The following is a 57671-nucleotide window of genomic DNA, read 5'->3' as shown; positions in this document are numbered from 1 at the left end:
TACCTTTTCAGCATCATCAATAAAATAACTTGACCCTCCACTGTTAGTGGCTAATTGCTGCAGTTTTGTTACATCAGCATTTAAAAACTTCTGTTCTACATCAAATTTTAAAATTTGGAAACTGCCCGATCTTGACAAGTTTTCTTTAGAAGTACTTACAACAAAACTATACTCTGAAGGCGGTAAACTACTTAAATCTACTTGATAATTATTGTTTTTTAATATTAAAGGAAATGTTTTTTTAACATCTGTAGCTTTATCTATTATAGTAATATCAAGAGTTTCACGAGAATCAAAAACATAATTTTTATCGAAGTACTCTGCTTTTATTACAATATTACTGCTTCCATTATAAAACGATTCATAATCTATATTCAACCTACTTTTTTGTTTATTACTTGATAAGTATTGAGTGAGTTTTCCAAAGAAATTATCAAAAGCTTGAAATGATTTTTCGTTTAAATAACTTTGTGCACGCCACTGCCATAAATTTTCACCAAACAAGACTGCCTCTCGCCTTCCGTTTGTCTCAAACGTAGCCAAAAGTGGTAGGTTAGTTGAAAAACCACCTACCGATTTATTTAATACAGATTGAAAAGGCACTGTGAAGTTCACCTCTCCATAATTCGAAATTAGAGGTGGAAATGATTCAAAATCTAAATCTTCAATAATGAATGGCGAATAATTTATATTTAATTCGCCTATATAATATTCAGTTTGTTCGGTGACATCATGCGAATAATTTTGAGCCACTTGATTTATAAAATTCAAGTCTGTTTTAGGTCCTATTATTACAAATTTATTTAGATTTTTTGAATCTAAAATACCATATAAATCCTTAAAGTTTTTATTAGGTTGATATATTATAAATAATTGAACATCATTTATTTGACTTATAACATTGGATGAGTTTAGTATTGAAACTGATCGTTGCTCATTACTTTCAATACTTTTTTTGATGACACCTATGTCGGGATGAAGCATATCAGTAACTAAAGCTATTTTTGTTTTTTGATTTATCACCTCAACGGCAAAATTCTTATTATTATTAACCTTATTTTTTTCATTTTCTAAAGGTACCAAAGTTGCTATATAATTATTTACGCCAACTCTATTTGCTGGAAGTGTGAAATTGATAACTTTTGAATTATCAGCTTTTGAAAAGTTGACTGCTTTTGAAAATACCGTGGCGTTACCATTTTTAACAATAAAATTAGAATTTACAGATTGGTTTCCGTTATACACCAAAATAGCTTCTACTGGGAATTTATTTTTTAAAAAGGCGTACTTATTAACGTTGAATTGCTGAATTTTTAAATCAGTGTACGTAATAGTATCCCCTAAAATTATTGGAAAAATAGGCTGTTTATAATTTCTGTATGAAAATTGATAATCGTTGCCGTAGGTTTGATTTCCATCTGTAATTATAAGTGTTGGTGATGTAGTAGATTTATATACCTCAGCTAATTGCTGAAAAGTTTTTGAGATATTAGTTTGCGTTTCTGAAAAAGAAATTGAGTCTAGTGGGTTTAAACCTTTACCAAAGGTATAAACACTCAAATTAAATTTTTCTTGAATTTCTTTATTGCTATTTAGTTTTTCAATAAAATCTTTGACATTACTATCCTGTTTTAAATGTTCAATAGAACATGAATTATCAAGAGCAACAACTAAATTTGGTTTCTCAATAGATGTTTTTACTTGATTAAAACTAGGGTTAATAATTAGTAGTAACACAGCAAAGACTGATAAAAACCTTAAAAAAGAAAAAAGCATGTTCAATTTAGACATGCTTTTTCTATTTGTGAAATACTGAAAAAGCGCTAAACTTAGTGCTATAATTCCAGCAAGTATAATGTATAATAAAGTTTCTGTTTGCATTTATAAGCCTTGTGCCTACGCTCAAGGTAACATTTCGATTATGTTAACATACCGCCATCAACATTTATAGTTTGTCCGGTAATGTATGCGCTCATATCACTCGCTAAAAACACGCAAACATTGGCAATATCTTCTGGAGTACCTCCACGTTTTAAAGGAATTCCTGCGCGCCAGCCTTTAACAACTTCTTCATCTAATTTAGCTGTCATTTCTGTTTCGATGAAACCAGGAGCAACAACGTTACTTCTTATGTTTCTTGATCCTAATTCTAATGCAACTGATTTAGAAAACCCAATAATTCCAGCCTTTGATGCCGCATAATTAGTTTGTCCCGCATTACCTTTAACCCCAACAACAGAGCTCATATTAATAATAGACCCTTTACGCTGTTTTAGCATGGTTCTTTGAACAGCTTTGGTCATATTGAAAACCGACTTTAGATTTACTTCTATTACCGTATCAAAATCTTCTTCAGTAATACGCATTAATAAATTATCCTTAGTGATTCCTGCATTATTAACAAGTATATCGATACTACCAAATTCTGCAGCAACATCTTCAGCAAGCTTTTGAGCTTCTTCAAAGCTCGCCGCGTTACTTTTATAACCTTTGGCTTTTACACCCAAGGCATTAAGTTCTTTTTCTAATTCGTTTGCTGCTTCAACAGAAGAGCTATATGTAAAGGCTACATTAGCACCTTGTTGAGCAAAAACTTGTGCGATTCCTTTTCCAATTCCACGACTAGCACCAGTAACTATGGCTGTTTTACCTTCTAATAGTTTCATTTATAAAGTTTGGTTAGTTATTAATAATCATAGTATTTCAAATATAACAAATACTAATGGTAACCAATAAAAAAACCTCACAAGATTGCAAGGTTTTTTTATATATGTATTAAGAATTAAGCTAAAACTTCTGCTACCTTTTTTCCTATTTCTGCAGGTGAATCCACAACGTGAATACCACATGCTTTCATTATTTTCTTTTTAGCTTGTGCAGTATCGTCACTACCTCCAACAATAGCTCCAGCATGACCCATGGTACGTCCAGCAGGTGCAGTTTCTCCAGCAATAAAACCAACTATAGGCTTTTTACTCCCACTCGTTTTATACCAATTAGCTGCATCAGCTTCTAACTGACCGCCAATTTCACCAATCATAACAACAGCTTCTGTTTCTGGATCATTAATTAATAACTCCACAGCTTCTTTTGTAGTTGTTCCAATAATTGGATCACCTCCTATACCAATAGCTGTTGTAATACCTAACCCTTGTTTTACAACTTGATCTGCAGCTTCATAAGTTAAAGTACCAGATTTTGAAACGATACCAACCTTCCCTTTTTTGAATACAAAACCTGGCATAATTCCTACTTTTGCTTCTCCAGGTGTAATAACACCAGGGCAGTTAGGACCAATTAAACGACATCCTTTATTTTTAATATAACTAGACGCTGTAATCATGTCTGCTACAGGAATACCTTCCGTGATAGTAATAATAACTTTAATACCTGCATCGGCAGCCTCCATAATTGCATCGGCAGCAAATGCTGGTGGAACAAAAATAATAGTGGTATCTGCACCAACTTTTTCAACAGCTTCTAAAACCGTATTAAAAACAGGTTTATCTAAATGCGTTTGTCCACCTTTACCTGGTGTAACACCTCCTACAACGTTGGTACCATATTCAATCATTTGACTAGCGTGAAAAGTACCTTCACTACCTGTAAAACCTTGAACAATTATTTTTGAATCTTTATTAACTAATACGCTCATTTTATATTATTTGAATATTGTTGCACAAATATAATTTTTTGTAACCACTTAATTATATTAATTTTTTAATTGTTTTAAAATATTTGGAATTTGCTTTATTGAAGCCATTTCTTTAAGATGGGCACGCACTTCTTGTGCTGGTGTGCCCCAATATACCTTTCCTCCCTCAATAGATTTAGTAACGCCTGATTGTCCTTGAACAACTGCTTTTTTACCAATGGTAATACCACTTGTAGTACCAACTTGACCCCATAGTGTAACTTCATCTTCAATTACCACACAGCCAGCAATACCAACTTGCGATGCTATTAAACATTTTTTACCAATTACGGTGTCGTGGCCAACTTGAATTAAATTATCAAGTTTTGAGCCTTCACCAATAATTGTATCTCCTGAAACTCCTCTGTCTATTGTACACGAAGCACCGATATCCACATAATCTTCAATAACAACACGTCCGCCTGACTTTAATCGATCATAGCCTTCTGATCTGTTTTTGTAATAAAAAGCATTGGCTCCTAAAACCGTTCCTGAATGAATGGTTACATTATTACCAATAACTGCATCATCATAAATACTAACATTAGAATGAATAATGCAATTTTTTCCTATAGTCACATTATGACCAATAAAGCAATTAGGTTGAACAACCGTACCCTCACCAATTTTCGCAGTGGCTGAAATTGAATTGCTTGAACTCTGGAAGGGTTTAAAATGGTCTGTAAGTTTGTTAAAATCTCTAAAAGGATCATCGCTAACTAATAATGCTTTCCCTTCAGGACAATCAACTTCTTTATTAATTAAAACTATGGTGGCTGCTGAATTTAAGGCTTTATCGTAATATTTAGGATGATCTACAAAAACTATATCTCCACGTTCTACTACATGAATTTCATTCATTCCAAGCACCTGAAAATTAGCATCACCAACAAACTTACAGTCTATTAATTCTGCTACTTCCTTTAATGTATGTGGTTTTGGAAATTTCAATCTTACTCTTTGATACGTTCTTTGTAAGTCCCTTTTTCAGTTTCAATTTTTATTTTATCGCCTTCATTAATAAACAACGGTACATTTACTTCAGCACCAGTTTCAACCGTTGCTGGTTTTGTTGCATTAGTAGCGGTATTACCTTTAACCCCAGGCTCGGTATGAGTGACTTCTAAAATAACACTTGCCGGCATTTCAACAGAAAGTGGCATATTATCTTCAGTATTGATTAATACTGTAACCACTTCCCCTTCTTTCATTAAATCCGGTCTATCCAAAGCAGCTTCTAAAAGTCTTATCTGCGTATAATCAGCTTCATTCATAAAATGATAAAATTCACCATCATTATACAAATACTGAAATTTGTGTGTTTCAACACGAACATCTTCAATTTTATGACCTGCAGAAAAGGTATTATCAATTACTTTTCCTGTTGTTACACTTTTAAGTTTAGTTCTAACAAAGGCCGGTCCTTTACCCGGTTTTACATGTAAAAACTCTATTATTTTAAAAATATCGTGATTATATCTAATACATAATCCGTTTCTAATATCACTTGTGCTTGCCATAATACTACTTATTGAATAATTATTTTTGTTTGTTAGGTTAGTTTGATTTAAAATAACCTTTCATAATACCTCTATGTGAATTTTTTATAAACTGAAGAATTTCATCACGTTCTGGAGTTGCTTCCATTTCAGCTTCGATAATTTCTGCTGCTTGGGTATTATTGTAATTTTTTTGATATAATATTCTGAAAATATCTTGAATTTCTCTGATTTTTTCTGTTGAAAAGCCTCTTCTTCTTAATCCTACGGAGTTTATGCCAACATATGATAAAGGTTCTCTTGCAGCTTTTACAAAAGGTGGCACATCTTTTCTAACAAGAGATCCACCAGTCACAAAAGCATGATTTCCTACCGAAACAAATTGATGAACAGCAGTCATACCAGCTAATACAACATAATCGCCAATAGTAATATGCCCTGCCAAAGTACTGTTATTTGAAAATATACAATTATTTCCAACAATACAATCGTGAGCGATATGGCAATAAGCCATAATCAAACAATTATCACCAATAACGGTTTTCATTCTATCGGTTGTTCCCCTATTTATAGTCACACATTCTCTAATGGTCACGTTATCCCCAATTTCAACAGTGGTATCTTCGTCGTTATATTTCAAATCTTGAGGAACCGCCGAAATTACAGCCCCTGGAAATATATTACAGTTTTTACCAATTCGAGCACCTTCCATAATGGTAACATTACTACCAATCCATGTACCCTCTCCAATTTTTACATTGTTATGTATGGTTGTAAATGGTTCAATGACTACATTTTTTGCAATTTTTGCACCTGGGTGCACATAAGCAAGTGGTTGGTTCATAATTATTTTACTTTAGAGATTTGAGCCATTAATTCCGCCTCGGCACATAATTTACCATTAGCATACGCATAACCTTGCATATGACAAATTCCACGACGTATTGGAGTGATTAACGAACAATTAAATATTAACGTATCACCAGGCATTACTTTTTGTTTAAACTTTACATTATCCATTTTCATGAAAAACGTTAAATAGTTTTCAGGATCTGGAACCGTATTTAAAACTAAAACACCTCCCGTTTGAGCCATAGCTTCAACAATTAAAACACCCGGCATTACTGGAGCTCCCGGAAAATGGCCTTTAAAAAATTCCTCGTTCATAGTCACACTTTTTGTTGCAACAACGTGGTGGTCTGAAAGCTCAAATACTTTATCTATTAGCAAGAATGGTTGTCTGTGAGGTAACATATCCATAATTTGAACAACATCCATTAATGGAGGTTGATTCAAATCTATATTTGGAACGTTATTACGACGCTCATTCTTAATAATTTTTGATAGTTTTTTCGCAAATTGAGTATTTACAAAATGCCCTGGTTTGTTAGCTATAACTTTACCTCTAATCCTAGTTCTTACTAAAGCTAAATCTCCTAAAACATCTAATAACTTATGTCTTGCAGCTTCATTTGGATGGTGTAAAGTTAAATTATCTAGAATACCGTTTGGTTTAACTTTTATAGAATCTTTTTTGAAAGCTCCTCTTAGTTTTTCCATGGTTTCTGGAGATAATGCCTTATCAACGTAAACAATAGCATTGTTTAAATCGCCTCCTTTTATTAAACCGTGCTCTAAAAGCATTTCAATTTCATGCAAGAAACTAAATGTACGTGAGTTGGCGATATCTTTTTTAAAATCTGAAACCTGATTTAAAGTTGCATTTTGAGTCCCTAAAACTTTGGTTCCAAAATCTACCATGGTAGTAATTTGATATTCCTTAGCAGGCATTACTAAGATTTCGCTACCAGATTCTTCATCAACATAGGACACAATATCTGTAACTACAAACTCTTCTCTAAACGCATCAAGTTCAACAACACCCGCCTTTTCAATGGCTTCCACAAAAAACTTAGAAGACCCATCCATTATTGGAGGTTCAGAAGCGTTAAGTTCAATAATAGTATTATCAATATCCATTCCAACTAAAGCTGCTAAAACGTGCTCGCATGTTTGAATAGATACCCCGTTTTTCTCTAAACAAGTACCTCGTTGTGTGTTAGTAACATAATTAGCATCTGCTTCTATAGAAGGCTCACCTTCTAAATCAACTCTTTTAAACGTATATCCTGAGTTTGCCGGAGCAGGCTTAAAAGTTAAGGTTACATCTTTTCCAGTATGCAATCCTACTCCTGTTAGAGAAACTTCTTTTTTTATAGTTTTCTGCTTGATTTCAGTATTAACTATTCCCATTTGTTCTTTTCTAAATCATTAATATTTTTAACTATAGTTGGCAAATTTTTAAAATGCACATAAGACTTATTATAGTCTCCGTAAGGTATTGCAGGAGAACCTTGAAGTACTTCATTGTCTTTTACATGTCTTCCTATTCCTGATTGAGCCTGAATTTTAACATTATTCCCTATTGTAATATGACCAACAATACCAACTTGTCCTCCAATTTGGCAATTCTCTCCTATTTTGGTAGAGCCAGCAATTCCTGTTTGGGCAGCAATTACAGTATTCTTACCAATTTCAACATTATGAGCAATTTGAATTTGATTATCAAGTTTTACGCCTTTTCTTATAATAGTTGATCCAAGAGTAGCTCTATCAATAGTTGTTGCAGCGCCAACATCTACAAAATCTTCTAAAATAACATTGCCTATTTGTGGTACTTTTTTATATACTCCATTGCCGTTAGGCGCAAAACCGAATCCGTCTGCTCCTATTATGGCTCCAGAATGTATAACACAGTTTTTACCTATGATGGTTTCGGAGTAAATTTTAGCCCCTGAAAAAACCGAAGTATTGTCGTCTATAGTCACATTGTCTCCTATGTAGGCATTTGGAAAAATTTTCACATGATCTCCAATAACCACGTTCTCACCTATGTAAGCAAATGCACCTAGATAAATTGATTCACCATACCTTGCGGAATCTGAAATATATACAGGACTCTCAATACCTTCTTTATTATTCTTTACTTGATTATAATACTCCAATAGTTTCGAAAATGCCTCATAGGCATCTTCAACTTTTATTAAAGTCGTTTTTATTTCGTTTTCGGCAACAAACGATTTATTTACAATAGTAACTGAAGCGTTAGTAGTATAAATATAGTTTGTGTATTTAGGATTCGCAAGAAATGTTAAAGACCCTTCAAACCCTTCTTCGATTTTGGAAAGTTTTGATACTTCAACATCTGGATTTCCAACCACATCACCTTCTAATATTCCTGCTATTTGTTGTGCTGTAAATTTCACACTTTGATAGTTTGATGTTGTTTTTTGTTTGAATGACGCAAAAATAGGAAAAATGTACTAAAGTTTAGCCTTTGGATAACATATATAATGTTTTGTAACCGGTTTTGATAAAGCCTTAAGATTCAATTGGTCTGAAGCTTTTACAATATCTTCTATTTTTCCAGACTTGTGAAGTATATTAATTTGTTTAGTATCTAACTGGTAGGCTTGGTTAGAAATACTACCAGTAAAAACAAAATATTTAGCTTCATGCTCTGATATGTTGTAAGTTTTAATTATCGCATCAATATGCTTTTTTAAACTATTTTCTTTAATGATATTATTCTTTATTTTAATTTTAAGCAGATTTCTATTTATAATCATTTCACACAAATTACTTAAAACAAAATCTTCATGATATTGCCAATCTTTCATGGCTGAAATAATATCGAAATCATCTAATTGTGAAAAAATATTTAACGTTTCACTATTAAACTCTTCTAACGTAACATCGTTTTTTAAGAAATAAATTAAAGCATCACTTGCATTGAGTTTATAACCCAAATCATGCAACTCATTGGCTCGCTGTAACACCCTAATTAATAATTGTTCTGCAACCAATCCTGTTTTATGCAAGTACACTTGCCAATACATTAATCGTCTTGCTATAATAAATTTTTCAACGCTGTAAATACCTTTTTCCTCAACAACCAATTCGTCATTAACCACATTCAACATGGTTATTAAGCGTTCGCTATTTATATTACCTTCGGCTACACCAGTGTAAAAACTATCGCGTTTTAAATAATCGGCCCGATCCATATCTAATTGTCCCGAAATTAGTTGACACATAAATTTTCTTGGATATATCCCTTTAAATATTTCGATTGCAAGCGTTAAACTTCCGTTAAATTCTTCATTTAATTGTTGCATAAAAAGCAATGAAATTTCTTCATGAGATACATTATTGACTATAGAATGTTCCATGGCATGAGAGAATGGACCATGACCAATATCATGCAACAAAATAGCAACGTAAAGTCCCGTTTCCTCCTCTTCAGAAATCGTAACTCCCTTAAAACGAAGTACATTAACAGCTTGCTGCATTAAATGCACGCAACCTATAGCATGGTGGAATCTTGTATGATGAGCACCTGGATAAACCAAATAAGACATGCCCATTTGTGTAATTCTACGTAACCGTTGAAAATATTTGTGCTGTATTAAATCGAAAATTAGCGAATTTGGAATAGTAATAAATCCGTAAATTGGGTCGTTTAATATTTTAAGTTTGTTCAAACTTTAACTTTTTACTTTTACAATACAAATATAAACATAAGAGCCTATAATGGACTTAACAATATAAATAAAAGAATATGATAAAAATACTTTGGGTTGATGATGAAATAGATTTACTAAAACCTCATATTTTATTTCTAGAAAAGAAAAACTATCACGTTACTACATGTAATAGTGGCTCTGAAGCTATTGACGTTTTAGATGAAAATAGTTTTGATATTGTATTTTTAGATGAAAATATGCCAGGTTTAACAGGACTTGAAACATTGAATGAAATCAAAGAGAAAAAAGACAATCTTCCTGTAGTTATGATCACAAAAAGTGAGGAAGAATATATAATGGAAGAGGCCATAGGTAACAAAATTGCCGATTATTTAATTAAACCAGTAAACCCAAACCAAATCCTTTTAAGTTTAAAAAAGAATTTAGATCATTCTAGATTGGTTTCAGAAAAAACCACTTCAAATTACCAGCAAGAATTTAGAAAAATAGCCATGGATTTATCTATGGTAAATAGCTATGAAGAATGGGTAAGTCTTTATCAAAAATTAATTTATTGGGAAATTCAACTAGAAGATATTGAAGATGCAGGCATGTTTGAGATTTTAGAATCTCAAAAAAATGAAGCCAACATTCAATTCGGAAAATTTATTGAAAAAAATTATGCCAATTGGTTTAAGCCCCATACCGATGCGCCTATAATGTCGCATACATTATTTAAAGAAAAAATAGTCCCTGAAATAAGCAAGGAACAACCAACACTTTTGGTTGTTATTGATAATTTACGTTACGACCAATGGAAAGTTTTTGAACCGATTGTTAATAATTACTTTAAAAAAGACAAAGAAGATGCCTTTTTTAGTATTCTTCCAACGGCAACTCAATATGCAAGAAATGCTATTTTTTCTGGACTCATGCCAAGTGATATGGAAAAGTTATTTCCTGAATATTGGAAAAACGATACTGATGATGGTGGCAAAAATTTACACGAAGCCGATTTTTTAAACAGTCAAATGAAACGATTAGGTTTAACTGATTTATCTTATGAATATCACAAAATTACAAATCTGAAGACAGGTAAGAAATTAGCAGAAAACTTCAAGTCTTTAAAAAATAATGACCTAACAGTAGTGGTTTACAATTTTGTTGATATGCTTTCGCATTCTAAAACCGAAATGGAAGTTGTAAAAGAATTGGCATCGAATGATAAAGCGTATAGATCTTTAACTTTAAGTTGGTTTAAAAATTCACCACTATTGGAAATGATACAACAAGCTCAACAATTAGGGTTTAAATTAATTTTAACTACCGATCATGGCACTATAAATGTAAAAAATCCATCAAAAGTAATTGGTGATAGAGAAACTAGCCTAAATCTACGTTATAAAACTGGAAGAAGTCTTACCTATGACAGTAAAGACGTACTATTCGCAAAAGATCCTAAAGAACTTCACCTACCCTCTATAAACATGAGTAGCTCGTATATATTTGCGAAAAGCGATTTGTTTTTTGCGTATCCTAACAATTATAATCATTATGTTAGTTATTACAGAAACACCTATCAACATGGAGGTGTCTCACTTGAAGAAATGATAATTCCATTTGTAGTATATAATCCAAAATAATCTATAAAAAGCATATATTGCCGATGAAATGCAATTTTTTTTAGGATATCTTATTTATTTTAATTAATATTGCCAATAAATTTAATAGCAATTGAAAATTAGCTACGGCATAAATGAGGTTGAACAAGTAGCTAAAAACCTCTTAAAGAATACAAAAACAAAAACGATATTATTCTATGGGCATATGGGCGTTGGCAAAACTACCCTAATAAAAGCCTTAGTAAAAGTTTTAGGAAGTAATGATGATGTAAGTAGCCCAACATTTTCAATTATAAATGAATATAAATTGCAAGAAGGAAAAATATTTCATTTTGATTTATATAGAATAAATGATATTGAAGAAGCTTATAATTTTGGTATAGAAGATTATTTAGATTCCGAGCATTGGAAACTCATTGAATGGCCTGAAAAAATAGAAGCCATTTTACACCAAGATGCGGATAAAATTGAAATAATTTTAGACGACAATAACAACAGAATTATAAGTTTAAAATAATAGAAAACAACCAAATAAACCACTAGCATATGGCTCATAAATAGCATATTTCCTTTAGATTATGAAGTTTTACGGGAAACCCACATCAATAATTTTAAGAATCAATGTTTTTAACATAATTTTAACATTTGGTGATTAACTTCAAGATAGTCTTTATTTACATTTGGGTTATTAATTAATTAAATCCCTTATAAATATGAAGACTAAAAAGTATCTAGTTGCAATTGCAATTTTCGGAGGTGTGTTATTTTTAACTCAAGCTGTAAACACTTATAACGTTGATGCACAAGCAACCGCAAAAATCGAAAAAAGTAAAATTAAACTTGCTCCCAGAGGATAAAAGCAGTTTAGTAACAGGTACCGTTGTAGCCACATTAATTGCTATAACTCCTTACTTGTTTTACTTGTATGAAAGTGTTCCAGACAACTTAGTTTGGAACACTTTTTTATTTACTTTTACCAGTAATTTTTATGAAAGTGCTCAAACTGCAATTTGGATTTTAACAGGCAAATTAGTTCCTGTTTACCTATTATTTATTTGGTTTTTTACATGCAGACACTGGTGGTACCATGTGTTACTTGTACCGATTGCCATGTATGTGTTTCAAATTATGAATATATTAAATGATGATTTAACTTATGTGGACGAATTGCATATGATATATTTAATTCCCGTAATGGCTATTGTTATTCCATCGATATACCTGATTAGAGCTAGAATTTTCAACAAAATTAATGATGCCAATAAATCCTTAGAAGAACTTGAAGAAGAATTTAAAATATCACCTAAAAATTTCTGGGGAAAATTAAAGGAATACTTTTAAGGAATTTACTCTAAACGATTACGCTCTTTTATGTCGATTTCTTTTTTATTGTTACTCAATCTAAAATTCCCAAACTTATAATTAAAACCAAAGGTTATTAATCTGTTTTCTAACCTCGATTTTAACAAAAGATCTTGATTCAAGTATTTAGTGGTTTGATTAACATTTAATGTGTTGAATAAATCTGTTACACCAACACTCACAGATGCCCTATTATTCCATAGTGCTTTTTTAATATAAATATCAAGGCTAGATCTTTCATTAAAACTAGAAGCGCCTTCTACCAATGGTGAAATGTATAAATACGCTATATCGGCCGTCAAACTTTTATCACTTAAAAAAGATAAGTAATTAACAATTTGCGAATATAAACTCCATTGATCAGTACTTGATAACACGTTATCGCTTTCAATAGCAAAAAATTGATTATCATAGTAGAATAGAGAGGTTAATAAATATAAATCCCAATTATTAGTAATAGAAGTATACGTTGTAAAATCTAATCCATAAGAAATACTTCTATCAATATTCGTATTTATAATCTTTAATAAATTATTGTCGTTATCTTGAAACAATATTTCTATTGCTGGATTACTTTCATAACGATAATAAGCTTCAAAAGTATATTTTTGGTTAAAGGTATAACCTAAAGTAAAGACATCATCTATTTGAGGCTGCAAATTAGGGTCTCCAGTTATGTATGTGTTATCATTTAAAAAATATTTAAATGGGTTTAACTGACTATATCTTGGTCTGAAAATTCGTCTGTTATAATTAAAATAAACTTCGTTGTTTTCATTTAAATTATGCAAAAGATAAAGCGACGGGAAAAACTTTCCGTATTCATTATCATTATTTGTATTTGTAGAAATAGAATTAGATTTGATATCCGTCAGTTCCGTTCTCAAACCCAATTTTAAACTCCAAGATTCCCAATCTTGAGCGAAACTAAAGTAAACGGCGTAATTGGTTTCATCATAAAAAAATGTATCAGAATTTTGCAAATCTTGTTCTCTAATATCATTTTCAAAATTGAATTGCGTTAAAATACTTTTAGAGTTTATATTCGAAATTTTCATACCTGCTAAAAACAAACCACCATCGCCAGCAGGCAATTCATAATCTAACTGACCGGTATAAAGCTTAATTTCTTGGCTTGCGAAAGTTTGAAATCTATTATTTCTAATTAATGACGCATCAGGAAAAAAATAATCTGTATCGACATTTTGAAAACTTGAAAAATCGTAATTGGTATGATGGGCACTTACTGCAAGCTTCTCCCCTTGCTTTTTAAACCTGTGCAAATAATCTAAAGTGAATGCCAGATTGAACGTTTCATCTACTTTTCGATTATCAGTTATAAAAGTAGAATCTAAAACTTTATTACTATTAAAAACATCTGTTATAGAATTTACATCAGTTTGTGTGTTCTCCCTTGGTGAGATAAGGATATTTGTTGAAAACCCCAAACTGTTATTCTTATTTAAATCATAATCAATATTTGCATTAATATTATGGTTTGAAGTTTCACGAGTTCGTTTAAAATCGGTTACCCAACTAGAAGTTATGTCGTCGTTTCCATCAATAAAATTTACAAACTCGTCATCATTTCTATAATCTTTTCTTGGACTAATATTGTAATTTAAATACGTATTTAGCTTTTTAGCTTTAAAAAAATGACTTGTTCCAAATGAATATTTTGGATATTCACTACCTTTCTTATAATTTCCAAATACACTACCATTATATCCAGTAACAATATTTTTTGAAGTAATTATATTTAAAACCGAACCACCTTCGGCTTCGTATTTTGCTGGAGGACTCGTAATAACTTCAATAGATTTTATATTACTTGCTGAGGTGCCTTCCAGAAGTTGTTGCACTTCGCTAGAGGATAAATGTACCCTCCTGTCATTGATATAAATTGTAGGTGTAGATTGCTTTACGGTAATTTTGTCGTTATTTACCAAAACACCTGGTGCATGCTTTAAAACATCTAATACATTATTATTAGAAAGGGTTGAGTTTTCAACATTAAACACCAACCTGTCAACCATTCTTTTTACTGTAGGCCTTTTAGCAACTATTGTAACATCATCTAGTTTTTGTACTAATTCGTTAAGTACAATAAGATTTAGATGTAAGTCTTCATTGAGGTTTATTTCTTTCAAATAGTCTTCAAATCCTAAAAAACTAATTTTTAAAGTGTATGTCCCGACACTTATATTATCAATCCTAAAAGCTCCATCATCATCTGTTGTTGTACCTTTTATAAAATCAGGGTTTTCAGCATTGAATAGTATCACATTAGCAAATGCAACAGGTAAATTACTTGTTTCAACAACGTTACCGCTAATATTAAACTGTTGAGCAAAGCATAAAGAAGTGAAAAATATAAAAATGTGGGGAAGAAATTTTCTAAGCATACTCAAATTTATGAAAACAAACTTATAATAATTTATTTACACATCAAATTTGCAGATATAAAGTTGTTTTTATATTTAACATGCAAATTGGTAGTAAACATATTTAAAATTTCAAATGGATTTATCTTTCGTAATTTATTATGATTAAAATTTTTATTTGTAATTTGAAATTTTATAATTAAAACTAACCATGTCGAAACAACCACTTTCGCCTTTCACAAAACAACAACTACTTCCACAGGAAGAAACCCTTGAAATATTTAAGAAAAAGGGAGAGCTTTTTATAGGAGTTCCAAAAGAAACCGCTTTTCAAGAAAAACGAATATGTTTAACACCTGATGCTGTTTACGCTTTAGTGAATAATGGACATCGCGTTTTAATAGAATCTGGGGCCGGAAAAGGCGCCAATTTTAGCGACAAAGATTATAGTGAGGCTGGAGCCGAAATCACAAAAGATGCCGCAAAAGTATTTTCTTGCCCCATGATTTTGAAAGTAGAACCTCCTACCCTAGAGCAAATAAAACTTTTAAATCCGCAAACTATTTTAATCTCAGCACTTCAGATTAAAACACAAACTAAAAAATATTTTGAAGCTTTGGCATCCAAAAGAATTACAGCCTTAGCTTTTGAGTTTATAAGAGATACTGATGGCAGTTATCCTGCCGTAAAATCATTAAGTGAAATTGCTGGAACCGCTTCTGTTTTAATTGCTTCAGAATTACTTTCAAACTCTAACGCTGGTAATGGCTTAATGTTTGGAAATATTAGTGGTGTTCCACCAATAGAAGTTGTTATTTTAGGTGCTGGCACAGTAGGCGAATTTGCTGCTAGAAGTGCTATAGGCCTTGGAGCAGGTGTTAAAGTGTTTGATAATTCGATAACAAAGTTAAGAAGCATTCAGTCGCAACTTGGCAGACCTTTATTTACATCAACCATTCAACCTAAAAACTTATTAAAAGCGTTAAAGCGCTGCGATGTTGTTATTGGAGCGGTAAGAGGCTCTAACAGATCACCAATTGTAGTTTCAGACGCTATGGTTCAATCTATGAAAAAGGGAGCAATTATAATAGATGTAAGTATTGATATGGGTGGATGCTTTGAAACTAGTGAAGTTACATCGCATAAGCAGCCTACTTTTATAAAACATGATGTGGTGCATTATTGCGTACCAAATATTCCGGCTAGATATCCTAGAACAGCAACTGTTTCTATTAGTAATATTTTCACACCTTATTTACTTAAAATTGCCGAAGATGGTGGAATTGAAAATTCTTTAAGATTTGATAAAGGTTTAAAAAATGGATTGTACTTTTACCACGGTATTTTAACCAGTAAATCTGTTGGCGAATGGTTTGATTTAAATTATAGTGATGTAAACTTACTTATATTTTAAAATCTATTTTCTGCCTCATTAAACATTTTTAAATGAAACTTATTCAACGAATTGGATATTATCTTGGAGGATTTTCTTTAGGACTTATTATTTTAGCTTTCTTTCTAAATGGAAAAAAAACATCATGTAGTTATGGTCCTGACGCAAGAGTTTTAAAAAATATAAATTCTAAAAAAATAAAGTATAGTGAAACACTATCCAGTCTTTTAATCAACAAAACAATAGATTCTACTGGCATTAATTTCGTTCTGAAAAAAGGAGATATAAACTTTTCTGAAAGTAATCCAAGACAAGAACCTTGTGGAATATATGTTGTAGAAGGTACTTATAATGATAATGACGTTTTGTTAACTGTTGAAAACTGTGATAGTATTGCCACGGTTTTAGACTTTAAAACACTTCAGTAAAATGATAAAGCGACTTTTTGATGTTGTTTTTTCAATTATTGGATTAATTGTATTATTTCCTTTTCTTTTACTAATCGCTCTTTTGATAAAAATAGATTCAAAAGGACCTGTTTTTTTTATTCAAGGTCGTGTTGGTAAAAACAATACAGACTTCAATATTTATAAATTTAGAACCATGCGGGTTCAATCTGATAAAAAAGGATTACTTACATTAGGAAATCACGACTCTAGAATAACCAAAATCGGATATTTTTTAAGACGTTACAAAATAGACGAGTTTCCACAACTACTTAATATCCTTAAAGGCGATATGAGTTTTGTGGGTCCTAGACCAGAGTTACGATATTATGTTAATTTCTATTCTCATGATGATATGACTATATTTAAGGTTAGACCAGGTATTACGGGTTTAGCTTCTCTTAAATATAGGAATGAAGTTGAGCTTTTAAAAGCTGCGAATGATCCTGAAGAATTTTTCATAAAAACTATTATCCCTGATAAATTAAAGTATAATAAGGAATATATTAAAAGACAAAATTTCTTTTTTGATTTAAAACTTATTGGTCTTACAATAATTCAAGTAATAACTAAATAATGGATTGAATAGTCAATTTGTGGCTAAACATTATAATTCATAATTTGCATATAGATTAAATAACGAACTTAATTTCTACTTGAAAACTTTTACTGGTTTATATGAATAAAGAAATGGCTAATTATATTGATAAATTATTATATGATTCTGATCTCTTTCCTGATAAAACTAAGCAATATTCCAATTCTTCCAGTTACGATTTTACTAATGAAACTATTATAATTACGGGTGCTGCTGGTTCGATTGGTAGTGGATTATCAAAACAACTGATTCATTGCAAATTCAAAAAACTCATTTTAATTGATAATGCCGAATCACCATTATATGAGCTCATTAAATCATTAGAGTTCAAAGATACATCCAAAGTAGAATTTATATTAATTGATATTACAAACCAAAATTCGATTACTCAAGTATTTAAAAAATATAAGCCTACACTCATTTTTCATACAGCGGCCTACAAACATGTACCCTTAATGGAAAGCAACCCAATTAAGGCGATAGAATTGAACATTTTTGGTACGAAATTATTAGCAGATTTAAGCTGTGAGTTTAAAGTTAAAAAATTCCTTTTTATTTCTACTGATAAAGCTGTAAATCCTATTAGTATAATGGGCCTAACAAAAAGAATAGCAGAAAATTATTTAAACTTATTAAATTCTAAAACTAACACGGTTTTCGTATCAACAAGATTTGGCAACATTCTAGGGTCCAATGGCTCTATAGTTCCATTAATAAAAAAACAAATAGAGTTAGGCCTACCAATTACACTAACTGATATTAATGTAACCCGATATTTTATCTGTAAACAAAAAGCTTGCAACCTAATTTTAAAATTAGCCACATTAGAAAAATTCGATTACAATTTATATACTTTCAATATGGGTAATCCTGTTAAAATATCAGATTTAATTGAAAGAATGTATTTGATTTGCAATAGTGAAGCAAAAACACGTGAGTTAAAAATTATTGGATTAAGACCAGGTGAAAAACTTCATGAAGCAATTATTTCTATAGATGAAGAACTTTTTAAAACAGTGAACCCTGAAATTCTTGGAGTAAAACAAAAAAAAACCATTCAGCCAAAAAATATAAATTTTTCTGAATTACAAAATATGACCAACGAGATGACTAGTAAAGAAGTGAAAAAAATCTTAAAAAAATTCATTTAACCTTACAGTGTTTTTCTTCTCTTTTTTTCTTTGGTTAACAATGCTAATTCCCTACCAGTTTGTCCTGCCACCGATGTATTCTCTTCAGCACGTCTTATTAAATAAGGCATAACATCCTTTACTGGTCCAAATGGGATATATTTTGCCACATTATAGCCTTTATTAGCTAAATTAAAACTTATATGATCACTCATGCCATATAATTGCCCAAACCAAATTCTAGGGTCGTTATTAAGAAGACCTTTTTCTTTCATGAGATTCAGTAATAAATACGAACTGTCTTCATTATGCGTACCTGCAAAAACAGACATGCAATCTAAATTATCCAAAATATAACGAAGACCAGCATTAAAATTTTCATCAGTTAGAGCTTTACTTTTACAAATAGGCGATTTATAACCTTTTTCTTCAGCCCTTTCATTCTCCTTCTCCATATATGCGCCCCTTACCAGTTTATACCCTAGAAAATATTTACCAATTTTAGCTTTTTTATGTTCTTCCTTTAAAAAATCTAATCTATCATGTCGGTACATCTGTAAAGTATTGTATACTATTGGCTTCTCAGTATTATACTTCTCCATCATTTGCGTAACTAAACTATCTGCGGCACCTTGCATCCAGCTTTCTTCTGCATCAATCAAAACTGCAACGTCATTGGCTTTAGCTTTTCTACAAACCGCATCAAATCTGTTAACAACATTTTCCCATTCACTCTGTTCTTTAACAGTTAAATTATCCCCTTTTGTTATCTTCTCATATAACGATAAACGTCCAAATCCTGTTGGCTTAAATACAGCAATTGGTATCGCGTTAATTTCTTTAGCAAAGTCAATAATTTTTAATATTTTATCTTTTGCAGAGTCAAATTCCTTTTCATTTTCCTTTCCTTCAACAGAATAATCCAGAACAGAACTCACACCTTTTTCATACATTTTATCAATCACAGATAAGCAGTCTTCTTCATTCACACCACCACAAAAATGATCGAACACGGTAGATCTAATTAGCCCTTCAATGGGTAAATGCGCTTTTATGGCGAAATTAGTGGCGACAGTTCCTATACGCACTAAAGGCTCAATTGAAATCATTTTAAATAAGAAGTAAGCACGTTCTAATTCAGAATCGGATTTTAATGAAAATGCTATTTCAGTGTTATCAAAAATTAAATCTGTAGTCATTGGATAAAAATTTATTCAAAGATAATTATAGCGAAGTTATCATTTTATTTAAAAACTCCTTAATTTCACAGCCTTAAAAAAAATAATTCATTTATGGATTCCATTAAAGCTAACAATAGTATTATTCATTTTAATAATAATTGTTATACTTCTTTAAATCAGCATATTGAAAAAAATAATTTTTCAAAGATTTTCATTCTTGTTGATGAAAATACGCATCAATATTGTTTACCAATTTTATTAGAAAAGCTTGAAACCAAACTAACAATTGAAATTATTGAAATTGAATCTGGCGAAATAAATAAAACAATAGACACTTGTGTTGGAGTTTGGAATACCCTATCAGAATTAGATGCCGATAGAAAAAGTTTGATGATTAATATTGGTGGTGGTGTTATTACAGATTTAGGTGGTTTTGTTGCTTGTACTTTTAAAAGAGGTATTGCCTATATTAATGTACCAACTACATTATTATCTATGGTTGATGCATCAGTTGGCGGAAAAACAGGAGTTGATTTAGGCCATTTAAAAAATCAAATTGGTGTTATAAGTAATCCTGATTTGGTATTAATAGACACGCATTTTCTAAATACTTTACCTCAAAATCAAATGAAATCTGGATTAGCAGAAATGCTAAAACATGGACTTATCACAGGAGAGAATTATTGGAATAAATTTCAAGATTTATCAAAACTTTCTTTAGATGATTTAGATGAATTGATTCATGAATCTGTTGTGATAAAAAAGAATGTGGTAGAAGAAGATCCGTTTGAAAATGGATTACGTAAAACATTAAATTACGGACACACATTAGGTCATGCCATAGAATCTTATTTTTTAAGTCATCCAAACAAAAAGACATTATTACATGGTGAAGCTATAATTGTAGGAATGATTTTAGCTAGTTACATTTCTAGTGAATTGGTTGGGTTTTCGAAAAAAACTACAGACAAAATAAAACAATTGTTTTTAAGCTATTATAATAAAGTAACAATTGAAGAAAGTGATTATCCTGCTATAATTGAGCTATTAAAATATGACAAGAAAAACAATCATGGTAATATCAATTTCGTGCTTCTAGAAGATATTGGAAAACCAAAAATTGACTGCTTAGTTGATAATAAGTTAATAATAGAATCATTTATATATTACGCATCGTAATTTATAAATAGATATGAATAAAAAAAGCATCAATAATTGATGCTTTTTTTATGTTTTTAGTTTACTCGCTTTAAGCTTTTCTAAATCTGCTAAATAACCCTTTCTTTACTGGTGTACCGTAATAACCATATTTGGCTCCATAGCCGAAATTAGATTGCTCTACATCATTTACAACAAGCATCATATTATTAAGTTTATTTTTAGCATTCAATTCTTCAGCGAAATTTAATATTTTCTTTTCAGTGTGATCGGCTCTTGTTAAATAAATTGTATATCCTGCATATTCACTAATTAATAAGGTATCGGTAACCAACATCGAAGGCGCAGTATCAACAATTACATAATCATAATCCTTTGATACTTTATCAAACAAATCTTTAACTTTATCACTCATCAATAATTCAGCTGGGTTAGGTGGGATTTTTCCAGAAAGTAATATATCAATACCTATATCATTAATTTTATAATCATTAATGGCTTCTTGAATACTTAATGATTCATCTGCTAAGTATTCCGTTAATCCCAATTTCGAGCTGTCATAATTTTTATCTTTTTTGTTTTTAAAAGATGAATAAATCTGTGGATTTCTAACATCAGCACCAACTAACAATACTTTTTTACCTGTATTGGCAATTGTAAGGGCCATATTCAAACTGAATAAAGATTTACCCTCTCCGTTGATAGTTGATGTAATGAAGACTACGTTTTTATAATTTTCATTTTGATCATGACGCCGAATGTATTCAAAATTTGTTCTTATTATTCTGAAAGATTCTGATAAAATCGATCTATCATTACGCTCAATTAAAAGTTTTTTATTACTAGAAATTCTTGGAACTTCTCCTAAAACTGTAATACCTCTAATGATTTTTTCTAAATCTTCTTTATTATGAATTTTGGTGTCTAATAAATCTTTAATGTAGAAAAAAGTAAAAGGTATGCAAAGACCAAAAATTATATAAGTAAAGTAAGTTATAGTTCTATTTGGTGATACTGGTAAATTATTTGAACTTGCGGAATCAACTAATTTTGCATTCGGAGATGTTGAGATTAAAGAAATAGTAGCCTCCTCTCTTTTTTGCAAAAGATATAGATATAATGATTCTTTTATGCCCTGTTCTCGTTGAATATCTCTAGATTTTCTAACTTGTCCAGGGACAGCATATATTTTAGAATTAAGTTTAGAAGCTTGATTTTCCAGACTTCTAATTTGAAGACCTATTGCTTCTGCTGAATTTTCCAATCCCTCACGAAGACTGCTTTTTAAAGCAAGTAATTGTTGATCTAAATTTACAATAATTGGATTTTTTTCATTTGAACTTTTTAAAAGTCTATTTCGATTTTCTAATAGTTCATTGTATTTATTTGCAATTGAATTAACAGAACCATTTGACAAACCAATATTAGCAGGTATCCTTTCAAAACCATCATCATTAAGTTGGTTCTTCATGAAATTTATTTTGTTATACTCCGTACGAGTAACGGCTAATTCTTGTTCAGTTTGTGCATTAGTTTGTAAATACAAATTAGCTTCTGATGTAATATCAGTTAGCTTGTTTCCTGTTTTAAATTGCTCTATCTCGTCATCAACCTTACCTAAATCTGATGCTATATAATCTATTCTTTTGTTGATAAATTCAGCTGTACTATTAGATTTAGCACTTTTTTCTTCTATCGATGCCCTGTTATATTCCTCAACTAGGGTATTTAATACGCTTTTTGCTTTCTCAACAACATGATCATTCAAGGATAAATTTAATACCTTAGAAAATTCACCTGCTTGTTTAATTTTAACTGCATTTCTATAACTTTCAGCCACTTTATCAATAGGTCTAATTTGAACATAAATAGTTTGACCAATGTAATTCGATAAATTGTTAGTATTTGGAGTTATTAAAACACCCCCTATTGGGGTCTCAACATTTTTTCCAAAATATGCCTTGGTTGGAACCCCTTCTTCCTGTCCAATAATACGAATGAAATTGAATGTTGTTTCTGAAGTAATATTCACACTGAAACTCAACCTCGACTCATAAATTAAAGTATCAGATGCCAGAAAATCAATTTTAATAGGCGCTATTTTAAGAGGAAAATACTCTGTATTATGAAATCGACCTTTAGCAAAAATCTTTTTGTTTAAATCTAATCGTTTAACAACTTCTTTCATCAACATTCTAGACTTCAATACTTCAATTTCATCCTCAACTTTTTTACTATCGGAACTAGAAATTTTGCCTAAATCTTTAAGTAATTCTTCAGCTGGGTTAGACATACCTCCATCATCCACAAGCATTATTTTTGCATTTGCATTATACTCAGGTGCTGTATATCTTAATTTAAAAAAAGCCAGTCCGATAAAAATAATAAGACTTAAAACAAACCAGTTCCATTCTTTTAAATATCTTATTATAACTTTTTTATAATCTATATTATTATTCATTAATTTAATATTTAGGTAAGAACTTACTCATTGTATGTATAGAAATTTAATTTCTTGTCACAAATATTAAAGCAGTAGTAATTAAAAAAGAAGATATGCTTATTATTGTTCCTATTCGTGCATCTCCTGAGGCACTACTCACAGCAGAATTATTAGGTTCAATATAAACAACGTCATTTTGAGTTAAATAATATACGGGAGAGTTAAATAATTCTTTATTAGTGAGATCTACCCTTGTGTATGTTTTCGTACCATTAAAGTCGCGAATTACCAAAACATTCTCTCTTTGGGCTTTTATGTTTAAATCTCCGGCTAAAGCTATCGCCTCTAGTATGGTTATTCTTTCCCCCGAAACTTCATATCTACCGGGCGCACGAACTTCACCTAGAATTGAAACTCTAAAATTTAATATCCTAATATTTATTATTGGATCTTTTAGGTATAAGGCAAGCTTTTCTTTAAACAATTCTTGAGCTTCTTGAACAGTTAAACCTAATAATTTAACCTTTCCTAAAACAGGATAGTCAATATTTCCTTCAATATCAACTAAATAATCAATTAATTGTGGCAGGGCAGAATTGCCACCTCCATCAATAAATAAGTTAAATGGTTTAACAGCTTCTAAATCATAAGTTGACACATAAATACTAACTATATCATTCACTTTGAATTTTGGAGTAAATGTGTCAGTATCAACTATAGTTTCAAAGTCTTTTGCATTTTGAAAATAAACTACTTTTTTCTTTGAAACACAAGAAAATAATGAAATTAAGATGAATACATAGCTTAATACAAATTTCTTTTTAATAAAACTTAGAATCATTTGTTATGGATTTGGGAAGTAAAATACAAGATTTTAATCAAAGATTATTGAACAGACTTGAAAACTTTAGAATCTTTAGAATTATTTTCTAAAATTCCTTTAGCTTTCTTGTAGATTTCAACTCTTGTATCGAACTTTTCGTACTCAGAATTATTAGATTTATACTCAGGTATTAAGCTTTTCATTTTCATTACAATATTATTATTTTGAAAACGATTGGTAATACAAAGTTCCTCTATTTCAGATTTTACTTTCGCATAATCTAACTCTCTAGTTTTACTAATTAAAATCTTTTTATGATAAGTAGATAATGTATTTTCCCCATTAGCTAGCAACTCTTCATATAATTTCTCACCTGGTCTTAAACCTGTAACATTAATATCTATATCTTCTGGATATCTTAACCCAGAGAGCCTTATCATGTTTTTGGCTAAATCAAAGATTTTAACCGACTCACCCATATCAAAAATAAAGATTTCTCCACCTTTACCCATAGTTCCTGCCTCAAGTACCAGTTGTGAGGCTTCAGGAATAGTCATGAAATATCGAGTAATATCTTTGTGAGTTAACGTTAATGAACTACCAGCTTCAATTTGTTTTTTAAATAATGGAATTACAGAACCATTAGAACCTAAAACGTTTCCAAAACGTGTTGTAATGAATTTAGTTTTACTTTCTTTTTGGAGACACGTAATATACATTTCGGCTATACGCTTGGTAGCTCCCATTACACTTGTTGGATTAACAGCTTTATCTGTAGATACAAAGACAAATTTCTTTACATTATATCTTGACGCTGTGTCTGCTAACAATTTTGTGCCATTCACATTTATTTTTATGGCTTCATAAGGTGCTTTTTCCATTAAAGGAACATGTTTATAAGCAGCTGCATGAAACACCATTGTTGGCTTATGTGTTTGAAAAATTGAATCAATTCTTAAACCATCTCTAATATCTGCAACAATTGCGGTATAATTATGCTTCCCGTCACGCTTTAAATCCTGCTGGACATCATAAAGTGCAGATTCAGCTTGGTCCACTAAAATCAAATGTTTAACATCAAAATTTGATAATTGTTTAACTAACTCGCTACCTATAGAACCCGCTGCTCCTGTTACAAGTACTGTTTCTCCTCTAAATTCATTAAGTAAATTAGGATTATCTATTTCTATTGGTGGTCTACCTAATAAATCTTCAATTTGAACTTGCTTTATTTGTTTGGCGCTTAATTCTCCATTTATCCATTGCTCAATTGGAGGAACTTTGGTTATTTTAACTTCAGAATCAGAAAGTGCATCAAGAAGTTTCATCAACATTCCAGAGTCTGTATTATGATCGGCAACAATAATTTCATCAACGTCATTAGTTTCAACATAGTTTAAATCTAAATTAGAGCAAGAAACTATTCTAACACCATTGATTACTTTTCCGTTCTTCTTATTATCATTATCAACAAAAGCAAGTATATCAAAGCTAGTTTTGGCATTATTTAACAAAGCGTTATATGTTACTATTGCAGAATCGCCAGTTCCATATATCAGGACTCTCCTAGTTAATAATAATTTAGATTTTAAATATTTATAAGTCATTTTAAACAACAGTCTACTAGCGCTTAGTGCAACAAAACTTAGTAAAGCGTGCATAACTATAATAGATAGTGGAATTGTAAAACCAGGCACAATGTTAGTAAAACGATTAATTGACACAATTGTAATACAAGCGAAAGCCATTAATACAATTGCCTTAAATACGTTAACAACATCTGTAAATCCAGTATGTCTAATCACACTTTTGAAAGATCCTACAACTAAAAAACTTACAGCTGATACAACCAATACAAAAGGTATTTCAAAGAAAAATTGCTTTAAATCAAAATCTAAAGTAAAATTAAATCTTATAAAATATGCTAAGAAAAATGTAACTAATAATAGACATAAATCTATCCCAAAAACTAGCCATTTTGAAGCATACTTTTGTGAGTAATAGGCAAAGTAATTGTTTATCATGTTTTGAGGGTTTTAGTAATATTATCAAGAATACGCTGTAAGTCGTCATGACTTAAATTAGATCCACTAGGCAAACAAAGTCCTTTTTCAAATAGATGCTCTGAGGTGCCATTTGTAAAATGCAAATAATCTTTAAAAATTGGTTGCATATGCATTGGCTTCCATAGTGGTCTCGATTCTATATCGTCTTTTAAAAATTCTAATCTTATTTTTTCTCTAAGTTCAAAGGATTCGGTTTCTATACATGTTATCCATCTATTTGAATAAAAATTTTCAGGTTCATCTAAAAACTTTATTTCTTTAAAATGCGATAAATGCTTTTTATAAAATTCAAAATTCTTTCTTCTAGCAAGAACTCTTTCATCGATAACTTCCATCTGTCCTCTCCCTATACCTGCTAAAACATTACTCATTCTATAATTAAATCCAATAGAAGAATGTTCGTAATGTGGTGCATTATCTCTTGCTTGTGTTGAAAGAAAGACAGCCTTATCTTTATCTTCTTTGCTCTTTACAATAAGAGCACCTCCTCCAGAGGTTGTTATGATTTTGTTTCCATTAAATGATAAAATACCAATATCAGAAAGTGTTCCGCATTTTCTATTGTAATAAGTACTCCCCAATGCCTCTGCACTATCTTCTACTATCGGAATATCATATTTTCTTGCTATAGCATTAATTTCATTTGCTTTATATGGCATTCCATACAAATGAACGGCTATAATAGCTTTAGGCTTTTTATATTTTTCTATTCGATCTTTAATTGCTATTTCTAACAATTCAGGTGACATATTCCATGTTTCTGATTCACTATCGATAAAAATTGGCGTTGCACCTTGATATACGATTGGATTAGCAGATGCTGAAAAAGTAAAACTTTGGCACAACACTTCATCTCCATGTGTCACTCCCAATAATTGTAATGCTAAATGAATAGATGCGGTACCAGAGCTTAAGGCAGCAACATAATTATTCTCTCCTAAGTAATTCTTTAAATCATTTTCAAATCCATCAACATTAGGTCCTAATGGAGCAATCCAATTAGTAGCGAAAGCTTCATCAACAAATTTTTGTTCAGAGCCTCCCAGGTGCGGAGATGATAAGTATATTTTAGTTTTAGTCAACATTTAGATTAGCAATCCTGCTCTTTAAATTTATGGCAAATGAAATTAAACATAGCCTATGTTTCATGCTTCAATGTGAAAAAAATTATCTGGATAATCCCCCTTGCATTTGAAACAAAATCAATTCTTTATTTTAATAACTCAATTGATTTACATTAAACTTTATAAAAATATTAATTCAATCTTACCCTTGGGCACTATTTCATTTGGAGAGTTTTAAATATTTTTACTATACTTTTAATACAAACAAATCAATCTGCTATTAATCAATTCAATTTTGCTTTACGCTGTAAATTTAATAATTGTTTTAATGCCACAAGAGTAGAACTGAGTTATTTCGCTAAAAGAGTATTTAAAATCGGTTAACTACATTTTTACTATTCTATATCAGATAAAAACACTAGATTATCGATAAGAACTACTTATAAATTAACTCAATTAAGAAACTTTAGCATGCATCGCATTTTAATTCATTATCTAATTATAATAAAAAAACAAGCATGTAAGAATTTTAGGTGTAAATATTCAGGTCAGTCTATTTTTAATTATGAATATATGCATTTTAAAAAGTGCAACAAGTTTTATGTAAAAGAAAAATTAATGTTTATTTTTTATGAAACTTGAAACTTGATGTGCAACCTGCTTATATCTTTAACAAGTTTATTGGTTATAGCGATCAAAAATCCAAATATTTAGATATATTCTTAAATAGTAATGTCACCAATTCCAATATTTACAAATTATTCTATAACTCCTTTACTTGAATTTTATAAACTTAATTATTTTAATAATGGAATAACTCGTCATTGGATAATTATCATTCTCACTCCCAATTCCATAATTAATTTGGATTTTTTGTGCTTTTGTTTACAAACAAAATTAATTTTTTTATACTTATGTGGAAAATTATTCGAGCAGATTTACATAGATATGGAACTCTAACAAATTTACTTAAAGGCTTAAAAGAACCAGGGTATAGATTCTTGTTTTTCCATAGAAACGTATCTAAGCACAAACCATACTCTCTACTTGGACTTATGTATAGAAGAAGAAGAAGAAGAAGAAGAATGCTAATACATAAATATGGTTCTAAAATTCCAATAAACACGGAAATTGGAGAAGGGTTTTTTATTGGACATTTTGGTACTATTGTAAGAAATGATGATGTCAAAATTGGTAAGAATCGTAATATAGCTCATACAACCACAATTGGTCAAGCCAACAAAGCTAAGCTCCAAATATCTCCTGCAATTAGAGATAATGTTTGGATTGAAAGCGGTACTAAGTTAGCAGAAAAAATCAGAATTTTGAGTAATATTTTAAAAACTCCAAAAACTTTTTTAAATATTGATGTACCCAATAATTCATTAGTTTTAAACTACCATGTAAAAATCATAGAAAAAGAGAATCCAACTCAAGGATACATTAACAATATCTACAAAACCTAATACTTCATTAATTTTAAATTGGCTCTGTCTATATTACTTCAAAATAATCAATTAAGCATATCAAATCTTTAAAACAAAAGTAAAAGTGCACGGTTAAAGTTTAAGTATCAAAAAAGTAAGCTTATTAGTTAGCATATTTACTATTTATATGAGAAAATAAGAGAATCCAATTAGTCAGTTATCGATTAGATATACCCAATGCACAATAAAAGGTTCACATAAAGACTTTTTTAAAATTTGAAAGATATGCTTTAAAAGATTAGAAAAACAAACAAGGAAGTCAAATATAAAAAATCCTGTGAGGTTACCCGCACAGGATTAAGTTAAAATAATTTTATAAAAGTTACCATATTATTTTAAGACAATTCATTTATTTGTCAACCTGATTAAAAAATTCTTCAATGTTTGTGTAACCATCTCCGTCCTCATCTCCATTAGAACCTTTTGTTAAATCCCCAAAAGTGGCATTTTCCCAAATATCGGGCATACCGTCATTATCAGTATCATAGCCTGCGGGTCTTATATTTGTTGGCATTGTTGGCAAGCCATTATTTGCAATATTAATCCAATTTGCACTGTAACTTTTAGAAACTTCATTTTCAAAATTATAAATTGCATCAGTATCTATTGGATCACGATATGTAATTGCTGTGCCATCTGCATTAAGGTATTTGTTTGCGCCTGCATTTGGAAGTACAGCACTTAAAACTTGCGAACTCGGTAAAATATTTGGTGTTGCTCCCAATAAAGGTAATCTGGAAGTCCTAAACCATTCCGACTTTACAGGATATGATGATGAATGAGGCATTGGCTGCCAAACTAAAGATATATCAGCAGGATAACCCGCAGGTGCAGGATCATATTCATTAGAACCACCTTCATTATATACGGTAAACACAGTATCTTCATCCCATACTTCTGGACTCATAATTGTATTGGTAGTCATTCTAAATAAAGTATGACCTCCCCATGAAGCATCTTGCCCTAGAGTTTGCGCACCAGTTTGAAAATAATTACCAATTAGATTTAATTTCCAATCGGTTCCATCATTATTGATAGTTTTTGCAAACCAATTATGAACAGCATTGTTTATCATATCAACTGTACAAGCACCTCCTATTTTTGCAGGAGCCCTCCAACCTGTATTAACATAAACGTTATTTAAAATACTAAAACCGCCCATTTGGATATTAGTATTAGAGCTACTACCAATTAATATAGCATCTTTACACTCGGTAAATAGGTTGTTTTGATAAGTAATATTGCCATCGTTGTAAATAGTGCCAGCTTCCATAGCCATTTCTTCAGAATAAGCAAACGAGCAATGGTCCACAACAACATCAGAACTCTGAGTTATAAGCAAGCACCAATCCCAATATGAGGATTCACCTGGTTTTCTAAATTTAATATACCTAATTATTACGTTGTCTTGTTGGTAAAACCTAAGAGGTTCGCCATAAATAGTTATACCACCTTCAGGTGCTGTCTGTCCTGCAATAGTTACGTTACCTTTTGCTCCTGTATAAATAGTACCATCATTAGGTATAGTTATTATTCCACTAACATCAAAAACTATAATTCTTGGATAATTTTCTTCTAATGCCCATTTAAGCGATCCTGGTGTATCATCCCAATCTAGTTTAGTAACATGAAGTACCACTCCACCTCTACCACCTGTAGTATAAGCACCTGCACCATAAGCAGATGGAAATGCTTTTAATTCAGTAGCAAAATCATTTTCACGGGGTTCAACAGTTATTGAAACTATTGCTGTATCACAATTATCAATATTTTGGGTATCACAAATTGTATATTCAAATGAATCTATACCAGAAAAGCTTGGATTTGGCGTGTAAATAACCAAATCATCCAATTGATTATCTGGTGTCCCATTATTATTAACTTGTAGTAAACCATTAGAAGGCTCTGTTGTTGCTATAGTACCACTAGTTGGCAAACTCGTGTCGTTAGTATGCAATACCATTTCAATTGGGATATTTTCAGTTGTAATAAAATTATCATCAACAACATCAACTGGCACTACAGGCACCTCATCCTCAGTGTTAGGTGTTTCTTCTTCAGTTCCTTCCTCTTCTGAAGGGATTTCTTCAACTATAGCCGATTCTTCTATAACGAATACTTCTTCGTTATTGCAAGAAGGTAATAGTAACAATAAAGCAAAAATTAAGGTCAAAAATTTTGGATTTAACTGTAGGTTTCTCATAACAAATTTAAAAATTAGACTTTTGGGGAATTCAAATATATATACTAAAAAACGATTTTATTTGCATTTCATCGAAAATATGATTTTTTTTGTAGTATTATTCTTAAAATACGTATTTCATCGGTAACTTTCAATCATATACGGTCGAATAATCAATTCGGATTATAAATTATTTTATTTTATTAATTTCATCGCGAAAATAAGTCGTTTATCGATTATTTAAAAGTATTGTTGATAACCTAGTAATAACTTTTATTTTAAAACAAAAAGGGTGATACAACTTAGAACATACTTTTTTTTATATCACAAGGAGTACAAAATCAATTGTTTAATTAATATTATAAATTTTTATTCTTTTCATCTTAAATTGCATCTGTTCACATAACGAATTCCATTAATGTTTATAATAAAATATTAAATTATTTAGTTATTTCAGATACCTAAAAAGCATGTATCCTTTTCTGAAATGTTAAAGCTTATTAAATTCAGAAAACCTTTAAGTGATTTTGGATCTATTGGGATTGATAATTTTATTAAAGAAAAGATTTCAAAAACTAAAACTCAGTTTTATTTGAGTATACATATAAAATACTCTCTGAGATTGTACTTATTAACTATACGAAAAGTAAAATCTTTTTAATTTAAAGATTATAGCGGTCAGTATTTAATTGATTTATTAACAAGTAAAAAACACTAATGTGTAAACTGAAAAATCACTTACCAATCAATCCATATAATGAAAAAATTTAATTGAAGAATTAAGCTACTCAAAAACAAAAAAGTCGAAAATATATTAATTTATTTCGTGGTCTTCAAAAATTTTTTCTTTAAGTGCTTTTGTGAAAACTGTAGCTCCTTGTGCAGACATATGAGTAAAGTCTTTCCAATAGTCCGCATTATATTCTTTAAAAAATTCAGAATAATCATAGTACGAAATATTCTTAGATTCAAAATATTGTTTAGTTTTATTTCGAACATTGTTGTGAATTTTTCTTAATTTAGGAGAAGTAAAGAATACTAATCGAGAATTGTTTGTTTTACAATGTTCGATTATTTCACCTATAAATTTATTAATTAAAGGGTTAACTTCTAAATCACTTACCGCAGCCAAATCATCTTGTTCCAATTTTAAACTATCTGATTTTACCATTTTATTAAAAATATTTCTTTGTTCTAGGTTAGGAAACAAAGGGTCATAGCCGCTATATCTGTTGTAATCATAGTTTGGATCTACATAGTTTTTTAAGATTCCTAATACCTTACCGTTATAAATATAGCAATTGAAAGTCTTTGAAATATAAATTTCTTCAGGAAAAAATTTATACATAAATGTAGTAATGTCAGCATTCCTTTGAGTCATATTCATTAGGCTAAGCATGTCACTACCGTCATATTCAGAATCATAAAGAATTTCATGGTCTATATGAACTAACAAAATTTGACCTTTCTTTTTTAATGTAGATATTAAAGCAGCACTATAACCTATTCGGGTACCATCCGCTCCCATATTAAAAGATGTAATATCTAAAACCGTATTATCTATATGATGATTTGCTCTTGAGCTTCCAAAAATCAACATATTAACAGAATCTTTTAAAGAAAAAAAATGATTAACCTTACCAACACTTTGTCCTGTAAAGACCTTTTTATCTATTTCTTTTAAGCACATGCAAATTAACCTGTCTGTAACAAAAAACACGATAGCTAAAATTAATAATAATTGTATTGACTTTTTCATCTAAAATTGAAAATATATAAAGTTACTTGAACTAGAGAAGAATAAAACTATGTTAATTAAAATAAAAGTAGAAATCAGTAAAAAACTGAATTTACTTAACTTTGAACCAAACTCTTCTAAAGCCACATCTTTTTTAAAGATATAGATATCAAATATAAACGCAATTAATAATCCGTAAATAAGGCTTATCAAACTAGAGATATTACCAATATAAGGAGCTAAATATGGACCTTTAATTAGTTTTGTAAACATAACTATGGAATCATCAAAACTTAAAGCTCTAAAGAATATCCAAATTAAGCTGACCAAGCTAAATATAAAAAGATTTTTTAGCAATGTGTATTTTTTTGGTATTAAATGAAATCGCTTCTCAATACTTAACAACAATCCATGAATAGCACCCCAAATAACAAAATTCCATGAGCTACCATGCCACAACCCTCCTAATAACATAGTTATAAAAAGATTCCGATATTGTATTTTAATTCCTTTTTTATTACCCCCTAATGGTATATACAAATAATCTCTTAACCACGTGGATAATGAAATATGCCACCTTCTCCAAAATTCAGTAATGGAAACAGAAAAATACGGAAGATTAAAGTTTCGTTTAAAATCAAAACCTAAAATTTTAGCTGTTCCGATAGCTATATCTGAATACCCACTAAAATCAAAATAAATCTGAAATGAATATAAAACAACAGCCATTACTATACTAGATGCATTATGAATATCTGGTGCATTATATATACCATCAATAATTGCCCCAATAGCATCTGCAACAACTACCTTTCTAAAAAAACCAATAAAGATTTGAAATAGACCATTTTTAAATCTAACCAATGACATTTCTCTTTCTCCAGCTAATTGGGGTAACAAATTCGATGCTCTTTCAATTGGACCAGCGACAAGCTGAGGAAAGAAGCTAACAAAGGTTGCAAATTCTATAAAATTTCTAGTTGCCTTAAGCTCGCCTCTATATATATCTATTGAATAAGACATCGTTTGAAAAGTATAAAAAGATATTCCAACGGGTAATATTATATTTAGTGTACTTACGGACATTTCATAGCCAAATAAAGACCATAAATTCACCCAAGAATCAATGAAGAAGTTAAAATATTTGAAAACACATAAAAGACCTAAGTTTGAGATTAAGCTAATTGTCAAAAACATTTTCTTTTTTGAAACCGAATCATGAATTTTTATTCCAACCACATAATCTAAAACGGTAGAAAAAGCTATTAAAGATAAAAACCTCCAGTCCCACCAGCCATAAAAAACATAACTAGCAACAAGTAATAAAATATTTTGCCATTTAAAGTGTTTTCTTGGAATTAGCCAATAAGAAGTAAAAACTATTATGAAAAAAAATAAAAAAGCAACAGAATTAAAAATCATTTATTGTTTAATAGTTTTATTAATAATAGAAAACGAAGATAAACATATATCAGAAACGATAAAATATATTCATTAATTTTCGATGTATTAAGGCTTTTAGCCAATAAACTGTGCGCAAAAAAATTGTATTTAATTTTTAATCAACCTCGTCGGTAAAAATGTAATGTTTATCAATTTTTTAACCATTTATCAATTGAATTTTACATCTTTGTTCTGCAAATGTAAATAATTTCTCAAATCATTTTGAAACAACTTGTTTTATAAAATAACTTTCTATAACCATGAAAATACTTGTAACAGGAGCTGCTGGCTTTATTGGTTTTTACACATCAAAAGTTTTATTAAATATTGGGCATACTGTTGTTGGCCTTGATAATATTAATGATTATTATGACACCAACCTTAAGTTTAATAGGTTGAAAGAACTAGGCGTTGTTAATAATGAAGCCTCAGTCTTTAACAAAATCTGCGCAAGCGAAAAACATGATGGTTTTTCATTTATACGAATGAACTTAGAAGATCGAGAAGAACTTCCAAAATTATTTAAAAGTGAAAATTTCGATGTAGTATGTAACTTAGCCGCTCAGGCAGGGGTTAGATATAGCTTAGAAAATCCAGAATCTTATGTGGATTCAAATTTAGTTGGATTTCTTAATATTCTTGAGTGTTGTAGAAACTATAGTATTAAACATTTAGTATACGCCAGTAGTTCTAGTGTGTATGGATTAAATAAAAAAGTTCCATTTTCTACGGATGATAATGTAGATCATCCAATCAGTTTATATGCCGCCACCAAAAAAAGTAATGAGTTGATGGCGCATACTTATAGCCATTTGTTTAAAATACCAACTACAGGACTTCGTTTCTTTACTGTTTATGGCCCTTGGGGAAGACCAGACATGGCAATGTTTTTATTTACCGATGCCATTGTTAATAATAAACCTATTAAAGTTTTTAATTATGGTAAAATGGAACGCGATTTTACTTTTATTGATGATATTGTTGAAGGTGTTGTTAGAATTTTAGAAAAACCTGCAAACCAAAGAATTGAAAACAATCAATTCTATAAGGTATATAATATAGGTAATAATAATTCTATTAAACTGCTAGATTTTATAAAAGAAATTGAATTAAATCTTGAAAAAGAAGCTAAAAAAAACATGCTTCCTATCCAGCCTGGTGATGTTGAACGCACTTGGGCAAACGTTGATGATTTAATAAATGATTATGATTACAGACCTAATACCTCTATTGAACTTGGTGTAAAAACTTTTGTGGATTGGTATAAATCATATTATAAATAGTTTAATAAGTTGTATCCCTCTTTTTATCGATTAAAGCCTTTAATAAATTAACTCATTGGTTTTTATCGTAAAAAACGTCTACTTAGTATAATAATCGTACATTTTAAAATAATTTTTCACATATTTGCCCAAGCTATTAATAACAAACCCAAATTACATGCTAGAAAATCTACAAAATAAAACTGTATTAGTTACAGGAGGTGCTGGATTTATAGGTTCTAACCTTTGCGAAACACTCCTTAACAACAACATAAAAACAGTTTGCTTAGATAATTTCTCTACCGGTAAACTTGAAAATGTAAAACCCTTTTTAAGTAACTCGAATTTTCAACTCATAGAAGGTGATATAAGAAATTTAGATGATTGTCATAAAGCTTGTGAACATGTTGATTTTGTATTACATCAAGCTGCATTAGGTTCTGTACCAAGATCTATTAACGATCCTATAACAACTAACGATGTTAATGTTTCTGGCTTTCTAAATATGCTTGTTGCAGCTCGTGATGCTCATGTTAAACGTTTTGTTTACGCTGCTAGTTCTTCGACTTATGGAGATCATGAAGCGCTTCCAAAAGTTGAAGATGTAATTGGGAAACCATTATCTCCTTATGCCATAACAAAATATGTAAATGAACTTTATGCCGATATTTTTCAAAAAGCTTATGGATTAGATACTGTTGGACTAAGATATTTTAACGTATTTGGAAGACGGCAAGACCCAAATGGAGCTTATGCTGCAGTAATTCCTCTTTTTGTGAAACAGTTTATAAACCACGAATCTCCAATAATTAATGGAGATGGAAGTTATTCTAGAGATTTCACATACATCGATAATGTGGTTCAAATGAATATGCTTGCCATAACTACTGAAAATGAAGAAGCATTAAACACGGTTTATAATGTAGCATACGGCGATCGCACTACATTATTAGAACTAACATCTTTGTTAAAAGAACACTTATCTGCATTTGATGAGTCAATTAAAAATATTGAGATTAAGCATCGTGAAAACAGAGTTGGAGATATTCCACACTCGCTTGCGTCCGTTGATAAAGCAAAAAAATTATTAAACTATAATCCTAAATACAATATTAATGATGGCATTAAAGAAGCCGTTAATTGGTATTGGAAACATCTATAATTCAAAAAATGAAAGTAACAAAAATTTGTTGTATTGGAGCCGGTTACGTTGGTGGTCCAACAATGGCAGTTATCGCCAAGAAAAACCCACACATTAAGGTTACAATAGTAGATATCAATCAAGCTAGAATAGATGCTTGGAATGATTCTGACGTATCAAAGCTGCCGATCTATGAGCCAGGTTTAGCAGAAATTGTAAAAGAAACTAGAGGTAAAAACTTGTTTTTCTCTACTGAAATAGACAAAGCTATTAATGAATCTGAAATGATTTTTATCTCTGTAAACACCCCTACCAAAACCTATGGCAAAGGCAAAGGTATGGCTGCAGATTTAAAGTATGTAGAACTTTGTGCCAGAAATATAGCTGATGTTGCAAAAACAGATAAAATAGTCGTTGAAAAATCTACTTTACCTGTTAGAACAGCTCAAGCTATTAAAAGTATTTTAGATAATACAGGTAGTGATGTTAAATTTGATATTTTATCAAATCCTGAATTTCTTGCTGAAGGTACTGCTATTCAAGATTTATTAAATCCTGATCGTGTTTTAATTGGTGGTGAATCTGAAGATGCCATTGAAAGTTTAGCAAGTGTATACGGCAGTTGGGTACCACAAGAACAAATTTTGCGAACTAACGTTTGGTCTTCCGAATTATCTAAACTTACAGCTAATGCTTTTTTAGCACAACGTATTTCTTCAATAAATGCTATTTCAGAGTTATGTGAAAAAACAGAAGCTGACGTTGACGAAGTTGCAAAAGCCATTGGTATGGACACAAGAATTGGATCTAAATTTCTTAAATCTTCGGTTGGCTTTGGCGGATCATGCTTTCAGAAAGATATATTAAATCTAGTTTACATAGCAAGAAGCTATAATTTACATGAAGTTGCAGATTATTGGGAACAAGTTATTATTCTTAACGATCATCAAAAAAGGCGGTTTGCAGATAACTTAATAAGCACACTATATAATACAGTATCAGGGAAAAAAATAGGGTTCTTAGGTTGGGCGTTCAAAAAAGACACCAACGATACTAGAGAATCTGCTGCTATATATGTTGCTGACCATTTATTAAATGAACAAGCTAATATTGCTGTTTACGACCCTAAAGTTTCCAATGAAAAAATACAATCTGATTTAAATTATTTAAATACAAGATCTGAAGAAGAAAACAGAAACTTAGTTCAAGCTACTAATGATCCTTATGAAGCTTTAAAAGACGCTCATGCTGTTGCTATTATGACAGAATGGGATGAATTTAAAACCTATGACTGGAAAAAAATATATAACGAAATGAAAAAGCCTGCATTTATATTTGATGGTAGAAACATACTTGATAAATCTGAAATGGAAAAAATAGGCTTTGAATATTCTTCAATTGGAAAATAAAATATTATGAATACAGAAAAAATAGCAATTATAGGATTGGGATATGTAGGTTTGCCACTAGCCCGATTATTTGCAACGAAATATTCAGTTGTTGGTTTTGATATTAATGAAAAGCGAATTTCGGAATTACAACAAGGAAAAGACGCTACCTTAGAAATTGAAGATGACGTTTTAAAAGCAGTTCTTAAAGACAGTGCTAATTCTAGCAATGGTTTATATTGTTCTTCAAATATTGAAGATATTAAAGATTGTAACTATTATGTGGTAACCGTTCCTACCCCTATCGATAAAAATAACAGACCAGATTTAACACCGCTATATAAATCTAGTGAAACTGTTGGTAAAGTACTGAAAAAAGGAGACATCGTCATATATGAATCAACAGTATATCCTGGTGTAACTGAAGATGAATGTGTGCCTATTTTAGAAAAAATAAGCGGGCTTAAATTCAACTCAGATTTTTTTGCAGGCTATTCTCCAGAGAGAATAAACCCTGGAGATAAAGAACACACGGTTGATAAAATTTTAAAAGTTACTGCCGGTTCTACTCCAGAGATTGGAGTACAAGTAAATAATTTATATGCTAGCGTTATCACTGCGGGTACTCATCTTGCTCCTACAATTAAAGTAGCTGAAGCAGCAAAAGTTATTGAAAATTCTCAACGTGACATTAATATTGCATTTGTTAATGAATTGGCAAAAATATTCAATTTAATGAATATTGATACTCACGCTGTTCTAGAAGCAGCCGGGACCAAATGGAACTTCCTTCCTTTTAAACCAGGTTTGGTTGGTGGGCATTGTATTGGTGTAGACCCTTATTATTTAGCTCAAAAAGCACAAGAAGTTGGATATCATCCAGAGATTATTTTAGCAGGCAGACGTGTTAATGATAGCATGGGACAATATGTTGCCAGCGAAGTGGTAAAAATGATGCTAAAAAATGATATAAAAGTAAATGGCGCAAAAATTCTGATGTTGGGGATAACATTTAAAGAAAATTGTCCAGATGTTAGAAACACTAAAATTGTTGATGTTATAAAACACTTAAAAGAATACGGCCTAGATATTACTATTTATGATCCATGGGTAAATTCTGAAGAAGTTAAACATGAATACAACCTTGAGGCTGTTAATACTGTACCTAAAGGTCCTTTTGACACCATTGTACTTGGCGTTGCTCATTCAGAATTTCTAAATGTGAACTTTGATGATTTATTAGCTACAAATGGGCTAATTTACGATGTTAAAGGTATTATTAAAGAGAGAGTTTCTGGAAGATTATAAGATAATTATTTAAATTAGAAAGATTAAATATGCTTTTCAATTCCTTTGAGTTTGTAATTTTCTTTTCTATTGTATTTTTTGTATACTATAAATCTTACAACAATTTAAAATATCAGAATGTTATTTTATTAGTTTCTAGTTATGTTTTTTATGGCTGGTGGGATTGGAGGTTTCTTTCCTTAATAATTATTAGTTCGATTAGTGATTATTTAATTGGATATGCAATAGATAAGAATAATAACAAAAAACAAAGAAAACAACTTCTTATTTTAAGCTTATTTGTAAACTTAGGTATACTTGGGTTTTTTAAGTACTATAATTTTTTCACTGAGTCTTTTACTGATTTCATTTCCATATTCGGATTTGAATCTAACCCATCCTTTCTAAATATAGTTTTGCCGGTTGGAATTAGTTTCTACACTTTCCAAACAATGAGTTATACTATAGACATTTATAGAAACAAAATGAGTGCTAATAAAAACTTATTAGAGTTTATGACGTTTGTATCTTTCTTTCCACAATTAGTTGCTGGACCTATTGAAAGAGCTTCTCATCTATTACCTCAGTTTGGTAAAAAAAGAAAATTTGATCCTTATGAATTTAAAGAGGGCATTAAACAATCTTTTTGGGGTCTGTTTAAAAAAATAGTAATTGCTGATAATTGTGCATTTTATGCTAATCAAATTTTTGAAAATTCTGATAGCTATCCTGGTAGTGTTTTAGTAGTAGGTGTTGTTTTATTTGCTTTTCAGATTTACGGAGATTTTTCAGGATATTCTGATATAGCAATAGGGATTTCAAGAATGATGGGTATAGATTTAATGCAAAACTTTAAATCACCTTATTTAGCAGAAAACATTCAAGATTTTTGGAGACGCTGGCATATTTCATTATCCACATGGTTTAGAGATTATGTTTATATTCCTTTAGGAGGCAGTAAAGTAAATTCAAGCTTTAGAAGATCATTAAATATCATTATTACTTTTGTTGTAAGCGGGTTTTGGCATGGTGCCAACTGGACTTTCATTATTTGGGGAGCGCTACACTCGCTCTTTTATTTCATTCAAACCGCATATAGTAAAAACCTAAATACTTTAAAAATTTTACCTGCGAGTTTAGTCAAAGTATTTAATATTACAGTCACTTTCATAGCAGTTACATTTGCTTGGATATTTTTTAGGGCAGAATCATTTACACATGCAATAAATTACATATCTGAAATTGGATCAAGTACAATTTTGGTAAATCCAATTAGCTACTTGAGAGATATGGGAGCATCAATTCAGCCTATTATAATTATTATTGGTTTAATATATTTAAGCGTATTTGAAATTTCTAATAGGAATGCTTCTTATTCGTTTCAAGTTGGACATTACAAAACTCCAGTTAAAACATTGATATATTGTTCTTTATTATTTTTATTAATATTTTTTAGAGCAACCAATGGTTCTGTTGATTTTATATATTTCCAATTTTAAAATATACAATTATGAAAAGTATCTTAATAAAGGCAATACCATTTTTGATTGTATTTTTTGCTATTAATTTTATTGTATATAAAACAAGCCCTTTTTATAAACAAGAAAGTAAATATTCTAATCGAATAGATTCTATAATTAGTTCAAAACCAAAAGTCGTATTTTTAGGCGATTCGCATTCAGAATCAATAAAACACTTAAACTTATCTGAAAATGTTGGAAACCTTGCCTTTGGTGCTGATGGAATTAAAGAAATGTACATAAAAACTTTAATAATGGATAAATATAATCCAGAATTAGAATATGTCTTTATTTCAACAGAACCACAAATGTTTAATAACAGCATTTCATCAAACAGTACTTTTTTAAACAAATATTTACTAAAAATAAAAGACCCTAAAAATATTTATAATAAATCAAATCTAAATCTAATAACGGAAAACATACCTTACCTAAACGATAATTATTTAAGATATTTTCTGAATAACGTATATGCCTATTTAAGAAATATTAATAAAAGTGATACTAATGGCAATACTCCAATTAATTGGTCAGAAGTCTCGAATTCTGAAAAAATAAAGATCGCATCAAATGCAGGAATCGCAGACCATAATGGAATAATGACAAATGATGAAGATTTAGAAATTTATAAAGCAATAGTAAATAAATTAAAGCTAAAAAATGTAAAAGTAATTGGCATCAGGTTTCCTGTCAATGAGCATTATTTAAATCAATGCAATAAAGAAGATTTTGATAGAGTAAATCATTTTATAAATAACTTAAATCTTGACTATAATTTAGACTATTCTCTAAAATTAAAAAACGCATTATATTTTGAAAATGAAGACCATTTAAATAAAATTGGGATGCAAAAACTATCTAAACTAATATATAGAGATACTGGCATTAAACTTAGCAAATAATTTAATTTAATAAAGCACGCATCTTATCCCAATATATTGAAATTAAATAACTAAAAATAAGGGATTTACCGTAAATATAAGGACTTAATAGAGTTGTTTTTATTAATTTACTAAAAAAAATTATTTTAGGTCTCTCTAAATTAATACAACACAATTTTAGCTTATGAATAATAAAAATGAACCTTTCATTATACACAGATACAAAAGCCTTGGATATGCTTTAAAGGGTATGTTTTTATTATTAAAAACTGAAGCTAGTATTCAAGTACAATTTTCAATAGCCATTTTACTAACAATAGCTGGGTTTTATTTTGAAATCTCGTCTTTAGAATGGATAATTCAAATTTTTGCAATTGTATTAGTGATGAGTATAGAAGCTTTAAATACTGGCTTAGAAAAAATTTGTGATTTTGTGCATGAAGATTTTGAAGCTCGTATTGGTTTTATTAAAGATATTGCAGCAGGGGCGGTCGCCATATCATCATTGGGAGCTCTGTTAATTACTTTAATATTATATATCCCTAAATTTATTTAAACACACATGAAACTACCAATAAAAAGTATCTTGATTTTAGCTTACTTTGCTAAAGACTTCGATGTCTATTTAGAACGCCTTAATTATTTTGGACTATCAGTTTCTGCGATCATATATTTAGTGTTTTTCGTTTTATTAATTTTAAGCGTTTTTATAGTTGCTCATATCAAAAATAATTATTTACGTATTATAATTGGTATTATATTCTTTTTCTGTGTAGTTGCATTCGATTCTTATCAAAGAATTATGATGGAACCCTTTGATTATAATGCGTATATAAATATGATAGATGCTGCTGGTTCTGCTGGTGAAGCTTTACAACAATACTCAAAGTCTTACTTAATTTCTATCGGGTTTGCATTGTTATTACTTATAGGGATAATTTTAAGGCCTATAAAATGGACGGTTAATAGATTATACTTAAAAGCAGTCCCTATATTTTCATTTTTGCTATTTACTTTTTTAATTTTCTATAAAGGTGGTAGTGGAGCCTTAGGCCTACCTTCTTTTTACACCCCTCTTTCCTATTCTTCGCTTGTTTTGTATGAACTAGCCCAAGATGATTTTGGAACTAGAGAAGCCATTACTATTGAACGGACAAATATTGAGATAGGGCATGATATTGTTTATATTTTGGACGAAAGTGTTGGTGCAAACTATTTAGATATAAATAATTCTAGTGGAGTAAATTCATCCTTGAATGATACTTATTCAAATCTAGATATTATAAATTATGGCTATGCTGCAGCTGCTGCAAATTGTAGTTACGCTTCCAATGTAACACTTAGATATGGAGGTACTAGAGAACACTACAAAAAAATAATTTATTGTAAACCATCCATTTGGGAATATGCACAAAATGCAGGTTTAAAAACTGTTTATATTGATGCTCAGCGGTCTGAGGGAGAATTACAAAATGGTATGACTGTTAGAGAACTAAATTATATTGATAAATTTATTCAATTTGACAACATAGGCATTCAAAATAGAGATCAAGAAACGGCTAAAGTTTTAATAGATTTGATAAATAATGACACCAACGAGTTCGTTTTTATTAATAAAATGGGAATACATTTTCCTATACACGATAAATATCCTGATGAATTTCTTAAATATAAACCAGCTTTACCTAGGGGAAATTGGTTAAATGTTAGCGATACAGGACTAAGGACAGGTTTTAATGGCACACCTGAAGAATGGGTTCAATATAGAAATTCTTACAGAAATACAATAGAATGGAATGTTGGTGAATTCTTTTCAAAAATCTTCAAAAATGCTGACTTAAATAAATCTGTAATTATTTATACTTCTGATCATGGTCAGGATCTTCACGAAAGGAAAAATCCAGGTGTCAATACTCACTGTAGTGCAAACCCAACAATTGAGGAAGGTTTGGTGCCTCTAGTGATAATTCAAGGTAAAAATTTAAAAACTTTAAATTGGAATAAATCTTTAAATGATAATAAAAACAAATCTAGTCATTATAACATTTTCCCATCGTTACTCAAAATAATGAAATATGATAGTGTTGAAGTTGCTAAAGTCTATGGAAACTCGTTAGATGTTAAAACAAATGATGAATTTACATTTAATAAATATTGGAATGCCAGACTAGGTCAAAATCCAAAATGGGAGAAGATTATTCTAGATAAAATGGTCAGTCCACCTGAAAAAGATTTTTTAAAAAAATAGAATTTCTTAAATAATAATTTAAAATGAAGAAGAAATTAAATTTTAGAAGTCATATTAAACTTCTCTATTTTTTAATTCAAAAAATCTACCCATTAAATTTTTATTTCAATCATTAAATTATGAATAAAAAGAAAATTTCATTTGTTATAGGTGCTTTAAAATCTGGTGGTTCAGAGCGTGTTATCACTAATCTTTCTAATCAACTTGTTGAAAAATATGAAGTACATATTATATGTTTAACAAAAAGCGAACCCTTCTATGAACTTAATAGTAATGTCAAGTTATTTTATTGTAAAGAGCAATATCAACCAAGTAACAGCATTTTGCAAGGAATAAAATTAAACTATGCACTTTATAAAACAATATCCAACTATTTAAAAAAAGAAAAAATAAATTTATTTATAGGCTTTATTACTAGTGCAAACATTTTGGCCATTTTGGCGTCTAGAAAGAATAATATACCATGCATAATTAGCGAACGGAATTATACAAATAAATCAAACACGCCACTTCATTGGCGAGTTTTAAGAAAATTATTATACAAAAAAGCTGAGTTTTTAGTGGTTCAAACTGAAGAAATGAAAAAGCAATTTGAACCGATTATTAATAACAACAAAATAGTCATTTTAAAAAACCCTATAGCTCCAGAACTAACTCATGCACGAGATATCAATTATAAAAAAGAAAACCTCATTTTAAACGTAGGTAGTTTAATCAACCAGAAAGCTCAAGATGTATTAATTAAAGCTTTTGCTAACATAGATAATGCCAATTGGAAATTAATAATAATTGGAAAAGGAGAAAAACAAAAAGTGTACGAAGAACTAATAAAATCATTAAATTTAGATAATAAAATTACTTTATTAGGTCAAACCAAAGATATTGCTCAATTTTATAATAAATCAAAGATTTTTGCATTTACATCCTTATTTGAAGGTTCTCCTAATGCTTTAATAGAAGCCATGCACTTTGGGCTTGCATGTGTGTCTACAGATTGCCCTACTGGGCCTTCGGAATTAATAACAGATAATCACAGCGGATATTTAATACCTATTAATGATCAAAAAAAATTAGAATTGTGTTTGAAAAAACTAATGAATGACCAAAAGTTAAGAGAAAAATTCAGTACTCATGCTATACAAAGTGTTGCATCATTAGAAGCAAAACCTGTAACATTAGAATGGATTCATTTATTTGAGAAAGTATTAAATTAAAAAGCATAAGCCCCAAAAAATGAAATTTTTAGATTTAAAAAACCTAGTATTAAACTTTTCAAAAAGTACTGTTCTAAAAAACATTCTTTTAGTTGGTGTTATAACTTTAATTGTTAAAGTTTTTGGCTTTTATAAAGAAATATTAGTAGCATCAACATTTGGGCTATCGGTTTTACTCGATACTTTTCTAATTGCAATATTAATACCATCTTTCATTCAAAATGTATTTATAAATGCACTAAAAAACATATTTATACCCAACTACATCATTGAGCAAAATAATGGCGGGAATACTAGCCAATTTCAATCTGTTATTTATATAATAACGCTATCGATATCTTCTATTTTCTTTATATTAATTTATTTTTCGAGTGATTATTTTTTAATCAAATTATTCCCAGGTCATACATTCGAATATTATGAATTAATAAATAATCAATTATTTTATCTTTTACCTTGTCTATTTTTATGGGGTATTAATTCCATTTTAAGCGGCTTACTGGAAATTGAAAACAAATATTTTCTATCATCAATATCAGGAGTTTTTAGTCCTATTTGTATAATTTTATGTTTGTTTTTTTTTAAAGATGCTTTAGGTGATATGGTACTGGCCATAAGCATGTTAATTGGTGCAATAGTTTCGTTGATATATATGATTTTTATTTCATTAAAAAACAATTTGATTTGTTTAAAAAAACCTAAACTTAATGCTAATTCTTTAGTAATGCTTAAGCAATTACCGCCAAAAGTATCATCAGGTTTGCTCAGTTCTGTGAATGACTTTGTAGATCAATTTTTTGCTGCTCAATTAACAATTGGTTCTATTGCTGCTATGAATTATGGCATAAAGGTACCCTCTCTTATTGTTTCAATTGTTATTATGGCTATGGGCAATGTATTATTACCCTATTTTTCTCGATTAATAAGTACCAACTTACTTGATGCGTATAATCAATTATTTAAAATATTGAAATTTGTGTTTTTCACCTCCCTTATAATCTCAGTTATCATAATCATTTTTTCAAATGAAATTACTTCAATCTTATTCGAAAGAAATCAATTTGATTCTGATGATGTTTTAATTGTTTCCGACTTACAAAAATTAGCGTTCATCTATATTCCTTTTCTACTTTGCACATTAATATTGGTAAGATTCCTAACCAGTATTAACAAAAATAAGTTTATGGCTTGGGTAGCGTTTTTTAGCTTAGTGGCTAATATTATACTTAACTCTATTTTAATCGAAAAATATGAAATTTATGGTTTAATGTTAGCAACCATAATCATCCATATTTTTAGTTTTATTTTTTATGTTTATTTCACACATAAACAATATCGTTTTGCTAAATTATATACAAATTAAATAATCATGAAAAACATTTTGAATGTAAATGAATACTATAAATAATGCACTTATATTTGTATTTAGGTCTAATCATAAAGGTTTTCCTAATGCCTTAGCAGAAGCGCTATGTACTGGAACACCTTGTATTTTAACAAATTACCCTCATGGCCTATCAGAATTTATTGAACATGACACAAATGGGGTGTTAATAATGAAACAAAAAATATTTAGCAAAAAATTCTTTAAATTAATCTAAAAATTAAACATTTAAAAAGTAAAATTTAATGGATCATATATTTATATAAACTTATCTAATAATTATTAAAAAATATATTTGAATTGAAAATATTAAAATATACAATATTAGCTTTAATAGTACTAAATTTACCAACGGCCATGTTGTTTTGGGTAAGTGAAGGTTTAGGAAGTGCTACAAGTCATTTAGTTTATGCACTTTTACTATTATATCCTATTTTAAGAAAAGAAGGTGGTAGTACAAATAAAATAATGCTCTTGTTGGGAATAAGTTACTTTATTATTTCTGCTTTAGACTTTGAGTATGGACCAATTGAAACAAAATATTATTTTTTTGATCTTATTAAATACATTATTTTTATAATAGGTGGTTCTAGACTTGTTGAAGATACAAACAAATTTGAGCTCGTTATTTTTTTATTATTAGGAACAATAAGCATTATAATACACGCACTGTTTTATTCAGATAATTTTGGTAGATATAGCGGATTTTATATGAATCCAAATGCAGCTGGATTTATAGCAATTACTGGTTATGCTTTAACTTACAGTCTTAATAACAAATTTTTTAAAACTCTAACACAAATAATTTTTACAATTGGAGGCATAATAACATTCTCGAGAACTTTTATTATTATTTGGATTCTTGTAAATATTTTATCGATAAGAATAAGTATTAAAAATGTTAAAATTTTAGCTGCAGGCGCAGCAGTATTTATTGCCTTAATAACATTTGGGGAGATTTTTAAGTTAAACACAATTCGACTAAAACAATTTAGTTCTATTTTAAATAACGAAGAAGGAGCGGTTACTGAAGCCAATGATGACTCCAGAACTGAAACATGGGCACTTTTTTATGAGGACGTTCTTGATAAACCATTTTTAGGAAATGGTTATTTAGCTTTATCTGGCCACGGCCTTCATAATCAAGGGGCTCATAATTCTTTTCTTATGATACTTGGGGAAGCTGGAATTGTACCATTTATGCTTTTAACTGGAATATATTTTTATTTTTTATTTAGTGGATTAATGTTATTTGATTCCGCACCTCACATACTAATGCAGGCTATATCAATTTTTCTTTTTCTTTTAACTTTTCATAATTACTTTGTTACATTCTATGTACTAATATTTACGTTATGGATGTTTCATGAAATAAATATCAAAAAAAAACATGTATGAAAAATATAATTAGTAGAATAAAGACATTATACATAATGAAATTTAAACCTAATATAGATTTTCTTAGACACATAGGTGTTAAAGTAGGTGAGAATTGTAGAATATACACTAGAGACTTTGGAAAAGAACCATGGCTTGTAACGATTGGCAATAAAGTAACGATAACATCTGGTTGCAAATTTATTACACATGACGGTTCTACGTGGTTAATTGAAGACGAGAAAGGAAGAAGGTATTTATATAAACGGGTTAAAATCGGTAATAATGTATTCATAGGAATGAATTCAATTATTTTACCAGGTGTGAATATTGCAGATAATGTTGTAATTGCTGCGGGAAGTGTAGTAACCAAATCAATACCTTCTGGAAAAATTGTAGGTGGAAATCCGGCAAAAATTATTGGAAACTTTAAAGATTATGAAGATAAAGTTTTGCGGAATTATATTTCTCATGAAGAAATGAATTTTGATTTATCATATAAAGAAAGAATTAATAAGGTCTTAGACAAGACTTATAAAAAAGAACTCAATTAATGTGCGGTATTTATTTAACAAACATTCCAACAATAAGTGATTCAGAAGTTTCGGAAAAACTAAAATCTATAAACTTTAGAGGTCCAGATAATTTAGGTTTCTTAGAGAAGGATAGCTTAAAATTAGGACATTTACGATTATCAATTTTAGATTTGGATTCTAGATCCAATCAACCCATGCAATATGATGATCTTTATATTACTTACAATGGAGAGATTTATAATTATAAAAAAATAAAAGAGGAACTTCAAGAATTAGGTTATAAATTTAATACAACTAGCGATACTGAAGTATTACTGATTGGTTATAAACACTGGGGAACAGATTTACTTGATAAGATTAATGGTATGTTTGCCTTTTGTATTTATAATTTTAATACTCAAAAAATATTTTGTGCTCGTGATAGACTTGGAGTAAAACCTTTTTATTATTATTGGGAAAATGGGAATTTAGAAATATGTAGTCAATTGAGACCTTTGGCGACAGGTAAGAAGATAAATAAAGAAGCCATTTCAATATTTTTAGATACCGGATATATTCCTAGCCCTTATTCTGCTTTAGAAAATGTCATGAAATTACCTCCCGGTAATTATATGGAAATCGATCTAAATTTAAAAACACTTCATGTTAAAGAATATTGGAATTTAAAAAAAGTAAAAAAAACCAATATGTCCTATGAAGATGCTAAAAATGAAGTTCATGAATTAATTAAGGATGCTGTTAAGATTAGATTACAATCAGATGTGCCTATTGGTTCATTTTTATCCGGCGGAATAGATTCAGCTTTAGTTTCAAGTATCGCTTCTAAAACTTTAGATGAACCTTTAAACACATTTTCAATAGGATTCAAAGATCCTGAATATGACGAAAGCAAAGTTGCAGAACAGTATGCTAAAATCATTAAATCAAATCATAATACAACCATTTGTAATCCGGATGATATTTTAAAATTACTTCCAAAATTAATAGAAGTTTATGATGAGCCGTTTGCAGATAATTCTGCATTACCCTCTTTACTAATTAGTTCTATCGCAAAAGAACATATTACCGTAGTTTTATCTGGGGATGGTGGAGATGAAAGTTTTATTGGCTATAATTATTTTGTATGGTTGAAAAATTTTGTATGGATATTTAATTTCCCAAAGTGGATGAGGAAGCTTGCTTCCCACCCTACTCTACTAAAAATTGCAGGAAAAAACTCTTCAGCATCAATTGATGCCTTAAATACTGATTCAAAAAATGATCTTTTAATTAAAATGTTTACTGGGTTTAACTCGATACAACTAAAAAGAAATTTTGCTTGGGTAAAACACTATGAAGGATTTAAAACTTGGTCTAAAGATTTAATGCAAAATGCAGCCGATTTAAACATTAAACTTTGGTTGGAAAATGATAGTAATGTCAAAGTAGATAGAGCAAGTATGGCGTATTCTTTGGAAATCAGAAGCCCTTTTTTGGACTATAGAATAATTGAACTTGCTAGAACATTACCTATTAACTATAGGTATCGTAAAGGAATTCGTAAAAAAATTCTAAAAGATATTTTATCTGAGTATATTCCAGAATCAATTTTTGATCAACCTAAAAGAGGCTTCTCTATTCCTCTGCATGATTGGATAAGAACTGATTTAAAAGATGAAATTATTGAAACTCTAAATGATGAATTTTTAAATAAAGTTCCGAACCTAAACATTATTAAATTTAAAGAACAATTAAATTACCATTTAGAAAATAAACAAGACCATACAGCTAATATTTGGAAATTATTTATTCTCGGAAAATGGTATAGAGAGTTTAATTTTTAATTAAAAAATAAAATTTTGACAAAAAAATAGAATTTGTTCTGACTTCTATAATGGTACTTGTTGCAAATTTCATTTAGTTTTATTTTCGAGAAGAACTATTAACTTAACAATATTAAATAGTTTTTGATTTATAATAACTAACTAACTAAACGCCTTAATATTAATAAAATGATTAATTCTAAAAAGACATACAAAGCGTATTTGAAATCTGATGGTATTGCTCTTGGATTGGATGTTAGTAGTTTTAAGTTTAAATTAATAAACACTTTCTTTCCCAATTATATATGGTCATTTCAAAAAACATTGAGACGACTAGAATATTATAACAATTGTAAAAACAAAGGTTTAAATAAATTATATTTTTATTATTTAAAATATAAGTTTAGAAAAATATCATTAAAATTAGGTTTTTCAATTCCTATAAATGTCTTTGGCCCAGGTTTATCAATAGTCCACTATGGCACAATTGTTATTAATAGTGCCTCTAAAATTGGTAAAAATTGCAGAATCCATGCCTGTACAAATATTGGAGCATCTGGTGGGAAACCAGAAGCACCACAAATTGGAGACAATGTTTATATTGGTCCAGGAGCAAAAATATATGGAAATATTAAAATTGGAAATAATATAGCTATTAGCGCAAATGCTGTAGTAAATAAGTCATTCGAAGAAGACGGTATTTTATTAGCAGGAAACCCCGCGGAAAAAATTAAAAAAATTGATATAAAGAGACTTATTAAGCATATTTAATTTGAAATTCAATTGTTTATTCTATGAAAAAGAAAATACTTTTTGTTTTACCAACTCTAACTGCAGGAGGAGCAGAACGTGTTATTTCATTTATTTCTCAAAACATAAATAAAAAGAAATATGACGCTAAATTATTAGTCACAGGACATAAAAAAGACGCTGCGTACGAAATAGAAAATATAGAAGTAAAATTTTTAGAAAAAAGAAGAGTCCTAAATGCGGTTCCAAACATATTTTGGTATTTAATAAAACAAAGACCTAATGTTGTTCTTAGCTCTATTGGTCATTTAAATATAGTTATGGGACTTATGTCTCCACTTATTTTTAAAACTAAATTTATTATAAGAGAGGCAAGTGTTATTTCATTAATGGGTAAAATACATAATGAATCAACTACGAATAAAACATTCAATATTTATTCGTTTTTATCTCGAAGAAGTTTTAGAATGGTAGACAAGATTATTTGTCAATCAAAAGATATGGCAGATGATTTTACAAATATTTACAATGTTAAAAAGCAAAATGTTGTAATCATAAATAATCCCATAACTAATTTTCATCCTCTAAAAGAAACAAATACAGACTCTTCAAAAGCTGCTAAATTTATTACAGTAGGTAGGTTAAGTAAAGAAAAAGGACAATTACGCGTTATAGAATTACTTTCTAAATTGAAATTCCCATTTCACTATACCATTATTGGAGATGGTCCGTTAAAAGACACTATTTTTGAAGCTATCAAATTAAACCATCTAGAGGATCGATTTACTTATATCCCATTTACTAATGAAGTCTCGAAACATATCGCTGCAAACGATATGTTTTTACAAGGATCATACGTAGAAGGTTTTCCTAATACAGTTTTAGAAAGTTGTTTTGTTGGCACACCAGTTTTAGCATTTAACGTGCCTGGTGGTACTAAAGAAATTATTCAGCATCAAGTTAACGGGTATTTAGTTGAAAACAAAGAAGAATATTTTTACTATTTAAACAATAGATTACCTTTGAAACCTCAAAAAGTAAGAGCTTCTGTAGAAACAAAGTTTGATAAAAAGACTATTATTAAACAATACGAATCATTATTTGAACAATTATGACTAAGGATCAACCAATAAGAATTTTACAAGTTTTAACAATAATGAATCTTGGTGGTGCAGAAACTATGATAATGAATTATTATAGACATGTAGACAGAACTAAAGTTCAATTTGATTTTTTACTACATAGACAGGAAAGAGGTTTTTTTGATGATGAAATAGAATCTCTAGGTGGAAAAATTTATAGAATGCCAGCCATTTCACCAAAAAATTATTTTTCATACAAAAAGCAGTTACATGTATTTTTTGACGAACATCCAGAATATAAAATAGTCCATTCACACTTAAATGCTTTAAGCAGCATCATTCTAGGTGTTGCAAAAAAGAAAAATATCCCCGTTAGAATTGCTCACAGCCATTTGGCAGTAGAAGCTGGTGTACTTAGAAAAATATTTAAGAAAAATACGGATATAAAAGCAACTGTAAAAGATTCTATACAATCATTGGTTCGAGGAAAAGTTGCTAAAGTAGCCACTCACTTTTTTGCATGTGGAGAAAAAGCTGGTGAATGGCTTTTTGGACAAAAAAACAAAGATAAAGTCACTATTATTAACAATGCAATTAATGCCTCATTGTTTACTTATAATGCCTCAAAATCACAGAAAATAAAAGAAGATTTTAGTTTGCTAAATAAAAAGGTAATTGGTCATGTTGGACGATTTAGTGAACAAAAAAATCACTTTTTCTTGATTAAAATATTCAATGAAATTTATAAAAAAGATAATAATTGTGTGTTACTTCTTATTGGAAATGGAACCTTAGAAAATAAAATAAAAGCAGAAGCAAAACGATTAAATATTGACAAAAGTATACGCTTTCTAGGTTTAAGAGACAATATTCCTGAGCTTTTACAAGGCTTTGATTTATTTTTATTTCCATCGTTATATGAAGGTTTACCTGTAACATTAATAGAAGCACAAGCTTCTGGACTCAAAGCGATTACTTCGACTACAGTTACAAAGGAAGCAAACATAACAGGTCTTGTAACATACTTAGACTTAGAAAAATCAGAACTAGATTGGGCGGAAAGTGTTTTGTCTCATATTGATTATAATAGAAAAGACACCCTAAATCAAATAAAAAAAGGTGGTTATGACATTTTTGAAAATGCAAAAAACTTACAAACCTTTTATCTAAATAAAAATTAGAATGTGCGGAATTAACGGATACATAAAGTTTAGTCACGAAAACGACGAGCAGCTAAAAGCTGATATGAATAAAATGAATACCTTAATCTTTCATCGAGGACCTGATGAAGATGGTATATTTGCTGAATCGAACAAATCTCACTCTATTGCTATGGCAATGAGACGATTATCAATTATAGATTTAAGTTCTGGGAAACAACCCATTTATTCGGATGATAAAAGCATTGTTATTGTTTTCAATGGTGAAATTTATAATTACAGAGTATTAAAATCGAAGTTAATGAATGAGGGTGTCACTTTTTCAACAACAAGTGATACAGAAGTGATTTTAAAACTCTATGAAAAATATGGTCCATCTTCTTTTAAAGATCTTGATGGCATGTTTGGTTTTAGTATATATGATAAAAATATTAATAGGGTATTTATTGCACGAGACTTTTTCGGTGAAAAACCACTGTATTACTATAAGTCAGAGGATCAATTTATATGGGCTTCAGAATTGAAATCAATAGTTAGCATAACTGATAATAAACCACAAATATCGAAAGAAGGTTTAAATTTATACTTTAGATTAACTTACATTCCAGCTCCACACACTATCTACCAAGGTATAAAAAAATTAGAGGCTAATCATTATATCGAATTTGATATTAAAGACCAAAGTCATTCTATAAAAAAAATTAATCAAGACCATATTGATGACAAAATCAATATTTCATTTGATGATGCTAGAAAAGAAGTGAAAAACTTAGTTTATGATAGTGTACAGTCCAGATCTATTTCTGATGTTCCAATAGGGACCTTTTTGTCTGGAGGAGTAGATTCTTCTGTTGTTTCTTTATGCCTATCTCAAGGTGTTGAAAATAAAATAGATACGTTTTCAATAGGATTTAAAAATGAAGGTTATGATGAGTCTGATAAATCAAGATTAGTTGCAAAACTAATTAATAGCAATCATCATGAGTTTATCATTGATGAAAGCGATTTAAAACATAACATTCACGAAATTGTTTTGAATTTTGATGAACCTTTCGCAGACTCTTCTGCCCTACCTACTTTTCTGGTATCTAAAAAAACTAGCTCAAATGTTAAAGTTGCACTTACAGGTGATGGCGGAGATGAAGTTTTTGGAGGCTATAATAAGCATTATATGGGTAAAATTAATAGAACCTACACATCTTACGTCCCAAAAATAGCTCATAATGTCTTTTTAAAAATGTCAGACTCCATATTAAGAACTAGCAGTGATAATAGAGGAAAAAGATATAAATTAAAAAGACTCTTGAATAGCGTTGACTATAACGGTGAATTTTATTGGGATATTATTTCTTTAGCAAATACAAGTAATGAGGTTTCAGAAATTATTAACCCTCATTGGCACTTACCAAATATTTTTAGCGTCTATCAAAAGCAATTCGGTCTTGAAAAACCTAAGACTTTAAGCGATTTTAGAGAAATTGACAGACACATTAGCTTAGAAGGAGATTTATTAGTTAAAGTAGATAGAACTAGTATGTTAAATTCCTTAGAATGTAGAGCACCCTTTTTAAATAAAAAAATTTGGGATTACACGCATACACTACCTGATAGTTTTTTAATAAAAGGATGGGACAAAAAACATATCTTAAAAGAAGCTTTTAAAGATCAATTTCCAGATCATTTTTTAGATAAACCAAAAAGCGGATTTGGTGTTCCTGTTGGTGACTGGCTAAGAACAATTTTAAAAGATGAACTTGAATCATTTATTGATAGAAAAAAGTTAAATAAACAACATATTTTTAAAACAGACGACATTATAAAATTGGTTAAAAATCATTTATCGAACACTAAGGATAATACATTTAAAGTCTGGTCTTTTTACTGTTTTCAAAAATGGTATTATAATACATACGTAACAAATGAATAACGAAAAGAAAAAAATAGTAAGAATAACAACGGTCCCTTCTTCTATTTGGGGCCTGCTCAACGGGCAACTAAAATTTATGTCTCAGCATTACGACATTCTTGCAGTATCATCAAAAGGAGAGAACAACTTTCTAGAAAAAATTGGGAAAGACCAAGGTATTCGGGTTCACGATGTTGAAATGACAAGAACAATTTCACCTATTAAAGATTTAAAATCAGTTTATCTATTATATAAATTATTAAAAAAAGAAAAGCCTTTTATAGTGCACTCTCATACACCAAAAGCTGGAACTGTTGGTATGATTGCTGCAAGATTAGCAAATGTTCCTCATAGATTACATACTATAGCGGGTTTACCACTACTTGAGGCAACAGGATTTAAGCGATTTATTTTAGACCTTGTAGAAAAAATAACTTATTCGTGTGCTACCAAAATTTACCCTAACTCCCATGGTTTAAAAGATATTATTTTAGAAAGCCGATTTACTACCGAAAATAAATTGAAAGTTATTGCGAACGGGAGTTCAAACGGGATTGATACAGAACATTTTAATCCAGAACTTTTTGATGAAATTAGTAATTCAAAAATTAGGAAAGAACTAGGTTTTAGTAATGAAGATTTTGTTTATGTTTTTGCAGGAAGAATGGTAAAGGATAAAGGAATAAATGAACTCATTAAAGCATTTGAAAAAATTAATAATGAATTCAAAAACACAAAATTATTACTTATGGGTGATTATGAGAGAGGTTTAGATCCGTTACTCCCTGAAACCGAAAACATTATAAATATAAATAAGAATATTAAATTCACTGGTTATATAGAAGATATTAGACCGTATTTTTCAGCATCTGATGTACTTGCATTTCCAACGTATCGAGAAGGGTTTCCAAATGTAGTAATGCAGGCTTGTGCAATGAGTTTGGCTTCAATTGTTACAAATATAAACGGTTGTAATGAAATTGTAGAGCATGATAAAAATGGTATTATAATTCCTCCAAAGGATGAACAAGCATTGTACGAAGCTATGAAATTTATGCTAACACATCCCGAAAAATTAAAAAGTATAGCCGAGGTTACTAGATCTAAAATTATAGATAATTACGAACAAAAAGTCGTTTGGAAAGCCTTATTAGAAGAATATAATCAATTAGCATAAATAACATTTTAATAATTTTTATGTCCTTCATATTTGTTCATTAGTTGGGTAATTGAAAAAAATTACGATTTATAAATTAATGGATTCTTTGGCATCTATCATTTTTAATCTTCTATCTATTTAAAATTGATAGTATATTATTTCCAGTAATATAAAATCTTAAAATTGAATTCAATAGAAGTCACATCTGTTATCCAAATTGATTTAAAAGTTCAGAAATTGATCTTCTTTTTTTTTGTTTAAACTTAATATGAGCTATTCACGTTATATAATTCTTACTCAAAGGAAATTGCTATTTCCCATAATGAATTGGGTAAGATATTAGAGCCTCATATAATTTAGGCTCGTATATAAAATTAAAAGAAAACCTAAATATTAATTGTACTAAATCAAAAGAGCTGAATAAAATTCAGCTCTTTTGTATAATATATGAAATTAAAATATTTAGTATTTAATTAATGATTTGAAAATGCTATTTCCATCATTCATGCTTGAAATTTTTAATAAATAAGTAGCGCGTTCCAGATTATTTAAATCAATTAAATTAATTGTTTTATTCGTACTTAAATATTTTTGACTGTAGACTAATCTACCACTTATGTCAAATATTTTAATATTAAATTCATTATTATTTAAACTTAGCGGTAGTTTTATAGTAATTGTATCATCAAATGGATTAGGATATAATTTAATATACTTTTCTAATTTCATTAATTGATTATCTCCTAAGGTTCTTTCCACTGTTTCTTGAGAACTAAGTGAAACAATTGAGGCTGCACCATTATCCGAAGTTTCTGGATTACAATCATCATCAATCCCGTTACCTACTATTTCTGTTGCTCCAGGATTGACATTTGCATCTGTATCATCACAATCATTCGCTATATCAAATCCATCCCCGTCTAAATCATCATCTAAAGTTAATGGATCACAATCGTCGTCTACACCATTGTATGGCACTTCTGTGGCGCCTGGATTTATTGCTGAATTATTATCATCACAGTCTGCCGCATTTAAATTGATATCTCCTCCTGACCAATCATCCATGGCATAACCTTCAACCATAATACCTGGATTACCCGAAGTATTAGCGCCAGAAGGATTATTAATGGAGTGTGCCAAAGTACCATTTATAAATACCTTGTAAGTCGTTCCAAGAACTTCTCCTCGTATGACGTCACCTTCTACTACTGGATAAGTAATAAGACCTTTACCAGATCTTGTACCATTTTTCACAACTAACAATTGTATATAACTGCCACTACACTGCCAGACTACACTCGATGTTGGATTACATCTAAGCGCTACACCAGACCA

General features: G+C 29.8%; 48 protein-coding genes (1 of these 48 running past the window's edge). 29 read left to right on the top strand and 19 right to left on the bottom strand.

Annotated elements, in window-relative coordinates:
• The 9 genes from BUA46_RS13800 to BUA46_RS13760 all read right to left on the bottom strand — a co-directional run.
• Positions 1–1881: the 5' portion of a hypothetical protein gene (locus tag BUA46_RS13800; protein WP_019388625.1), read on the bottom strand. It extends 153 nt beyond the left edge of the window; 1881 of the gene's 2034 nt are visible here — the first part of the coding sequence; the start codon lies at positions 1879–1881; its stop codon lies off the left edge, out of view.
• Positions 1882–1919: 38 nt separating this feature from the next.
• Entirely contained in the window at positions 1920–2666 is a 747-nt protein-coding gene (fabG, locus tag BUA46_RS13795; protein WP_019388626.1) for a 3-oxoacyl-[acyl-carrier-protein] reductase, read from the bottom strand.
• A gap of 116 nt (positions 2667–2782) precedes the next feature.
• Positions 2783–3655 (bottom strand): succinate--CoA ligase subunit alpha, encoded by an 873-nt coding sequence (gene sucD, locus BUA46_RS13790; RefSeq protein ID WP_019388627.1) that lies wholly within the window; start codon positions 3653–3655, stop codon positions 2783–2785.
• A gap of 57 nt (positions 3656–3712) precedes the next feature.
• On the bottom strand, positions 3713–4645 hold the full coding sequence (locus tag BUA46_RS13785; RefSeq protein WP_019388628.1) for a UDP-3-O-(3-hydroxymyristoyl)glucosamine N-acyltransferase: 933 nt from the start codon (positions 4643–4645) through the stop codon (positions 3713–3715).
• 2 nt (positions 4646–4647) lie between these two features.
• Positions 4648–5214 carry an elongation factor P gene (efp, locus tag BUA46_RS13780; RefSeq protein WP_019388629.1) on the bottom strand — a complete coding sequence of 189 codons (567 nt, stop codon included), beginning with the start codon at positions 5212–5214 and terminating at the stop codon, positions 4648–4650.
• A gap of 37 nt (positions 5215–5251) precedes the next feature.
• On the bottom strand, positions 5252–6037 hold the full coding sequence (gene lpxA, locus BUA46_RS13775; protein ID WP_019388630.1) for an acyl-ACP--UDP-N-acetylglucosamine O-acyltransferase: 786 nt from the start codon (positions 6035–6037) through the stop codon (positions 5252–5254).
• Positions 6038–6039: 2 nt separating this feature from the next.
• Positions 6040–7446 carry a bifunctional UDP-3-O-[3-hydroxymyristoyl] N-acetylglucosamine deacetylase/3-hydroxyacyl-ACP dehydratase gene (locus BUA46_RS13770; protein ID WP_019388631.1) on the bottom strand — a complete coding sequence of 469 codons (1407 nt, stop codon included), beginning with the start codon at positions 7444–7446 and terminating at the stop codon, positions 6040–6042.
• Positions 7437–8459, bottom strand: a complete 1023-nt coding sequence (lpxD, locus tag BUA46_RS13765; protein ID WP_019388632.1) for a UDP-3-O-(3-hydroxymyristoyl)glucosamine N-acyltransferase — start codon at positions 8457–8459, stop codon at positions 7437–7439. Before lpxD ends, BUA46_RS13770 begins: the two co-directional genes overlap by 10 nt.
• Before the next feature lie 57 nt (positions 8460–8516).
• Positions 8517–9737: an HD domain-containing protein gene (locus BUA46_RS13760; protein WP_019388633.1), complete on the bottom strand. Its 1221-nt coding sequence runs from the start codon at positions 9735–9737 to the stop codon at positions 8517–8519.
• A 77-nt stretch (positions 9738–9814) separates the two neighbouring features.
• Here BUA46_RS13760 and porX point away from each other — a divergent pair, with 77 nt between their 5' ends.
• From porX to BUA46_RS13745, 4 genes are all read left to right on the top strand, one after another.
• Positions 9815–11362, top strand: coding sequence for a T9SS response regulator signal transducer PorX (gene porX, locus BUA46_RS13755; RefSeq protein WP_019388634.1), 1548 nt, complete (start codon positions 9815–9817; stop codon positions 11360–11362).
• A 91-nt stretch (positions 11363–11453) separates the two neighbouring features.
• Positions 11454–11858: a tRNA (adenosine(37)-N6)-threonylcarbamoyltransferase complex ATPase subunit type 1 TsaE gene (gene tsaE, locus BUA46_RS13750; protein ID WP_019388635.1), complete on the top strand. Its 405-nt coding sequence runs from the start codon at positions 11454–11456 to the stop codon at positions 11856–11858.
• A gap of 196 nt (positions 11859–12054) precedes the next feature.
• Positions 12055–12198 (top strand): hypothetical protein, encoded by a 144-nt coding sequence (locus BUA46_RS15145; RefSeq protein WP_178313109.1) that lies wholly within the window; start codon positions 12055–12057, stop codon positions 12196–12198.
• Complete coding sequence (locus BUA46_RS13745; RefSeq protein ID WP_143148146.1) at positions 12182–12682, top strand: hypothetical protein; 501 nt, start codon at positions 12182–12184, stop codon at positions 12680–12682. The genes BUA46_RS15145 and BUA46_RS13745 overlap by 17 nt, the downstream gene beginning before the upstream one ends.
• A gap of 5 nt (positions 12683–12687) precedes the next feature.
• Here the strand turns inward: BUA46_RS13745 and BUA46_RS13740 are convergent, their stop codons facing one another.
• Positions 12688–15108, bottom strand: coding sequence for a TonB-dependent receptor domain-containing protein (locus tag BUA46_RS13740; RefSeq protein ID WP_019388637.1), 2421 nt, complete (start codon positions 15106–15108; stop codon positions 12688–12690).
• A 190-nt stretch (positions 15109–15298) separates the two neighbouring features.
• Here BUA46_RS13740 and BUA46_RS13735 point away from each other — a divergent pair, with 190 nt between their 5' ends.
• The 4 genes from BUA46_RS13735 (at position 15299) to BUA46_RS13720 (ending at position 18675) form a co-directional block, all read left to right on the top strand.
• Complete coding sequence (locus BUA46_RS13735; RefSeq protein ID WP_019388638.1) at positions 15299–16501, top strand: alanine dehydrogenase; 1203 nt, start codon at positions 15299–15301, stop codon at positions 16499–16501.
• A 32-nt stretch (positions 16502–16533) separates the two neighbouring features.
• Positions 16534–16908 (top strand): DUF4258 domain-containing protein, encoded by a 375-nt coding sequence (locus tag BUA46_RS13730; RefSeq protein WP_019388639.1) that lies wholly within the window; start codon positions 16534–16536, stop codon positions 16906–16908.
• Position 16909: 1 nt separating this feature from the next.
• Positions 16910–17503, top strand: a complete 594-nt coding sequence (locus BUA46_RS13725; RefSeq protein ID WP_019388640.1) for a sugar transferase — start codon at positions 16910–16912, stop codon at positions 17501–17503.
• Positions 17504–17604: 101 nt separating this feature from the next.
• Positions 17605–18675, top strand: a complete 1071-nt coding sequence (locus BUA46_RS13720) for an SDR family NAD(P)-dependent oxidoreductase (protein WP_019388641.1) — start codon at positions 17605–17607, stop codon at positions 18673–18675.
• A gap of 2 nt (positions 18676–18677) precedes the next feature.
• On the opposite strand, the gene BUA46_RS13715 is transcribed toward BUA46_RS13720, so the two are convergent.
• Positions 18678–19853 carry a proline dehydrogenase family protein gene (locus BUA46_RS13715; protein ID WP_019388642.1) on the bottom strand — a complete coding sequence of 392 codons (1176 nt, stop codon included), beginning with the start codon at positions 19851–19853 and terminating at the stop codon, positions 18678–18680.
• Positions 19854–19946: 93 nt separating this feature from the next.
• Between BUA46_RS13715 and aroB the strand changes: the two genes are divergently transcribed.
• Positions 19947–21014 (top strand): 3-dehydroquinate synthase, encoded by a 1068-nt coding sequence (aroB, locus tag BUA46_RS13710; protein ID WP_019388643.1) that lies wholly within the window; start codon positions 19947–19949, stop codon positions 21012–21014.
• Positions 21015–21084: 70 nt separating this feature from the next.
• Here the strand turns inward: aroB and BUA46_RS13705 are convergent, their stop codons facing one another.
• From BUA46_RS13705 to BUA46_RS13690, 4 genes are read right to left on the bottom strand one after another with little or no spacing between them, the layout of a single operon-like run.
• The gene (locus BUA46_RS13705; protein WP_019388644.1) at positions 21085–23454 is read right to left on the bottom strand and encodes a GumC family protein; all 2370 of its coding nucleotides are present in this window, start codon (positions 23452–23454) and stop codon (positions 21085–21087) included.
• A gap of 46 nt (positions 23455–23500) precedes the next feature.
• Positions 23501–24277 carry a polysaccharide biosynthesis/export family protein gene (locus BUA46_RS13700; RefSeq protein ID WP_019388645.1) on the bottom strand — a complete coding sequence of 259 codons (777 nt, stop codon included), beginning with the start codon at positions 24275–24277 and terminating at the stop codon, positions 23501–23503.
• A gap of 44 nt (positions 24278–24321) precedes the next feature.
• Entirely contained in the window at positions 24322–26283 is a 1962-nt protein-coding gene (locus BUA46_RS13695) for a polysaccharide biosynthesis protein (RefSeq protein ID WP_019388646.1), read from the bottom strand.
• Positions 26280–27410 carry a DegT/DnrJ/EryC1/StrS family aminotransferase gene (locus tag BUA46_RS13690; RefSeq protein WP_019388647.1) on the bottom strand — a complete coding sequence of 377 codons (1131 nt, stop codon included), beginning with the start codon at positions 27408–27410 and terminating at the stop codon, positions 26280–26282. Before BUA46_RS13690 ends, BUA46_RS13695 begins: the two co-directional genes overlap by 4 nt.
• Before the next feature lie 893 nt (positions 27411–28303).
• Between BUA46_RS13690 and BUA46_RS13685 the strand changes: the two genes are divergently transcribed.
• Positions 28304–28855, top strand: coding sequence for an LbetaH domain-containing protein (locus BUA46_RS13685; RefSeq protein ID WP_019388648.1), 552 nt, complete (start codon positions 28304–28306; stop codon positions 28853–28855).
• Between the two features lie 370 nt (positions 28856–29225).
• Here the strand turns inward: BUA46_RS13685 and BUA46_RS13680 are convergent, their stop codons facing one another.
• From BUA46_RS13680 to BUA46_RS13670, 3 genes are all read right to left on the bottom strand, one after another.
• Entirely contained in the window at positions 29226–31049 is a 1824-nt protein-coding gene (locus BUA46_RS13680) for an Ig-like domain-containing protein (RefSeq protein WP_162129544.1), read from the bottom strand.
• 823 nt (positions 31050–31872) lie between these two features.
• On the bottom strand, positions 31873–32817 hold the full coding sequence (locus BUA46_RS13675; protein ID WP_019388650.1) for a hypothetical protein: 945 nt from the start codon (positions 32815–32817) through the stop codon (positions 31873–31875).
• A complete protein-coding gene (locus BUA46_RS13670) occupies positions 32818–34218 on the bottom strand; it encodes an MBOAT family O-acyltransferase (RefSeq protein WP_019388651.1) in 1401 nt (466 codons plus the stop codon). It abuts the gene before it with no gap.
• 281 nt (positions 34219–34499) lie between these two features.
• Here BUA46_RS13670 and BUA46_RS13665 point away from each other — a divergent pair, with 281 nt between their 5' ends.
• From BUA46_RS13665 to BUA46_RS13575, 19 genes are all read left to right on the top strand, one after another.
• On the top strand, positions 34500–35522 hold the full coding sequence (locus BUA46_RS13665) for an NAD-dependent epimerase (RefSeq protein ID WP_019388653.1): 1023 nt from the start codon (positions 34500–34502) through the stop codon (positions 35520–35522).
• Between the two features lie 157 nt (positions 35523–35679).
• Entirely contained in the window at positions 35680–36663 is a 984-nt protein-coding gene (locus tag BUA46_RS13660) for an SDR family oxidoreductase (protein WP_019388654.1), read from the top strand.
• Positions 36664–36671: 8 nt separating this feature from the next.
• Positions 36672–38051, top strand: a complete 1380-nt coding sequence (locus tag BUA46_RS13655) for a nucleotide sugar dehydrogenase (protein ID WP_026010147.1) — start codon at positions 36672–36674, stop codon at positions 38049–38051.
• Positions 38052–38057: 6 nt separating this feature from the next.
• The gene (locus tag BUA46_RS13650; protein WP_019388656.1) at positions 38058–39338 is read left to right on the top strand and encodes a nucleotide sugar dehydrogenase; all 1281 of its coding nucleotides are present in this window, start codon (positions 38058–38060) and stop codon (positions 39336–39338) included.
• A 29-nt stretch (positions 39339–39367) separates the two neighbouring features.
• Positions 39368–40816, top strand: a complete 1449-nt coding sequence (locus tag BUA46_RS13645) for an MBOAT family O-acyltransferase (RefSeq protein ID WP_019388657.1) — start codon at positions 39368–39370, stop codon at positions 40814–40816.
• 11 nt (positions 40817–40827) lie between these two features.
• On the top strand, positions 40828–41739 hold the full coding sequence (locus tag BUA46_RS13640) for a hypothetical protein (protein ID WP_019388658.1): 912 nt from the start codon (positions 40828–40830) through the stop codon (positions 41737–41739).
• Positions 41740–41902: 163 nt separating this feature from the next.
• Positions 41903–42274, top strand: coding sequence for a diacylglycerol kinase (locus tag BUA46_RS13635; RefSeq protein ID WP_019388659.1), 372 nt, complete (start codon positions 41903–41905; stop codon positions 42272–42274).
• A gap of 6 nt (positions 42275–42280) precedes the next feature.
• Positions 42281–43966, top strand: a complete 1686-nt coding sequence (locus BUA46_RS13630; RefSeq protein WP_019388660.1) for a sulfatase-like hydrolase/transferase — start codon at positions 42281–42283, stop codon at positions 43964–43966.
• Positions 43967–44085: 119 nt separating this feature from the next.
• Complete coding sequence (locus BUA46_RS13625; RefSeq protein ID WP_019388661.1) at positions 44086–45180, top strand: glycosyltransferase; 1095 nt, start codon at positions 44086–44088, stop codon at positions 45178–45180.
• A 19-nt stretch (positions 45181–45199) separates the two neighbouring features.
• Positions 45200–46543 carry a murein biosynthesis integral membrane protein MurJ gene (gene murJ, locus BUA46_RS13620; protein WP_019388662.1) on the top strand — a complete coding sequence of 448 codons (1344 nt, stop codon included), beginning with the start codon at positions 45200–45202 and terminating at the stop codon, positions 46541–46543.
• Positions 46544–46571: 28 nt separating this feature from the next.
• Positions 46572–46781 carry a glycosyltransferase gene (locus tag BUA46_RS15340; protein ID WP_019388663.1) on the top strand — a complete coding sequence of 70 codons (210 nt, stop codon included), beginning with the start codon at positions 46572–46574 and terminating at the stop codon, positions 46779–46781.
• 83 nt (positions 46782–46864) lie between these two features.
• Positions 46865–47962 carry an O-antigen ligase family protein gene (locus BUA46_RS13610; RefSeq protein ID WP_019388664.1) on the top strand — a complete coding sequence of 366 codons (1098 nt, stop codon included), beginning with the start codon at positions 46865–46867 and terminating at the stop codon, positions 47960–47962.
• A 35-nt stretch (positions 47963–47997) separates the two neighbouring features.
• Positions 47998–48495, top strand: a complete 498-nt coding sequence (locus tag BUA46_RS15305) for an acyltransferase (protein WP_019388665.1) — start codon at positions 47998–48000, stop codon at positions 48493–48495.
• Positions 48495–50300 (top strand): asparagine synthase (glutamine-hydrolyzing), encoded by a 1806-nt coding sequence (gene asnB / locus BUA46_RS13600; RefSeq protein ID WP_019388666.1) that lies wholly within the window; start codon positions 48495–48497, stop codon positions 50298–50300. Before BUA46_RS15305 ends, asnB (BUA46_RS13600) begins: the two co-directional genes overlap by 1 nt.
• A gap of 168 nt (positions 50301–50468) precedes the next feature.
• Positions 50469–51050 (top strand): serine O-acetyltransferase, encoded by a 582-nt coding sequence (locus BUA46_RS13595; RefSeq protein ID WP_072794759.1) that lies wholly within the window; start codon positions 50469–50471, stop codon positions 51048–51050.
• Between the two features lie 23 nt (positions 51051–51073).
• Positions 51074–52144 carry a glycosyltransferase gene (locus BUA46_RS13590; RefSeq protein ID WP_019388879.1) on the top strand — a complete coding sequence of 357 codons (1071 nt, stop codon included), beginning with the start codon at positions 51074–51076 and terminating at the stop codon, positions 52142–52144.
• Entirely contained in the window at positions 52141–53292 is a 1152-nt protein-coding gene (locus BUA46_RS13585) for a glycosyltransferase family 1 protein (RefSeq protein ID WP_019388880.1), read from the top strand. The genes BUA46_RS13590 and BUA46_RS13585 overlap by 4 nt, the downstream gene beginning before the upstream one ends.
• 1 nt (position 53293) lies before the next feature.
• A complete protein-coding gene (gene asnB, locus BUA46_RS13580) occupies positions 53294–55198 on the top strand; it encodes an asparagine synthase (glutamine-hydrolyzing) (protein WP_019388881.1) in 1905 nt (634 codons plus the stop codon).
• Positions 55191–56354, top strand: coding sequence for a glycosyltransferase family 4 protein (locus BUA46_RS13575; RefSeq protein WP_019388882.1), 1164 nt, complete (start codon positions 55191–55193; stop codon positions 56352–56354). The genes asnB (BUA46_RS13580) and BUA46_RS13575 overlap by 8 nt, the downstream gene beginning before the upstream one ends.
• A gap of 444 nt (positions 56355–56798) precedes the next feature.
• Here the strand turns inward: BUA46_RS13575 and BUA46_RS13570 are convergent.
• On the bottom strand, positions 56799–57671 hold an 873-nt coding region (locus BUA46_RS13570; RefSeq protein ID WP_143148145.1), incomplete at its 5' end, for a T9SS type A sorting domain-containing protein.

It is taken from the genome of Algibacter luteus (assembly GCF_900141715.1).
In the GTDB taxonomy this organism is placed as follows: domain Bacteria; phylum Bacteroidota; class Bacteroidia; order Flavobacteriales; family Flavobacteriaceae; genus Arenitalea; species Arenitalea lutea.
Note: the sequence above shows the minus strand (reverse complement) of the source record. Positions and strands in the feature narration are given on the sequence as shown.

Coding starts and splice junctions, on each gene's coding strand:
- fabG (WP_019388626.1), bottom strand. CDS start 2,666: ATGAAACTATTAGAAGGTAAAACAGCCATAGTTACTGGTGCTAGTCGT.
- sucD (WP_019388627.1), bottom strand. CDS start 3,655: ATGAGCGTATTAGTTAATAAAGATTCAAAAATAATTGTTCAAGGTTTT.
- efp (WP_019388629.1), bottom strand. CDS start 5,214: ATGGCAAGCACAAGTGATATTAGAAACGGATTATGTATTAGATATAAT.
- lpxA (WP_019388630.1), bottom strand. CDS start 6,037: ATGAACCAACCACTTGCTTATGTGCACCCAGGTGCAAAAATTGCAAAA.
- BUA46_RS13770 (WP_019388631.1), bottom strand. CDS start 7,446: ATGGGAATAGTTAATACTGAAATCAAGCAGAAAACTATAAAAAAAGAA.
- porX (WP_019388634.1), top strand. CDS start 9,815: ATGATAAAAATACTTTGGGTTGATGATGAAATAGATTTACTAAAACCT.
- BUA46_RS15145 (WP_178313109.1), top strand. CDS start 12,055: ATGAAGACTAAAAAGTATCTAGTTGCAATTGCAATTTTCGGAGGTGTG.
- BUA46_RS13740 (WP_019388637.1), bottom strand. CDS start 15,108: ATGCTTAGAAAATTTCTTCCCCACATTTTTATATTTTTCACTTCTTTA.
- BUA46_RS13735 (WP_019388638.1), top strand. CDS start 15,299: ATGTCGAAACAACCACTTTCGCCTTTCACAAAACAACAACTACTTCCA.
- BUA46_RS13730 (WP_019388639.1), top strand. CDS start 16,534: ATGAAACTTATTCAACGAATTGGATATTATCTTGGAGGATTTTCTTTA.
- BUA46_RS13725 (WP_019388640.1), top strand. CDS start 16,910: ATGATAAAGCGACTTTTTGATGTTGTTTTTTCAATTATTGGATTAATT.
- BUA46_RS13720 (WP_019388641.1), top strand. CDS start 17,605: ATGAATAAAGAAATGGCTAATTATATTGATAAATTATTATATGATTCT.
- BUA46_RS13715 (WP_019388642.1), bottom strand. CDS start 19,853: ATGACTACAGATTTAATTTTTGATAACACTGAAATAGCATTTTCATTA.
- aroB (WP_019388643.1), top strand. CDS start 19,947: ATGGATTCCATTAAAGCTAACAATAGTATTATTCATTTTAATAATAAT.
- BUA46_RS13705 (WP_019388644.1), bottom strand. CDS start 23,454: ATGAATAATAATATAGATTATAAAAAAGTTATAATAAGATATTTAAAA.
- BUA46_RS13700 (WP_019388645.1), bottom strand. CDS start 24,277: ATGATTCTAAGTTTTATTAAAAAGAAATTTGTATTAAGCTATGTATTC.
- BUA46_RS13695 (WP_019388646.1), bottom strand. CDS start 26,283: ATGATAAACAATTACTTTGCCTATTACTCACAAAAGTATGCTTCAAAA.
- BUA46_RS13690 (WP_019388647.1), bottom strand. CDS start 27,410: ATGTTGACTAAAACTAAAATATACTTATCATCTCCGCACCTGGGAGGC.
- BUA46_RS13685 (WP_019388648.1), top strand. CDS start 28,304: ATGTGGAAAATTATTCGAGCAGATTTACATAGATATGGAACTCTAACA.
- BUA46_RS13675 (WP_019388650.1), bottom strand. CDS start 32,817: ATGAAAAAGTCAATACAATTATTATTAATTTTAGCTATCGTGTTTTTT.
- BUA46_RS13670 (WP_019388651.1), bottom strand. CDS start 34,218: ATGATTTTTAATTCTGTTGCTTTTTTATTTTTTTTCATAATAGTTTTT.
- BUA46_RS13665 (WP_019388653.1), top strand. CDS start 34,500: ATGAAAATACTTGTAACAGGAGCTGCTGGCTTTATTGGTTTTTACACA.
- BUA46_RS13660 (WP_019388654.1), top strand. CDS start 35,680: ATGCTAGAAAATCTACAAAATAAAACTGTATTAGTTACAGGAGGTGCT.
- BUA46_RS13655 (WP_026010147.1), top strand. CDS start 36,672: ATGAAAGTAACAAAAATTTGTTGTATTGGAGCCGGTTACGTTGGTGGT.
- BUA46_RS13650 (WP_019388656.1), top strand. CDS start 38,058: ATGAATACAGAAAAAATAGCAATTATAGGATTGGGATATGTAGGTTTG.
- BUA46_RS13645 (WP_019388657.1), top strand. CDS start 39,368: ATGCTTTTCAATTCCTTTGAGTTTGTAATTTTCTTTTCTATTGTATTT.
- BUA46_RS13640 (WP_019388658.1), top strand. CDS start 40,828: ATGAAAAGTATCTTAATAAAGGCAATACCATTTTTGATTGTATTTTTT.
- BUA46_RS13635 (WP_019388659.1), top strand. CDS start 41,903: ATGAATAATAAAAATGAACCTTTCATTATACACAGATACAAAAGCCTT.
- BUA46_RS13630 (WP_019388660.1), top strand. CDS start 42,281: ATGAAACTACCAATAAAAAGTATCTTGATTTTAGCTTACTTTGCTAAA.
- BUA46_RS13625 (WP_019388661.1), top strand. CDS start 44,086: ATGAATAAAAAGAAAATTTCATTTGTTATAGGTGCTTTAAAATCTGGT.
- murJ (WP_019388662.1), top strand. CDS start 45,200: ATGAAATTTTTAGATTTAAAAAACCTAGTATTAAACTTTTCAAAAAGT.
- BUA46_RS15340 (WP_019388663.1), top strand. CDS start 46,572: ATGAATACTATAAATAATGCACTTATATTTGTATTTAGGTCTAATCAT.
- BUA46_RS15305 (WP_019388665.1), top strand. CDS start 47,998: ATGAAATTTAAACCTAATATAGATTTTCTTAGACACATAGGTGTTAAA.
- asnB (WP_019388666.1), top strand. CDS start 48,495: ATGTGCGGTATTTATTTAACAAACATTCCAACAATAAGTGATTCAGAA.
- BUA46_RS13595 (WP_072794759.1), top strand. CDS start 50,469: ATGATTAATTCTAAAAAGACATACAAAGCGTATTTGAAATCTGATGGT.
- BUA46_RS13590 (WP_019388879.1), top strand. CDS start 51,074: ATGAAAAAGAAAATACTTTTTGTTTTACCAACTCTAACTGCAGGAGGA.
- BUA46_RS13585 (WP_019388880.1), top strand. CDS start 52,141: ATGACTAAGGATCAACCAATAAGAATTTTACAAGTTTTAACAATAATG.
- asnB (WP_019388881.1), top strand. CDS start 53,294: ATGTGCGGAATTAACGGATACATAAAGTTTAGTCACGAAAACGACGAG.
- BUA46_RS13575 (WP_019388882.1), top strand. CDS start 55,191: ATGAATAACGAAAAGAAAAAAATAGTAAGAATAACAACGGTCCCTTCT.